We start from the raw sequence: 57,671 nt of genomic DNA on the forward strand, positions 1-57,671 counted from the left end.
CATGCCGGGGATGCCGCTGCCGCGAAAAAAGCGCTTCAGCGGCATCCCCGGTTATGCTTTCTGGTGAACAAATATGCGGCATTATTTTTGAAGCGGTTTTCTCGGCCGGCGGTTTACCGCCATCCAGGCACAGAGCAGCATATTCACCCCGTAGAGAACCGGCGTCCCGGTAAGCCATGTCGCCCTGCCGATGGCGTCCATCAGCGTATCTCCGGGCGATGCATTGTATTGCAGGGCAAAGGAAAACCCCAGTCCGGCGATGAGAAAATGCAGGAGAATCATTGCCGAGTTATTCAGCAGCGCCGGAAATACAAGGAAGCCTGCGCCTTTTCCCGACCGGAAGGAAAGACATTTTGCGAGCAGCCATGCGGTGTTGGTCAGGATGGCGAGGAAGGTGACTGACATCAACCGGTCATGGAATTGGACAGGCCGATTGTCTTCGGTCACAGAGAGGACGCCGTCACCCCGGGAAATAAAGAATGCTTTTAAGTCCTGCTCGGCCTGTTCTCTGTCATCCGGGCGGTAATGATATGCCCCTGCAAAGTCTCCATCCACCGTCTTGACCAGGAGCGGAACATCATCCACATGGTACTTTGTGATGATCCGCTCGTACTGCGCGTCGTCCTTCCAATAGAGAGTGTCAAAGTAATACACTTGCCAGCTGTTCTTTTTCAGCGTCTCCTCCAGCACCGGTCCAAATTCCGTGCAGTCAGGGCAGGAGGGCCTTCCAAAGTAAATATAGAATACTCCCGGCAGGTCATTAAAAAAAGCCGTGCTTGAGATGCTGATGATGGATTCCTTTGGCTTGCCCGCATCGCGCAGGCTGGAGCAGATGCCGCTTGCCAGGGTAAGAAAAATCGGGATGAACCAGAGAAGAAAGAGAATAATGAACGGCCTGTCTTCTTTTCTGAGCTTTTTCCACATATCACGTCTCCTTGCTCAGTGTTGGTTATGGATGTGAATATATGCCAGTTGCTAATATCACTGCACATACTACCTTATGTTTATTATAATATATTATTAAATAGAGCACATCAAGCATCGATATTAAGTAAACGATGAGAATAACATGATACTCTTACTCCTCCACGAGCGTAAAACATGATGATGGCTCTGAGCCCTAGCACAAAATGCTTAAACCGCAGTTTTCATTGAAAACACTTCCTCGACCAAAGCCTTCCGTTGTTGTATAATCAACTATTATGCAGTTGGCGAAGGGAGGCACTTTTTATGGGCGGACAAAAGCCTGAACAACCGTTAAGACATCTCTGCGTGGGCCTTCTTGCTCATGTTGACGCGGGCAAGACGACGCTCTCCGAGGCTCTGCTCTATGAGAGCGGCGGCATCCGGAAGCTCGGCAGGGTGGACCAGGGCGATGCCTTCCTCGACAATCTGGCGCTGGAGAGGGCGCGCGGCATCACGATCTTTTCCAAACAGGCGGTCCTGACGGAGGGGGATACCGAGGTGACGCTCATGGACACCCCGGGGCATGCGGATTTCTCTGCGGAGATGGAGAGGACGCTCCAGGTGCTCGACTTGGCCGTCCTTGTCATCAGCGGTTCCGAGGGCGTGCAGAGCCACACGGAGGTGTTGTGGAATCTCCTCGCGAGATACCGGGTGCCGACGGTCTTTTTCGTGAACAAGATGGATCTGGCCAGCCGCCCGGAGAAGGAGATTCTCCAGGAGATCCGGAAAAAGCTCGGCGCGAACGCGGTGGATTTTACCGCGCCGGGCAGCGGGGATTTCTTTGAAAATGTCGCCGCCGCGGATGAGGACGCGATGGAGGAGTATTTCGCGGACGGGGAAGTCTCCGAGGAGAGAATCCGGGCGGAGATCGCGGACAGGGAGATTTTCCCCTGCTGGTTCGGGTCAGCCTTGCGGGATCTCGGTGTCGGGGACTTCCTGCGGGGACTTGTCCGGTTCGCGCCGGATCCCGTCCGCAGCGCGGAGTTTGGGGCGAAGGTCTTCAAGATCATGCGCGACCGCGAGGGAAAGCGGCTGACCTTCCTTCGGATCACCGGCGGGATTCTCCGCGTCCGGGAGGAGATCGGCGGGGAGAAGATCAGCGGAATCCGGGTGTATTCCGGGGAGAAATACCGGAGTGTGCCGGAGGCTGATGCGGGAACCGTCTGTGCGGTTCTCGGCCTCACCGGGACAAGGCCCGGCATGGGGCTCGGCCATGAGGCGGATTCCGTCGCGCCCGCCCTGGAGCCGATGATGACCTACCGGCTGATCCTTCCGCCGGATACGGCCGCCGCCCAGGTTCTTCCGAAGCTCAGGGAGCTTGAGGAGGAAGTGCCGGAGATGCATCTGGTCTGGGATGAGGAGAAGGGGGAAATCCACGTCCAGATCATGGGCACCGTGCAGATGGAGATTCTGGCTGACCTTATGCGGGAGCGAACCGGCCTTGCGGTCAGCTTCGGCGAGCGGAGCGTCGTCTACCGGGAGACGATCGCCGATACTGTCGAGGGCGTCGGGCATTTTGAGCCGCTCCGCCACTACGCGGAGGTGCATCTGCTGCTCGAGCCCGGCGAGCGGGGGAGCGGCCTCGTGTTTGACGACCGCTGCGATTACGACACCCTGGCGGGAAACTGGCACCGGCTGATCCTCCAGCATCTCGGCGAGCGGGAGCACCGGGGCGTCCTGACCGGGTCGCCGATCACCGACATGAAGATCACCCTGATGAGCGGGCGCGCAAGCATCAAGCACACCGAGGGCGGCGATTTCCGCCAGGCTGTCTACCGGGCCGTCCGCCAGGGGCTGATGGAGGCGGAGTCGGTGCTGCTCGAGCCGTACTGCCGGTTTATTCTGGAAATTCCGGAAAATTCGATCGGAAGAGCGATGACTGACCTGGGGCGCCTGTCGGCGAAATTTGATCCGCCGGAAATCTCGGGAGCCCGGGCCGTCATCCGCGGCCGCGGGCCGGCAGCCGGCCTGGATGCTTACCAGGCGGATCTCACCGCTTACACAGCGGGGCGCGGGCACCTGACCTGCATCCCCGACGGCTATGATCTCTGCCACAATGCGGAGGAGGTTATCGCCGCCCGGGGCTATGACCCGGAGCTTGACCTCCGGAATCCTTCCGGCTCGGTCTTCTGTACCCACGGGGCGGGGTTCTATGTGCCCTGGAACGAGGTGAAGGATTATATGCACCTCGAGAGCTGCTTCTCGGAAAACAGCGGAAAACTGCGCGGGGAGGGCGAGGTGGAGACCGCGGCGGGAACAATCCAGGGCGGGGATGCCCGCTCGCGCAGGCAGGAGGAGCAGTGGATCGGCACCGATGAGGTGGACGCTATCCTTGACCGCACATACAACGCCAACCGGAAGAGGGATGAGGAAAACGGGCGGAACCGCTGGGGAGCGAGGAAAAAGCCGGTGAAGAGCGGCGAGACGATTTACCGGGCGCCGGAGGGCGGAGCGGACAGGCAATCGGAGAAGGCCGCGAAAAAGGCGGCAGAGCCCCATTATCTGCTAGTTGACGGCTACAATGTAATTTTCTCCTGGGAGGAGCTGAACAGCCTGGCGAAGGCCAATATCGACAGCGCGCGCGACCGGCTTCTCGACATTCTCTGCAATTACCAGGGATACACGAAGGATTATCTGATCATTGTCTTTGACGCCTACCGCGTCCAGGGGCACCGGACGGAGTTTTTTGACTTCCGGAATATCCACGTCGTGTTCACGAAGGAGGCGGAGACGGCTGACCAGTATATTGAAAAATTCACGCACGAGAATGCGCGCCGGCACAATGTCACCGTGGCGACCTCGGACGGCCTCGAACAGGTCATTATCCGCGGCCAGGGTGCCGCGCTGATCTCCTCCCGCGAATTCGAGAAGGAGGTTCACCGGGTGGAGGAGTTGATCCGGGCCGAGAACCATGAACGGGCAGTGAACCGGCCGAACCCGAAGAATTACCTCCTGGATGGTATCGACGAGGAGACCCGGAGACAGCTCAAATGAGCGGATACCGGAAGAACGGCGTGAACACTGCCGGCGCAGGAGGAAACGCTGCAAAAATATCCGGGAATCCACGGTTGACATTTCCCAGGAACAGTGCTTTAATAATGTAAAACTTGACAGTCATAAACCTGTGAGGCGGAGATAAAAGTATTTGTGCACACACAGAGAGTCCGGGGCGGTGGGATCCGGGCGGAACGCAGGATACAGAAATGGACCGCTGAGGGCGCGCTGAAAGGGCGGAAGTGATCCCGCCTGAGTATTTCGCGACGCCGGGCTCGCGTCAGAAGCCGGGGATATGTAGGTATCCCGCAGAGTGCACGCAGCTTGCGTGAAACAGGGTGGCACCGCGATTTTTATCGTCCCTGGCAGCTTTAACCGGCTGTCAGGGATTTTTTTATGCAGAGCACGACAACAGGCGCGAGCCCGGCGGGCGAAGCGCGGGTTAAGTGGTGCGGAGATGATCTCAGGAGGAAAAGTATGGCAGAATCAAAGGGCAGATTTGGAGAGTATGGCGGGCAGTATGTTCCCGAGACCCTGATGGTGGCGGTCAACGAGCTGGAGAAAGCCTACAATGAGGCAAAACATGACCCTTCCTTCCAGGCGGAGTTCCACAAAATGCTGAATGAGTATGCGGGCAGGCCGTCGCTCCTCTATTATGCGGAGCACATGACCAAGGATCTGGGCGGCGCGAAAATTTATCTCAAGCGGGAAGACCTGAACCACACCGGCGCCCACAAGATCAACAACGTGATCGGGCAGATGCTTCTCGCGAAGCGGATGGGCAAGACCCGCGTTATCGCGGAGACCGGCGCCGGCCAGCACGGCGTCGCAACGGCGACGGTGGCCGCGCTCATGGGCATGGAGTGCGAGATCTTCATGGGGGCAAAGGACTGCGAGCGGCAGGCGCTGAATGTCTACCGCATGCGGCTGCTCGGCGCGAAGGTTCACCCGGTCAGCAGCGGTACCGGGACCCTGAAGGACGCGGTCAATGAGACGATGCGGGAATGGAGCAACCGGATTGCGGACACCCACTATGTGCTGGGCTCTGTCATGGGACCGTACCCCTTCCCGGAAATGATCCGCGATTTCCAGGCGGTCATCTCCGCGGAGATCAAGGAACAGCTGATGGAGAAGGAGGGAAAGCTTCCGGACGCGGTGGTCGCTTGTGTCGGCGGCGGTTCCAATGCCATCGGTGCCTTCTATAACTTCATCCAGGATCCTTCCGTGCGCCTGATCGGCTGCGAGGCAGCCGGCCGCGGTGTGGACACCCTGGAGACGGCCGCGACGATCGCTACCGGCTCGCTGGGCATTTTCCATGGCATGAAGTCCCTGTTCTGCCAGAACGAGTACGGGCAGATCGCGCCGGTCTACTCCATCTCCGCCGGCCTGGATTACCCGGGCATCGGGCCGGAGCATGCCTATCTCCACGATATCGGCCGCGCCGAGTACGTTCCGGTCACCGACGATGAGGCGGTAAATGCCTTCGAGTACCTCTCCCGCACGGAGGGCATTATCCCGGCGATCGAGAGCGCGCACGCCGTCGCCTACGCCATGAAGCTCGCGCCTGCGATGGGGAAAAACCAGATCATTGTCATCAACATTTCCGGGCGCGGCGACAAGGACGTTGCGGCTATCGCAAGATACAGAGGGGAGGATCTCCATGATTAAAGTAAAAGAGGCATTTCAGAACGGCAAGGCATTTATCCCGTTTATCACCTGCGGCGACCCGTCGCTGGATGTGACGAAGGAGATCATCCGCGCGATGGATGAGGCGGGGGCAGACCTGATCGAGCTCGGCATGCCATTTTCCGATCCGATCGCCGAGGGACCGGTTATCCAGGAAGCCGACCTGAGATCTCTGAACGCGGGAACCACGACGGACAAGATCTTCGATATGGTGGCGGAGGTTCGGAAGACAGTCCGGAAGCCCATGCTTTTCATGACCTATGCGAACGTTGTCTTTCATTACGGCATCGAGCGATTCTGCGCGAGGGCGGAGGAGCTTGAGGTCAACGGCCTGATCCTCCCGGATGTCCCGTTCGAGGAGAAGGAAGAATTCGCCAGCATCTGCCGGAAGCATAACATCGATATGATCTCCCTGATCGCGCCGACCTCGCATGACCGGATCACGACGATCGCGAAGAACGCCGAGGGCTTTGTCTACATCGTGTCTTCCATGGGCGTCACCGGCGTCCGGAAGGAGATCACGACCGATATTCCGGCGATGGTGGATCTCGTCCGGAAGGCCACGGACGTCCCCTGCGCCGTGGGCTTCGGCATCTCGACACCGGAGCAGTGCAGGAAAATGGCGGAAATCTCGGACGGGGCAATCGTCGGCTCGGCGATTATCAAGATTGTCGCGCAGTACGGGAAGGATGCCGTGCCCTATGTCCGGGACTATGTGAAAGCCATGAAGGATGCCATCAGGGGACTGTAACAGCCTCCGGTGCCCAAAAAGCTTGGAAGATCGCCGATTTTGAGCCTGCAAGCCCTGATTTGGGGCTTGCATCCGCAGGAAAACTCTGCTATACTCCAAACGATAACTGATAAAATTAAGAAGAAAGAGTGGGCAGCGGCCCACTCTTTCCTTGTGTTATCCGGAAAAGCCGTGCCCGGGAGATGTCCCGGAGAACAGGAGAAGGCGAATGACAAGAGCAGAGAGCTATGCCGCAAAAGTGACGGAATGGCTGGAACCGCGACTTGGCCCCGAGGGCTACGAGCTGGTCGATGCAGAGTATGTGAAGGAGGCGGGAACCTGGTACCTTCGCATTTATATCGACAAAGAAGGCGGCGTCACGGTGGATGACTGCGAGATCGTCAGCAGGATGCTGGACAAATGGCTGGACGATGAGGATTTTATTTCCGACGCCTATATTCTTGAGGTGAGTTCTCCCGGCCTCGGGCGCCAGCTGAAAAAGGAAAAGGATTACGTCCGCAACCGGGGAAAATCCGTGGAGATTCACACCTTCCAGGCTGTGGATGGCGATAAGGAATTTACCGGAATCCTGAAGGACTGGGATGCCGATACCGTGACGATCACGGAAGGCGACAGCGACATCACACTGAACAAAAAGAATATCGCCCTGATCCGTCAGGCGATCGAATTTTAACCACTGCAAGCTGTCAGGAGGAATAAGGAAAATGAGTAAGGAACTTATGGATGCACTGGAAGCGGTTGAGAAGGAGCACAACATCAGCAAGGATACCCTTCTTGATGCCATCGAGAATTCCCTGATCCAGGCATGCCGCAACAATTACGGAAAAGCGGACAACATTCACGTGGAGATGAACCGGGAGACCGGCGATTTCGCGATTCACGCTGATCTGGAGGTCGTTGACGAGGTTGAGGATCCGGCACTCCAGGTGACGCTTGCGGAGGCAAAGCTGATCGACCCGAAGGCGCAGGTCGGCGACATTGTCCACAAACCGATCGATTCCAAGAAGTTCGGCCGGATTGCGACGACCAATGCCAAGAACGTGATCCTCCAGAAGATCCGCGAGGAGGAGAGAAAGGCGCTCTACCGCGACTGGTGCTGCAAGGAAAGAGACATGGTGACCGGCGTTGTCCAGCGCTATGCGAACCACAATTATTATATCGACCTCGGCAAGATCGATGCCGTCCTTCCGGAATCGGAGCAGGTGAAGGGCGAGGTCTTCCAGCCCACCGAGAGAATCAAGCTCTACGTGGTCGAGGTCAAGGATACCAATCGCGGCCCACGCATTTCCGTGTCACGGAGCCATCCGGAGCTGGTCAAGCGCCTGTTCGAGTCCGAGGTTGCCGAGGTGAAGGCGGGGATCGTCGAGATTGTCGCCATTGCCCGTGAAGCCGGTTCCCGTACCAAGATCGCGGTGAAGAGCAATGACCCCAATGTCGATCCGGTCGGCGCCTGCGTTGGCATGAATGGCGACCGTGTCAATGCGGTGGTTCATGAGCTGCGCGGCGAGAAGATCGACATCATCAACTGGGACGACAACGCGGCCTTCCTGATCGAGAACGCGCTCAGCCCGGCTAAGGTCATCCTGGTTATGGCCGATGAGGATGAGAAGGAAGCCCAGGTCATCGTTCCGGATTTCCAGCTCTCGCTCGCCATCGGCAAGGAGGGCCAGAATGCCCGCCTTGCGGCGAAGCTCACCGGCTACCGGATCGACATCAAGAGCGAGACCGAAGCCCGGGAGTCCGGCCTTCTCGACCAGCTCGAGCAGGGCTACGAGGACGGCTTCGAGGGCTATTCCGACGAGCCGCTCTATGATGAGGACGGCGAGGCCGTTCCGGAGGACGGTGAAGACCTCTTTACCGATGATGCCCAGGGCGGCTCGGGGGACGACCTCGGCTGACGGCGGGACGTCCCGCAGGAGAACAAGGTGCAGGACTGTCCGGGTTCAGGATAGAGAACAGGGCGCCCGAAAATGGCAGAGTATGTGGAAAGTTGGAGGTGCGTGTGGTCACAAAGAGGATACCGCTGAGAAAATGTGCGGGCTGCGGCCAGATGAAGCCGAAGAAGGAGCTGATCCGGGTCATCCGCACAGCGGACGGGGCGATCGAGATTGACGCTACCGGCCGGAAAAACGGCCGCGGCGTCTACCTCTGTCCGGATCCCGAATGTTTCCGGAAGGCAGAGAAAAACAAGGGGCTGGAGCATTCTCTCAAGGCCTCCGTGCCGGAGGAAGTGTACCGACAGCTGGAGGAGGAGATCAAGAGAATTGGACAATAGCAGAAAGATCCTGAACTTTCTCGGCATTGCGAGAAAGGCCGGATGCATTTCCCCGGGGGAATTCATGGCGGAGAAATGCGTGAAAACCGGGAAGGCGCATCTGGTGATCCTGTCCTCGGAGGCGTCGGAGAATACGAAAAAGGCATTCCACGGGCTGTGTGCGCGCTGCCAGGTTCCGGTTTTTGATTTTGGAGAGAAAGAGGCGCTCGGACGCGCGATCGGGAAGAATTTTGCCGCGGCACTGGCCGTGACCGATGAGCGGTTTGGCGCGCAGCTGATCAATTTGCTTAGAGAGAACGGAGGCATAGAGTATGAGAGTGAATGAATTATCCAAGGAGCTGGGAAAGACCAACCGGGAAGTCCTGGATATCCTGAAGAGCCACCAGTATAACGTGACCAATCATGCCTCCAATATTACCAAAGAACAGGAGGATGTCGTGAGGAAGGCATTTGAACCATCAGACGCTCATGGCGCGGAGCCGGAGCGCAGGGCAGCGGAAGGAACGCCGCATCAGACGGCGGGATCATCCGCGCAGAAGAACGCAGCACCGGCGGGCGCCGGCGAGGCTGCATCGAACAAGGCGGAGGGCGCGGAGAAGCGCCCGCAGAAGAAGAGATTCGCGGCGGTCTTCCATCCGCAGAACAGCAGCCAGAAGGGACTGTTCCAGAGACGGCCGAAACCAGCCGCAGGTGCGGCGGCAAGGCCGGCAGCGGGCACCGCGGCAAAGCCCCAGGCAGGCACTTCGGCGGTAAAGGCAGTGAAGCCGGCGGATCAGGCGGCGAAACCTGCGGCAGCGCCGGTGAAGCCCCAGGCAGCACCGGAAAAGACGCCGGCGGTTAAACCGGCAGTTCCGGAAGCACCCAAGGCGGAAGCCCCGAAAGCTGAAGCCCCGAAGACAGAGAGCACGGCAAAGCCCGCGGAGCAGAAGCCCCAGGGGAGAGTGCCGAGAGTATTTGACGGACCGATCGGCATGACAAAGCCGATCATCCACAGCAGGCCCACGCAGCCGCAGCAGGGGCAGAACCGTACCGGAAGCAGCCAGGGCAGAAGCTTTGGCGGGAACCGCGATGGCAGAAATGGCGGCCAGGGCAGGAGCTTCGGCGGGAACCGCGGCGGCTATCAGGGAAGATCCGATGGCAGCCAGGGCAGGAGCTTCGGCGGGAACCGCGGCGGCTATCAGGGGAGATCCGATGGCGGCCAGGGCAGGAGCTTCGGCGGGAACCGTGACGGCCGTACCGGCGGCTATCAGGGAAGGTCCGATGGCGGCCAGGGCAGGAGCTTTGGCGGGAACCGCCAGGGGACCGCAGGAGCCCGCGGCGGCTTTGCCGGAAAGGCAGCAGGAGCCCGCGGCGGATTCGAGGATAAGCCCCTGCAGAAACAGCAGAACAATAAACAGAATAGAAATGCCTACAAGACCGACCGGTACAGCAAGATTGACCGCGAGGAGGAGAGACACTCCAAGGACAGGAACGCGGCACAGCGCCACCAGCAGGTGAAGCAGCAGAAGCCGGAGGTCAAGGAGGAGCAGATCAAGATGATCACTCTTCCGGAGCACCTGACGGTCCGCGACCTGGCATCCCGCATGAAGATGCAGCCGGCGGCGATCATCAAGAAGCTCTTCCTGGAAGGGCAGGTTGTCACGGTCAACCAGGATCTGGACTACGAGCAGGCCGAGGAGATCGCCCTGAAGTTCGATATCCTCTGCGAGAAGGAAAAGAAGGTGGATGTGATCGCCGAGCTGCTCAAGGAGGACGAGGAGAACGAGGCGGATATGGTTCCGAGACCGCCGGTTGTCTGCGTCATGGGCCACGTCGATCACGGCAAGACCTCCCTTCTGGACGCGATCCGGAAGACGAATGTCACCTCCAAGGAGGCGGGCGGCATTACCCAGAGGATCGGTGCCTACCAGGTAGAAATCAATGGGCAGAAGATTACCTTCCTGGATACGCCCGGACACGAGGCTTTCACGGCGATGCGTATGCGCGGCGCCCAGGCGACCGATATCGCGGTCCTGGTTGTCGCGGCGGACGACGGCGTGATGCCGCAGACGATCGAGGCGATCAACCACGCCAAGGCGGCCAATGTCGAGCTTATTGTTGCCATCAACAAGATCGATAAGCCGAACGCGGATCCCAACAAGGTTAAGCAGGAGCTCGCCCAGTACGGGGTCCTGACCGAGGACTGGGGCGGCGAGACGCCCTGTGTTGAGGTCTCCGCGCACACCAAGCAGGGGATCCCGGAACTTCTGGAGATGATTCTTCTCGTCTCCGAGGTCAAGGAGCTCAAGGCCAATCCGAACCGCAATGCCAGAGGACTTGTCATCGAGGCCAGCCTGGACAAGGGGCGCGGCCCGGTGGCTACCGTCCTGGTACAGAAGGGTACGCTCCATCCGGGCGACCACATCGCGGCGGGAAGCTGCTTCGGCAAGGTCCGCGCAATGACGAACGAGAACGGGCGCCGGATGAAGGAAGCCGGCCCGTCCACGCCGGTTGAGGTCATCGGCTTCAATGAGGTGCCGAGTGCCGGTGAAGTCTTCGTCCAGCTTGACAGCGAGAAGGAAGCCAGAAACTTCGCGGAGACCTATATCTCCGAGGGCAAGAACAAGCTGATTGAGAGCACCCGGAATAAGCTTTCCCTGGATGACCTGTTCAACCAGATCAAGGCCGGCAATGTCAAGGAACTTCCGATTATTGTCAAGGCAGATGTCCAGGGTTCCGTCGAGGCGGTGAAGCAGAGCCTGGAGAAGCTGTCCAACGAGGAAGTTGCAGTCAAGGTGATCCACAGCGGCGTCGGCGCGATCAACGAGTCCGATGTCAGCCTTGCGGCAGCGTCCAACGCGATTATCATCGGTTTCAATGTCCGCCCGGATGCCACCGCGAAGTCTACCGCGGAGCATGAGAAGGTAGACATCCGCCTGTACAAGGTCATTTACCAGGCGATCGACGATGTGGCCGCAGCCATGAAGGGCATGCTGGAGCCGATCTACGAGGAAAAGGTGATCGGCCACGGCGTTGTGCGCCAGGTATTCAAGGCCTCCAAGGTCGGCAGCATCGCCGGCAGCTATGTGACCGACGGTAAGTTCCAGAGGGGCTGCAAGGCCAGGATCACAAGAGCCGGAGAGCAGATCTTCGACGGCGAGGTGGAGTCCTTAAAGCGATTCAAGGACGATGTGAAGGAAGTCGCCGCCGGGTACGAGTGCGGTGTTGTCTTCAAGGATTTCAATGATATCCGCGAGGAAGATGAGATCGAGGCCTATGCGATGGTGGAAGTGCCGCGCAGCTGAAATAGGCCGTTTTTCAGGAGTAATTTATGCATAAAAACACGGTAAAAGGCAGCAGGATCAACATGGAGGTGACCAGGACCCTGAGCGCGATTGTCCGCGAGCTCAAGGATCCGAGAATCAGCCCCATGACGAGCATCATGCGGGCCGAGGTCACAAAGGACCTGAAATACTGCAAGGTTTACGTCAGCGTCCTGGGTTCGGACACTGAGCGGGAGAATACCCTGCGCGGGTTAAAGAGCGCGTCCGGATTTATCCGGAACGAGCTCGCCCGCACGGTCAACCTGCGCAACACCCCGGAGCTTGTCTTTACGTCGGACACCTCCATCGCATACGGTGTCCGCATGTCCCACCTGATCGACGATGTCATCGCCGAAGATGAGCGCCGGGATGAGGAGCGGGAGAAGGATGAAACGGAGGACGCGGAAGCCGGCGTCAATCAGGAGGAGCAGGAGAAGGATGGAGAAAACGGTGTTTGATCCTGCTGTTCTGGAGGCGGTCCGCGCAGCAGAAAATGTGGTCATTCTCGGCCATGTGCACCCGGACGGAGACTGCCTCGGATCCACCCTGGGCTTTCGCCAGTATCTCCGGGAAAATATGCCCGGCAAGCCGGCGGAGGTCTGCCTGGACAATCCGGCGGAAAAATTTTCTTATCTTCCGGGCTTTGACGAGGTGAGGACGGCTTTCGACCCCGGGCGGCATTACGACCTCTGTGTGACGCTCGATGCGAGCGATCTGGAGCGGCTGGGGGAATTTGCCCCGTACTTTTCCTCAGCGAACCACACCTTCTGCCTGGACCATCACCGGACAAATCCGGGATTTGCGGAGAACAATATCATCAACGGGGACGCATCCTCCTGCTGTGAGGTGCTGTACGGCTGTCTCGATCCGGAGAAGATTTCCCGGGAGACGGCAAAGTGCATCTACACGGGCCTCGTCCACGACACCGGGGTCTTCCGCTACAGCAGCACTTCGCGGAAGACCATGGAGATCGCCGGGGCGATGATGGAGAAAGGCATCGATTTCGGGGAAATCATCGACGGAAGTTTTTATCGGAAGACATTTACCCAGAACCGCCTGATGGGCAGGGCGCTTGCGGGTTCCCGGCTCTATTTCGGCGGAGGCTGTATCGCCGGCGTGCTGACCGCGGAGGATATGGCGGCGGAGGGCGCTGACCATAATGATGTCGACGGGATTATCGACCAGATGAGGGTGACTGCCGGCGTGGAATGCGCGCTCCTTCTCTATGAGAAGGCACCCGGGGAGTTCAAGGCAAGCATCCGCTCCAACCATACGCTGGATGTCAGCCGGATCGCGGTCTCGTTCGGCGGCGGCGGGCATATCCGCGCGGCCGGCTTTACCCTTCGGGGGAACAGCGAAGACTGCCTCAAGGAAGCGCTGGAGGCGGTCCGCCGGGGGCTTCAGGAAATCAGGGAAATGCGCCCCGCCGGGGAGGATGCTCCCGCGCCGGCGGATTCCGCGCGGCGGCCGGAGACAACCCATGATTAATGGCGTGCTCAATATCTATAAGGAACCCGGGTACACCTCGGGCGATGTCGTGGCAAAGCTCCGGGGGATGTACCGCCAGCGGAAGGTCGGGCACACCGGGACGCTGGATCCGGCGGCGGAGGGCGTACTTCCCGTCTGCCTGGGAAGCGCCACCAAGCTGGTGGGTATGATGACGGATGAGACCAAGACCTACCGGGCTGTGCTTCTTCTGGGGGTCGAGACAGATACCCAGGATACCACGGGAACTGTCCGGGCCAGCTGCCCGCCGGAGAAGCTGGCGGCACTCACGGAGGAGCAGGTGCGGGAGGCTGTGCTCAGCTTCTCGGGGGAACTCCTCCAGGTTCCGCCGATGTACTCTGCACTCAAATTCCACGGGCAGAAGCTTGTGGATCTTGCGCGACAGGGGATTGAGGTCGAGCGGAAGGCGAGACCCGTGACGGTTCACCACATAGAGATTGGCCGGATAGAGCTCCCCAGGGTCTGGTTCACCGTGACCTGTTCGAGGGGAACTTACATCCGCACGATCTGCCATGACATCGGGCGAAAGCTCGGCACAGGCGGCGCCATGGAGCATCTGGTCCGGACCAGGGTCGGCCGCTTCACCGCGGAGCAGGCGCTTAAGCTCTCGGATATCCAGCGGATGACCGCGGAGGGGACGCAGGACCGGGCGGTGATTTCCGTCGAGGAGATTTTCGGAGACCTTCCGGGGTTCACCTCCCGGGACGCGGAATTAGATAAATTTCTGAACAATGGAAACCCCTTCGGGACCGCGTACTATCCGGCCGGAGAGGGAATGCTCCGTGTGTATAATTCTGCAGGGGATTTTATTGGTGTCTACCGGTACAGCGCGGAGCGCGGCATGTGGATGGCCGTGCACATTTTCCGATGACAAACGCGGAAAACAGGAACCTAGATTCGGGGGGCGGCCCGCCCCACAGCAGGATTCGGGAGATGGAACAGAGATGCAGTATATAACCGGAACCAGAGATTTTGCACTGGAGGATAGGACAGCGGTGACGCTGGGTAAATTTGACGGCGTCCACCGCGGGCACCAGAAGCTTCTCCAGGAAGTATTCCGCTTCCGCAGCCAGGGGCTTAAGGCTGCCGTCTTTACCTTTGCGACGGCGCCCGGATCACTGATCTCGGGAAGGCCGATGACGATGATAACCACCAACGAGGAGCGGAGAAGGATTCTCGAGGATATGGGCGTCGATTACCTGGTGGAGTATCCCTTCAACCAGGAGGTGGCGTCGATGGAGCCGGAGGCCTTCGTGGCGGAAGTCCTCTGCCGGCGGATGCGCGCCGGGGCGGTGGTGACCGGGACGGATTTCCACTTCGGGCACCGGCGAGCCGGGGATATTCATCTGCTCCACGAGCTGGCGCCAAAATACGGCTACACCCCGGTGACGGTGGAGAAGATCTCCGACGGGGAGCGCATCATCAGCAGCACGTACATCCGGGAGGAGCTCGCCGCCGGCCGTATCCGGAAGGCAAATGAGCTCCTGGGGCATCCTTACAGTATCACCGGCACGGTGGTCCACGGACAGCACCTCGGCACAACGCTCGGCTTCCCGACGGTCAATATCCTGCCACCGCCGGAGAAGCATCTGCCGATTTTCGGCGTCTATCTCTCCGAGACAGTCGTCGACGGGATCGTGTATGACAGCCTGACCAATATCGGGAGGAAGCCCACGATCGCGGGGGAACACCCGGTGAGTGTGGAGACCTATATTTACGATCTGAACCGTGATCTCTACGGCAAGGAGATTCATGTGCGGATGATCGATTTCTTCCGCCCGGAGATCCGCTTTGACAGCCTGCAGGAGCTCCAGGAGCGGGTAACCCTCGACAAGGAGCAGGGCCGGCTCGTGCACCTTATGAGAAAACATTGAACAGAAGAAAATCAGGGAACCGCTTTTCCCCCTGGCCATATCCGGAGTATCCGGGGGCAGGGGAAGAGCGGTTCCCTGATTTTCGTAGAGCGCGTAAGAGCGCAAACCGGCTGCCGGCGGATGCGCCGGGAAACTCAGTCCGCGAAGTCGCGGGCGAGGCGGATGCAGCCCATGATGCCCTGGTCGTCATGGAGCGAGGCGGGCACAATATAGTGATCCAGGTCGTGAACCTCCGCGGTATCCAGATATCCGTTCATGAACTCGAGGACATATTTCCGGATCAGCGGGAACAGCTGCGCCTGGTGCATGACGCCGCCGCCAAGGATAAAGCGCTGCGGGGAAAGCGTGACCATGCAGTCCCAGACCGCCTGGGCGATATACCAGGCTTCCAGATCCCATACCTCCGGCCGGTCTTTGAGATCGACGGCTTTCGCGCCCCAGCGGGCCTCGATCGCGGGGCCGCACGCCATGCCCTCAAAGCAGGTGCCGTGGTTCGGGCAGAGCCCGGCGAACGGATCGTCCGGACGGATGCGCAGCAGGAGATGGCCGAGCTCGGGATGCATCATGCCGTGAAGCATCTTCCCGTTCGTCATCACACCGCCCCCGACGCCGGTGCCAATCGTAAAATAGACCGCATCCGTCAGTCCTTTTGCGGCACCCCAGGCAGCCTCGCCGAGGAGGGAGCCGTTGACATCCGTGTCAAAGCCGACCGGGACGCCGAGGTTCTTCCTGGCATCTCCGACGATATCATAATTGCGCCACGGAATCTTCGGCGTTGTGGTGATAAAACCGTAGGTGGAAGATTGGCGGTTCAGGTCAATCGGGCCGAAGCAGGCGATTCCCAGAGCCTTGATCCCCTTCCCGCGGAAAAAATCGAAAACTGCCGGCATGGTTTCCGCCGGGGTCACGGTCGGAATCGATTTCTGCTCCAGAATCTTCCCGTTCTCATCGCCGAGGGCAACGACCATCTTCGTTCCGCCGGCTTCCAGTGCACCGTACAACATAAGCCGAACCTCCTGTGTTCTTCAAATTTTGACAGATGCTTGTGCATTTTGCACAATTCCCTGCTTCACTTCCAAAGTTTTCAAAATTGCACAGAACAAAAAGAAATTATCAGGAAAAAATAGACAAAACCGCGTATTGCGTTGTCCGCACGCGGAGCTGCCTGTCCGGAAAATCGTTCTCTGCCTGCGCCTCTAGTTTACGAAAAACAGTCTTATTTTTCAACAATAAATCGGAAAAATCCGGGATAGATCCTTCTGGGCAAGTAAATATTCTCTCGTCAACTGTTAAATTTAACAAAAATCACGACAAAAAATTTGAAAACCGGCAGGCAACAACATCTTGTTAAAAATAGACAAATTTCTTATAATGAAATTGATTACGACTATCCATTTAGCACAGAGGAAAGCACACCGGTCAATTTGATCAGGAAAATTTTCCGGTGAAGATAATGGCTGGGGGAATACCGATGTTTGACGACAAGAACTGGGATCCGGAATTCCAGGACCGCCTGGAGAATCATTATGATGAGCTGAAGTGGCTCTACAACGAGCTGTACAATGACCAGCACGCCTTCGAGTATTTCTGCGACATGCTGTATACATATTACACGCAGAGGCCGGCAGAGCTCAGGGAGTGGGATGAAGCCCGCCTGATGGTGCCGGACTGGTACAAGGGCAATGAGATTCTGGGCGTCCTGATGTACACCAAGTGTTTCGGCGGAACACTGCAGGGCGTGCGCTCCCATCTGAATTATCTGAAGGAGTGCGGGATCAACTACGTTCATCTGATGCCGCTCCTGGAGAGCCCGGTAGACAGAAGCGACGGCGGCTATGCCGTCTCAAATTTCCGCAAGGTACAGCCGGAGCTGGGGACGATGGAGGATCTCGCGGATCTTGCCTCCGACTGCCACAAGCGGGGCATGACTGTCTGCCTTGATTTTGTCATGAACCACACGAGCGAGGACCATGAGTGGGCAAGGAAGGCCAAAGCCGGGGATCCGGAATACCAGGCGAGATATTTCTTCTTTGACAACTGGAACATTCCCAACGAATTTGAGAAAACGGTGCCCCAGGTGTTCCCGCAGACGGCGCCGGGCAACTTTACCTGGTGTGAGGAGGCAAAGAAGGTTGTGATGACAACCTTCTATCCGTATCAGTGGGATCTCAATTACGCGAATCCGACAGTCTTCAACGATATGACCGCCAATATGCTGAATCTCTGCAACCACGGCGTGGATATCATCCGCCTCGACGCGGTACCCTATATCTGGAAACGGTTGGGAACAAGCTGCCGGAACCTGCCCCAGGTGCATACCCTGGTGCGGCTCATGCGGATGGCCTCGGAGGTCGTCTGCCCGGGCACACTGCTCCTCGGCGAGGTCGTCATGGAGCCCTCCAAGGTTGTCCCCTACTTCGGCACTGTGGAGAAGCCGGAATGCCATATGCTCTACAATGTGACCACCATGGCGAGCACCTGGCACACGGTTGCCACCCATGATGTGCGCCTTCTGCGCCATCAGCTGGAGGCGGTATTTGCCCTGCCGAAGCAATATACTTTCCTGAATTACCTGCGATGTCATGACGATATCGGCTGGGGTCTTGACTATGATTTCCTGAAGCAGTTCGGCATCCAGGAGGTGCCGCACAAGAAATTCCTGAATGATTACCTCCGGGGGAATTATTACGGGAGCGACCACCGCGGTGAGCTCTACAATGACGACCCGAGACTCGGAGACGCAAGGCTCTGCGGCACTACCGCCTCCCTCTGCGGCATCGAGGCGGCAGAGTACGAGCAGAACACGGAAAAGCTGGATAAGGCGATCCGCCTGGACATCATGCTGCACGCTTTCCTGCTCACGCAGAGCGGGATCCCGGTGCTCTACAGCGGTGATGAGATCGGTCAGCTGAATGATTACAGTTATCATGATGACCCGCTCAAATGGGACGACAGCCGGTATCTCCACCGCGGCGATTTCCATTGGGATGAGGCCAAGCTCAGGAAAAATCCGAAGACCAGGCAGGGGAGGATTTTCCAGGCGATCAAAAAGCTGGAGAAGATCCGGACCAGGCACGATGTCTTCGATTCCGAGGCAGACACCTGGATTGTCGAGCCGTGGAACGACCACATTCTTGGCATCGGCCGCTATTACCGCGGAGAGAAGATGATTGCCCTCTTTAATTTCAGTGAGGAGCCGCAGACCGCCTGGATCAACGAGCGGGAGGACTATGTGGACATGCTGACGGGAAAGAAGCGGGAGGCGAAGGCGGTCGGTATTCCTGGCTGCGATTTTGCCTGGCTGATCACCGAGTTCAAGAAATAAGGGGGCGACGATGAAGCTGATTTTTGTGGATATTGACGGCACACTCACCCCGGCAGGCACGAATACGCCGCCGGACAGCGCGCTCTGCGCGATCCGGTCGGCGCAGAAGCTGGGGAATAAGGTATTTCTCTGCACAGGAAGGAATCTGGCGATGCTCTCGCCGCTTCTGCCCTACGGTTTTGACGGGCTGGTTGCCAGTTCCGGCGGGTATGTCACCGTTGGGGATACCGTGATTTTTGACTGCCCGATGACGGAAGAACAGCTTAGGACCGGCCTCGACGCGCTTCACCGGAACGGTGTGTTCTGCACGATTGAGGCGAAGGATGCCACTTGGGGGGATGCCAATTTGAAGGATTTTCTCGCGGGCACCAGCGGGGGGAACAGCGAGATCGAGCGCTGGAGGAAGGCGCTCAGCTCGAATCTCGGCATCCGCCCGATGAGTGAGTACGACGGGAGCCCGGTATACAAGATCGTGACGATGTGTACCGAGAATTCACAGATGGATGAGGCGAGATCCCTGCTGGAAGACCAGTTCTTTTTCCTTGTGCAGGATGTGCCTGCCCACGGCTGTGTGAACGGCGAGTTGGTCAACCGCGCGTTTGACAAGGGCAAGGGCATCCGGCTGGTGGCGGAGAAGCTCGGGGTGCCGATCAGCGATACCTATGGCTTTGGCGACAGCATGAACGATGCGGAGATGATCCAGACTGTCGGGCACAGCATCTGCATGGCGAATGGCAGCGAGAAGCTGAAAGCGATGAGCGAGTATGTCTGCCCGGCGGTTGAGGAAGATGGGCTGGCGGAGGCATTTCACCGCTATGGCCTCTCGGAATAAAGTTCCGAAATAAAGCTCCGGCGCGGAAAGCTTTGACCGCTGCGTTTTGCGGGAATTTTTCCGATGTCTCCTGCCCGACGGGCAGCTGGACATAGAGCAACTAGAGATCAAGGGGAAAAGGAGAATTTTATGGCACTCGATTATCACAAGTGTGCGCAGGAGATCGTGGATACGATCGGCGGCAGACCCAATGTGGTCAGCGCCGCCCATTGCGCGACAAGACTTCGGCTTGTCACCGTGGACAACAGCAAGGTGAACAAGAAAAAGCTCGAGGATATCGACGGCGTTAAGGGCGTTTTTGAGTCCAACGGCCAGCTGCAGATCATCATCGGCACGGGTACCGTCAACAAGGTGTACGACGAATTCCTCGCCATCACCGGCATGACGGCGGCGACCAAGGATGATGTCAAGGCGGCCGCGGTTGCCAATGCCCCGCTGTGGCGGCGGCTGATCAAGGCGCTGGGCGATGTCTTCGTCCCGATTCTTCCGGCGATCGTGGCCTCCGGCCTGATGATGGGCATGGTCGAGGCGCTGGGCAAGGCTATCCCCAGTTTTTCCCAGACGGACTGGTATGCCTTCCTCGATATGGTGTCCAACACGGCATTTGCCTATCTGCCGGTGATTGTCGCGGTATCGGCGGCCAGAGTCTTTGGCGGTAACATTTTCCTGGGGGCGGTCATCGGCCTTCTGATGATCCACTCCTCGCTGACAAACGGCTGGAACGCGGCGGACGGCTATGGGGTATGGTACCTGTTCGGCCACATTAAGATCGGCAGCTACACGCTCGGCCAGATCAACCAGCTGGGATACCAGGGCCACGTGATCCCGGTCATCATTGCCATCTATATCATGTGCCATATTGAAAAATGGCTTCACAAGCACGTGATCGAGATGCTTGACCTTTTCGTGACACCGCTCTGCACGGTTTTGAGCACGGCACTGTTAACCTTTACGATCATCGGGCCGATTTTCTCCTCTCTGGAGAGCTTTGTCCTCCACTGGGCGGAAATTCTGGTGCAGAACCCGATCGGCGCGCTTGTCATGGGCGCGGTGTATCCCTGCACGGTTGTTATGGGCCTTCACCACATGTACAATGTGATTGAGGCGGGCATGCTTGCTTCCGTCGGCCTCAATACCTGGATGCCGATCGCTTCCGCGGCGAACTTCGCCCAGTTTGGTGCCTGCCTTGCCGTCGGCCTCAAGGCGAAGAACAACAAGACCAAGGTTGTCGCTGTCCCGTCTTCCATGTCGGCGGCTCTCGGGATCACCGAGCCGGCGATCTTCGGTGTCAATATGCGGTTCTTTAAGCCGTTCGTCTGCGGCATGATCGGCGGCGCCATCGGCGCGCTGTTCGGTGCGATTTCCCGGATCGGCGCCACGGCATACGGGGTTACCGGGATTCCCGGATACCTGACGATCACCAATCCGCTGGTTTACACGATTCTGCTTGCCATCTCCGGCGGCATTGCCTTCGTCCTGACCTGGTTTGTCTGGAAGGAGGAGGTTCCCGAGGAAGTGGCGGCGGAGAAGGCTGTTGAGGAAGAGAGGGAGCTGAAAGAGGAAGAAGAGGAGGAAGAAACCGAGGCATTTGACCAGGCTCCGGTGATCAGTACCTCCAAGGGCAAGATCTACGCGCCGGCGAAGGGCAAAATCATTCCGGCGTCCGAGATTCCGGACGACACCTTCGCGCAGGGTATTCTCGGTGCGACAGCAGCGGTCTGGCCGGAAAATGGCAGGGTTGTTGCCCCGTTTGACGGCACAGTAACGTTTATCGCTGAGACAAAGCACGCCATCAACCTGGAAGGGCCGAACGGCGAGGAGGTTCTCATCCATGTCGGCGTGGATACGGTCAAGATGGACGGTGACGGCTTCGAGCCGTCTGTCCGCGAAGACCAGCAGGTGAAGAAGGGAGACCTGCTTCTGAAATTTGACCGCGATAAGGTCAAGGCGGCCGGCCATCCGGACTGTGTTGTCGTTGTCCTCAGCGATCCGGATGAGTATGAGGATGTGAAGGCCGGTCCGGAAGCTGCAGAGTAAGAGGATTTGACTGTGCTGCCGGCGCGCCGGAAGGTAATTGCCCGGCTGCGCCGCCGGCGCATCAGATAATAGAAAAAGCAAAGGAGATTATTATTATGAAGGAATTTCAGTATGTGATTACCGATCCGATTGGCATCCATGCCCGCCCGGCAGGCCTTCTCGTGAAGCTTGCCAAGCAGTATGCGGATAGCAAGATCACCGTATGGAAGGGTGACAAGAGCACCGAGATGAGAAAGCTGATGGGCCTCATGCAGCTCGGCGTAAAGCAGGGTGACGCGCTCACGATCAAAGTTGACGGCGGCGACGAGGATGCTGTCGCTGCGGCTGTCGAGGAGTTCCTCAAGGCCAATCTGTAATCCGGCATAGCTGAACCGCAGGGCTGTCTTGATTTTGTCCCGCTGCATGGGAAGAGATCAAAGGCAGCTCTGCCTTTAACAGGAGGTTTTTTATGCAGGTCGCAACCGGAAAAAGCGTATTGAACGGCATCGCCATCGGAAAAATCAAGATATACCGCGCGCCGAAGCGGGAGATCAACGAGGAGCTGACCGACAACCCCGAGCTGGAGGTGAGCCGGTTTGATGAGGCGCGCGAGAAGGCAATTGACCAGCAGAACTCGCTCTATGAGAAGGCAGTCGCGACGGCTGGTGAGGACAGCGCCGAGATTTTCAGCGTCCATGCCATGATGCTGGAGGACGATGACCTGATCGATGCCACAAAGCAGATCATCACCGGGCAGAAGCACTTCGCGGAATATGCCGTGAAGCAGGCATTTGACAATCAGGCTAAGGTCTTCCGGGAGATGGACGACCCCTATCTTCAGGCAAGAAGCGCGGATATCATCGATATCCAGCAGACCGTTCTGAACATCCTGATGGGGATCAGCACCGATGCCATGCAGGGCAGCGAGCCGGCGATCCTGCTCGCCGAAGATTTCGCCCCATCGGAGACGATCCGCCTGGACAAATCTCTCCTCCTCGGCATGATCACGAAGGAGGGCAGCACCAACAGCCACACGGCGATCCTGGCGAGGAGCATGAACATCCCGGCGCTGGTTCAGTGCGGCGCCGCTGATGAGAGCTGGGACGGAAAGCTGGCGATTGTCGATGGGTACAATTCCTGCGCGTATATCGACCCGACGCCGGATCTGCTGAAGACGCTGACCATCCGCCAGCAGGATGACCAGAAGAAGAGGGCGCTTCTCCAGGAACTCAAGGGGAAGAGCAATACGACGATTGACGGGACGACAATCAATGTCTATGCTAACATCGGTGGACCCTCAGACATCGGGCAGGTCCAGCAAAATGATGCGGGCGGCGTCGGGCTCTTCCGCTCCGAGTTCGTCTACCTCAATGCCAAGGACTATCCGACGGAGGAGGAGCAGTTTGAAGCTTACCGCCACGCCCTGGAGTCCCTGGCGCCGAAGCTTGTCGTTATCCGCACCTGCGACATCGGCGCCGATAAGATGGTCGATTATATGAAGCTCGACAAGGAGGCAAATCCCGCCCTGGGCTACCGGGCGATCCGGATCTGCCTGACGAGAAAGGACTTCTTCAAGACGCAGCTCCGGGCACTGCTCCGCGCGTCCGCCTACGGCAACCTGGCGATCATGTTCCCGATGATCATCAGCGTCCGCGAGCTGCGCGAGTGCAAGGACATTCTGGAGGAATGCCGTCGGGAGCTCGAGGAGAAGAATGTGAAAATGGGCAGGATCCAGGTCGGCATCATGGTGGAGACGCCCGCGGCGGTACTCTGCGCCGACGAGCTGGCCCAGGACTGCGATTTCTTCTCGATCGGGACCAATGACCTGACGCAGTACACCTGCGCAATCGACCGCCAGAACGCTAAGCTGGAGCCGTTCTCCGACACGCATCATCCGGCGGTTCTCCGGGAGATCAAGATGACGATTGACGCCGGACACCGCCACGGCTGCTGGGTCGGCATCTGCGGCGAGCTTGGTGCGGATCTCTCCCTGACCGAGACATTTCTCCGGATGGGAGTCGATGAGCTGTCGGTCAACCCGACCAGCGTCCTTCCTCTCCGGAAGGTGATCCGGGGCATTGACCTCAGGGAGCCGCCGAAAACCGCTGAGGAAACCGTGAATGAGGCTGGCCAAGAGGCGTGAGACCCTGTATAATAGGCATCGTGCTGCGGAAACAGCATAGATTTGGGAAATGGAAGGAAGGTGTCCGCGGTGAGCAAGCTTGGCAAGAAGAATAAGGACAGCAAGGCTGCGAACGACAAGAAGATGAAACAGCAGCTCGATGCCCTGATGCGCAGACAGGCACAGAAGAAGAACAAGAAGTAATTCTTCGGAACATGGTGAGGGCCGCCGATTTCCGCCGGGAAGTCCTTTAGGGATTCCCGGTGGGAACCGGCGGCCTTTTTCTGCCCGCGGGGATGCGATTCCCGCGGGATGCCGCCGGAAACCGGCTCATCCGTTCCTGTCCGGATTGTCCCGGCGTCCTGCCGGCGTCCCGCGGATGACCGCGAAGAGAAGCAGGGAGAGCAGCGCCACACAGAGGAGGTAGACGGCATTGGCTGCCGGAATTCCGAAGGCAGCGGCGATGTTCCGGACGACCGGCTGAGTGGTCGCGACATAGGGGGTGATGTAGAACATATCCGGGTAGGTGCCGGGAATCGTCCCGAGATGCCAGCCGGCGGCGTTGATGATTTCCGCGATTCCCGCGAGAGCCGCAAAGAGGATTGTCGCGCCGGCAAAGTCCCGGAGCTTCTTCCCGTACATGCCGGAAAAAATCACCAGAAGGGCAATGAAGATCAGCGTCCCGTGCCAGAAGAAGGCGTGCAGGGTCATTGCCCACCAGGCGCGGAGCATATCTGCCGGGTAGGCCAGGGCAAAGACGGCGCCGAGCAGGTTGTAGGTCGCCATGAACGTGCAGAAAGACCTCCGCACGCGCCCCCGGACGAAGGGAAGCAGGATACAGAGATACATCGGCACGCTGCAGAGCTGGAACGGAAAATACCACCAGTCGTAGCGCCCGCCGTTCACCAGAAAATAGTAGAAAAGCTGCTTATACAGCTCAAGGGCGGCAAGAAGCCAGCCGGTGGCGGCAAGGACGCGGATTCTTGGCCTTTCCGGTCTTCCGGAAAAATACCGGGCGAGGAAAAAAGCCGCGAGGACAAGGACGGCGGTGATTCCGAGATGAAAAGGCGAAAACATTCCGGGTGGCGTCATGGGAACTGCGGTCCAATGGAGAAAGCGAACGATCAGTGGAAGCATGAGTGCTCCTTTCCGCCGGATGATCAGGCAGAGCGCCCGCCGGCGAAATCCGGCAGGGCACATTTCCATTTGCCGGAAAATCCGGCAGTTCTTATGATAGCACATTTCCCACTGTCCGGAATCCATGATCCCGCGAAGCCGCGCCTGCGGGATACGGGGAGCCGGCGCCCGGATACATCCGGAAAATGGAGGCAGGGGAATTTTTTCCTTGATTTCTGCGGGGATTGCGCTATAATCTATGGCACGGCGCAGGAATAAAAAAGTGAATATATTCACTTGTAATGAATAAAATAGCGCCGGACCGCTCAGCAGGCGGGATTTCATGAGGCGGAAAGCATTTTCCCCGGGAAAGAGAGGACAGACTAATGAAAAAAATGATTTCTCTGGCACTTTGTGCAGCCATGGCAGCATCCCTTGCGGCCTGCGGTTCTTCCAGCAGCTCCAGCACAACGGCAGCGGCCACCGAGGCAGCGTCCAAGGTAGAGACGACGGCAGCGGCATCCAAGGAAGAGAGCACGGAGGCAGCGTCCAAGGCTGCGGCGGCTGAGGATCTGACAGCGAACAGCGCGGACTGGAAGCTGGCCGAGGCGGGCAAGCTTCACATGGCAACCAACGCGGCGTTCCCTCCGTATGAGTCCACCACCGACAATGGCGGCTACGAGGGCATCGATGTGGAGATTGCGACCGCGATCGCGGACAAGCTCGGACTTGAGCTGGCTGTCGACGATATGGATTTCTCCTCGGTCATCACCTCCGTTGCATCCGGCAAGTCCGACATTGCGATGGCCGGCCTGACCGTCAATGAGGAGAGAAAGCAGAACCTGGATTTTACTGACAGCTATCAGAACGCTGTCCAGTCCATCATTGTCAAGGACGATTCCGAGATCAAGACGGCTGACGACCTTGGAAATGCCAATGCCATCGGCTGCCAGGAGGGCACGACCGGATATATCTACTGCTCGGATTCCTACGGGGATAAGGCCATCGCCTATCAGGACGGCGCCACGGCAGTACAGGCTCTCGTCCAGGGCAAGGTTGACGCGGTTGTCATCGACAATGAGCCGGCCAAGGCTTATGTGGCGGCTAACCAGGGCCTGAAGATCCTGGATACCCCGTTCGAGGATGAGGATTATGCGATCGGCGTTGCGAAGGGCAATACAGAACTTCTCAAGTCTGTGAACGGCGCCCTCGAGCAGCTCCAGCAGGATGGAACCGTAAAGAAGATTGTTGACAAGTACATCACGGAGTAATCGGCGGAAGAAGATCTTCGCCTGTCCGTCAGGAGCCGCAGGGCGCAGCTGGGACTGTGCCCTGCGGCTCAAACCGGTTTATCGCCGGTTCCCCTTCCGGGAACGGCGGGACGGGAAAGTGGAGGGAGGAACAAAGTTTGAGCGGATTTTTCAGTCGTTTGTCGGACCAGTTTGTGATGAGCTTCATCACAAACAACCGCTGGCAGCTTTACATCAAGGGCCTGGGGACATCGCTTCTGATCACCATCGGCGCCCTGGCTCTGGGCATTGTGCTCGGCGTCCTCGTGGCCGTCGTCAGGACCGGCCATGACCAGCAGAAGGGAAAGCACAGCGGCGGCCTGTCCGTGGCCAACACCATCTGCAAGGTCTATACCACCGTGATCCGCGGAACCCCGATGATGGTCCAGCTGCTGATCATGAACTTTGTCATCTTTGCCTCCAGCAAGAATCTCTACCTGACCGCGGTTCTGGCTCTGGGCATCAACTCCGGCGCTTATGTGTCTGAGATTATCCGCGGCGGCATCATGTCGATCGATCCCGGCCAGATGGAGGCAGGACGCTCGCTGGGCATGAACTACGCGACGGTCATGAAGGAGATCATTATCCCCCAGGCCATCAAGAATATTCTCCCGGCGCTGGGCAACGAGCTGATCACCCTGTTCAAGGATACCTCCCTCGTCTCGGTCATCGGCTTGGGCGAGCTGACCAAGGTTGCCCGCGATATCCAGGCGCGCACCTACCAGCCGATGATGCCGTACCTCGGCATCGCGGCGATGTACCTGATCATCTGCATTATCCTGACCTGGCTGCAGGGCATTCTGGAGAGGAGGATGCGTCAAAGTGAGCGGAGATAACACGGCGGTAAAGAAGGAAAACCTGATCCAGATCGATCATCTGGTCAAGACATTTGGGGACAATACGGTTCTCAGGGATGTTTCCACCTACATTAAAAACGGGGAGAAGGTCGTGATCATCGGGCCGTCCGGCTCCGGAAAATCCACGCTTCTCCGCTGCATGAACCTGCTGGAGTCGCCGACCTCTGGCCATATTTATTTTGACGGGGAGGAGCTCCGGGAGGACAATGCCGACATCAATGTCATCCGTCAGAAGATGGGCATGGTCTTCCAGCACTTCAACCTGTTCCCGAATATGACGGTGCGCAGGAACATCACCCTGGCGCCGGTGCGTACCGGGAAAATGAAGCAGGCAGAGGCGGATGAGGAGTGTATGAAGCTTCTTCACCGCGTCGGTCTCGAGGACAAGGCGGACGCCTATCCGGCATCCCTCTCCGGCGGACAGAAGCAGAGAATCGCGATTGTCCGTGCCCTGGCCATGCACCCGAAGCTGATGCTCTTTGATGAACCCACGTCGGCGCTCGACCCGGAGATGGTCGGCGAGGTGCTCCAGGTCATGAAGGAGCTGGCAGAGGAAGGCATGACGATGGCTGTGGTTACCCACGAGATGGGATTTGCCCGCGAGGTCGCGGATCGTGTGCTCTTCGTCGCGGATGGCATCATCATGGAGGAGGGCACTCCGCAGCAGATTTTCGGCAATCCGCAGAGCCCGCGTCTTCGGGACTTCCTTTCCAAGGTTCTCTGATGTATACTGACTTCAGGGATATTTTCTGACGATTCATCCCCCGGAAATCCGCGATAGAACGACAGCGGATTCGGGGGTGTTTTTGTCTGCGGAGCCCGGGAAACTCCGCGGGAAAGGAGAGGGTTATGCAGATCAGGAAAATTTATGCGGTTTATTTCAGCCCGGTGGGAAGTACCGGGAAAGTCACAGAGGCGGTAGCCGGGGTGATCGCCGGAAAACTCGGCATTCCGGCGGAAACGATCGATTTCACCCTGCCGGAAAATCGCGGCGGGGGCTGGACCTTTGACCGCGACGAGCTGGTGGTCTTCGGAACGCCCACGTACGCGGGGCGCGTGCCAAACAAGGCGCTGCCGTTTGTCCAGGACTTATTCCATGGGGATCAGACACCGGCGATTCCGGTGGTCACCTTCGGCAACCGCAATTTCGACAGCTCGCTGACCGAACTAAAGGATGAGCTGGAGAAGAACAGATTCTGCCCGTTCGCGGCGGGCGCATTTGCCGCAAGGCATGTCTTCTCGCAGACAATCGCCGCGGGGCGGCCGGACGCGAAGGACATGGAGATCCTTCATGCCTTCGCGGAAAAAGCGGCGGCGAAGCTTTTGGCGGCACAGGATGCCGACGCGCTGACCCGACCGGTGATCCGGGGCGGGGAGCCGGTTGCGCCCTACTATGTGCCGAAGGGGCTGGACGGCCAGCCGGCGAAATTCCTGAAAGCGAAGCCGAAGACCGATCCGGATCTCTGCGACGGCTGCGGCACCTGCGCGGAAGCCTGTCCGATGGGCTCGATCAGCCGGGAAAATACGGCTGAGGTCACCGGCATCTGCATCAAGTGCCAGGCCTGCGTCCGCCTCTGTCCGAAGGGGGCGAAATATTTCGACGATCCGGCCTTCCTGTCCCATGTGGCCATGCTGGAAAAGAATTTCCAGCGGAGGGCCGAGCCGGAGACGTTCCTGTAAAAGATGTCCCGCCGGGAAGCCGCTGCCGGCTGCTGCGAAGCCGCAGAATCCCCGCTTCCGCGAGCTCACGGTGACTGGAATTCTGCGGCTGCGCGGTGAAAATTCTGCGGCTGCGCGGACATTGACACGGCGGTTTGAAATATGCTATATTAGACCTTGTTTCTGGGGAGTCGTAGCGAAGAGGCCGTAACGCGGCGCACTCGAAATGCGTTTATCTCGCAAGAGGTACAAGGGTTCGAATCCCTTCGACTCCGCTCACAGGAAAAGCCTGTAATCACGCGAAAATGGCGTGGTTGCGGGCTTTTCTGCGTATCTGAAACCGGCTTGGCCAAACCGGCTTTGCAGATATTTTACTTTTCTCTCCTATCGGATTTTACATGCGCAAGGTATAAATGATTTTGTAAGTTTCGCAAAAGGAGGGAAAATAAAAAATATGAGAAAAATTCTGAACAAGGGAATGGCACTGGCTGCTGCGTGCGCTATGGTCCTCGGCGGCTGCGGATCTTCTGCCCAGGGTACAGGAACCGCTGCGGGCACGACCGCGGCATCTTCCGCGGCGGGGACTGCTGCATCCGGTGAGAGCACCGGCACTTCCGGCAATAAGACCGTGATTGAATACTGGCACTGCAATGCAGAAACTCAGGGCGGAAATACGGTCGAAGAGCTGGTAAAAAAATTCAATGAATCGAATGATCACATCGAGGTTGTCGCCCGCTACAACCCGGATATGTATAAAGGCCTCATGCAGAATCTGCAGGCCGAGGAAGCGGCCGGCAATACACCGGCGCTCGTCCAGATCGGGTGGGCATTTGTCGATTATTTTTCTAACAATTTCAACTATACTTCCCCACAGGACGCGATCGACAAGTTCGACAAGGCTGACCCGGACTTTCTCACGGACAATTTTCTGCCGAATATTCTTGACCTCGCGGTAAACAGCGACGGCAAGCAGGTCGGCATCCCGTACTCGCTGAGCACTCCGGTGCTCTATATTAACACGGATCTCCTCAAGGAAGCGGGCATTGACGATCCGAACCTTACAACTTGGGATCAGGTTTACGAGGCGGCAGAGGCAGTCAAGAGCAAGACCGGCAAATACGGCCTCTACGTTCAGGAACCGGCGGATTTCTGGGCACAGCAGGCGCTCATCGAGAGCAACGGCGGGCAGCTTCTCACACACAACAGTGACGGCAGCTATGAGGCAACCTTCGCTTCTCCGGCGGGAATCGAGGCTATGCAGCGCAATGCGGATGCGGTCGCGGATGGCTCGGCGCTTCATATCAGCTGGGAGGAAGGTGCGCAGAGCTTTGTGGATGGCAACTGTGCGATGCTGTATACCACGATCGCCCGCAGGGCTTATGTTCAGGAAAATGCGAAGTTCAACGCGATTTCTGTAAAGTCACCGGTCTATGGGGACAAGCCAAGAAAGGTTCCGGCGGGTGGATGCTTCCTGGCTATAACGGCGCAGGACGATGACCAGATCGCCGCGGCATGGGAATTTGAGAAATATCTTTACAGCATCGAGTCCATGGCAGCCTGGACAATCGGGACCGGCTATGTTCCCCCGAGAAAAGATGTTGCGGACGCGGAGAATGGCCTCAAGTCCTTCCTTGCGGAAAATACGATGATGACCCCGGCTCTCGAGCAGATGAGCGACGTGGTAAAGTGGACGGCATGGCCGGGCGATGCGGGACTGACCGCTGAGCAGGCGCTCCTTGATATGCGGGATCAGATTCTCGGCGGGCAGGAGACGGCGGAAGCCGGCATGAAGGCTGCGCAGGATCAGATCAACGCGGTTTTGAAGGCACAGTAACCCAGGGCGGAACGGAAAACGGCTTAAATCGGGGGGATTGCCGGCAGGGCGGTTCCTCCGATTCTTCCATCCTATTCAAGAGGCTATTTACCATGAAAAAACAAAACATTCTGGGCTATCTGTTTCTTGTCCCGTCGCTGATCGTTTTTGCTGTCTTCATGTTCTGGCCGATGGCGTACACATTTTACCTCAGTTTTTTCGACTGGAATCTGATCAGCCCAAATAAGAAATTCGTCGGCATTGCCAATTATGTGCGCTTCTTCACGGATCCGCTGACCTGGAAAATCATGAGGAATACAGCACTCTACATCGTGATTCTCCTCGTCATGAATCTCGTGCTCCCGTATATTCTTTCTTTCATCCTCTCGGTGGTCATCCGGAAGGGAAAGGGTTTCTACAAGGCCGCATTTTTTCTTCCGAGTGTGATTTCACTGGTCGTCGGCTCCATCCTCTATACCTGGATCCTGAATCCGGTTTCCGGTCCCGTAGCCATTCTCCTGCGGCCCTTCGGGATCACGATTCCGATCTGGTCGAAGACGGATGGCTGGGTGATTGCCGTTCTCTGCATCATCACGACCTGGAAGGCATTCGGCTATAATTTCATTGTCATCCTTGGCGGTATCTCCGGCGTCTCGAAGGAGGTCATCGAGGTGGCGAGGCTTGACGGTATCTCGACGTTCTGCATTTTTAAGGACATCATCGTCCCGATGAGCTCCGCGACCGGCATTTACGTCCTGATCACGACAATCGTCCAGGGCCTCCAGTATGTTTATACGCCGATCAAGGTCATCACGCAGGGCGGGCCGAACTATGCGAGTTCCAATCTGATTTACATGTCCTACCATTATGGCTTTACGCTCTATCAGACCGGCATGAGTTCTGCTTCGGCGGTGGTCACGATATGCATTTTCCTGATTCTTCTGATTCTCGAATTCCGGTTCGTCGAGAAGGGAGTTTACTATGAAAATTAAAGAGAATGGGAAAGATTCGCAGATTCTCTGGCACATTCTGCTGGCTGCCTGGGTGTGTCTCACACTGTTTCCGATCGTATTTGCCGTGTGCAATTCCTTCAAGACGAACTCGGAGGCGATCAACTCCGTCATGCGTCTCATCCCGGAACACCCTACGGTGGAGAATTACCTCAGCGTCTTCCAGAAGCTCCCGTTTTTCCGGATCGTCATGAACACCTTCATTATCGCGGTTGTTGTGACCGGCCTGAAAACCGTGACCAGCCTGCTTGCGGCTTACGCATTTGTCTATTTTGATTTCCAGGGGAAGAGCGTGCTCTATTTCGCAATGCTCATGACGCTTTTTATCCCGTTTACCGTGACCATGATCCCCAATTACCTGCTGATTTCCCGGATTGGTTATTCTGATCATATCGTCGGCGTCATGCTGCCCCAGCTCGCGGATGTCCTCGGCATCTTTATGCTGCGGCAGGCGATGCGTGGGATCAACCGGTCACTTATTGAGGCGGCAAAGCTGGACAGCATCGGCGATATCAAAATCATGACCGATATTGTGATCCCGCTTGTCCGCCCGGCGCTCGTCTCCACCGGAATCATTTTTTTCATCAATTCGTGGAACGAGTATGTGTGGCCGGTGCTGATCCTGAAGAGCAAGCAGAATTTTACACTCTCTCTGGCGCTCCAGATGTTCATCAGTGCCGAGGGCGGAACCAATTTCGCGATGGCGATGGCGGTCTCCGTGATGACGATGATTATTCCGCTCACCCTGTATCTGTTCTTCCAGCGGTATATCATCAACACATTTGTCATGTCGGGTATCAAAGGGTAAGGAGTGTCCTATGCAGTCGGAAAATGCAAATTCTATTGTTTTTGAGCATGTCGGCAAACGTTACAACAAGACCGAAGCCATCCGTGATTTCCATCTCACGATCAGCGGCGGCGAGCGGGTGATCCTGCTTGGCCCATCGGGATGCGGGAAATCGACGCTTCTGCGGATGATCGCAGGGCTTGAGGAGATCACCTCCGGAACGATCTCGATGGCCGGAAAGCCGGTCAACCATGTGCCGTGCGGGGAGCGCGGCGTCGCCATGGTATTTCAGAACTACGCGCTCTATCCGCACATGACGGTGGCGGAGAATATCACCTATGGCCTCCGCGCGCACCACGTGGAAAAAGAGGAGATTGCGTCACGTCTTGCTGAGACGCTAGACATGCTGCAGCTTACGCCCTATGCGAAACGCCTTCCGAAGGAACTCTCCGGAGGACAGCGCCAGCGTGTGGCGCTCGCCCGGGCAGTGATCAAGCGCTCGCCGTATTTCCTGCTCGACGAGCCGCTCTCCAATCTTGATGCGCAGCTCCGCCTTCATGCGCGGAAGGAACTGGTGAAGATTCATGAGCAGTATCATCAGACATTTATCTATGTCACGCACGACCAGATCGAGGCAATGACGATCGGGCAGAAAATTGTCCTCCTGAAGGACGGCGAAGTTCAGATGGCGGACACGCCTGCGATGATCTACAGCCGGCCGGCCAATGTATTTACCGCAAAATTCATCGGCTCTCCATCGATGAACATTATTGATGCCGACTATGCGGACGGACAGCTTCACATCGGCAGCCAGACATTCCGGCTTCCGGAGATGTGGCGGAGGCAGGCGGACCAGGCAAAAGATCCGGAGCTCTATCTCGGCATCCGCCCGGAGCATCTCGTGTTTTCGGATGAACCTCTGGATCATGCGATTGAGGGCACGGTAAAGTACGAGGAGTATTATGGCAACCGCTATGGCGTCTATCTGGACGTGAATGGGATGGAGATGATCGCGCTGCGGGACGGAGATCTCCCGGAAAACGGGGATAAGGTATTCCTGCGGCTGGATCCGGATAAGATCCACCTTTTTCGCCGGACGGACGGAACCTCGATTGGATATCCGGCGGAAATCCCGCCGGCCGGCAGCCCGCTGCGGGAGGAAACAGACGGAAATGGGGCAGAATAAGAGGCCGGGCGTGCCGGCCGGGAGGCAAATGCGATGACTCTTTTCTTCAGTACCAATGCGGTTCCCTGCAGAATTTTCGAGAAAATGTTTGACTATGTCGAGCCGTTTGACGGGAAGCTTGGCCTTGAGCTGTTCCCGGAATTTGACAAGCCGGAATATGAAGGGCTTGTCGAGAAGAATTTTGAGCGGATCCGCAGGTATCCGGTCAGCTTTCACGGGCCGTATTATGATTCGGATTTCTCCTGCCGGAAGGGGACGGAGGAATACCAGCGGAGCATCGGCTATCTCGAAAAGACGCTTGCCCTCGGAAAGCGCCTTCATTCGGCATATGTCGTATACCACCATAACAACCGCGCGTTTGCACCCGGCGAGCGGGACGGGATTCTTGCTAATGCACGGGAGAACTTTCCGGAAATCCGGGCTCTGTGCGAAAAGTACGGTGTGACACTCGCTGTCGAGAATGCGGGCGTGAAATTTCACAAAAACATGCTTCTCGACGAAGGGGAGTTCATCGAAGAGTGCCGCCGTCTTGATGCCCGTGTCCTGATCGATATTGGCCATGCCCATGCAAACGGATGGAACCTTCCGCATGTCATGGAAGCGCTCGGCAGCCGGATTATCTCGTATCACCTGCACAATAATGATGGCGTCCGGGATCTGCACCAGCGGATTTTCAACGGCACGCTGGATTTTCCAGAGTTTCTTAAGACTTGTGAACAACTCACGCCTGAGGCTGATCTTGTCCTGGAATACTGCCCGCAGGCAGCGGAAGATATCCGGGGCGTGCGGGAAGATGCACAGGATATTCTGGAGTTCCTGAAAAAATAATCTATTGATCTGTTCGTACAAAAAAAAGAAGATTCTGATCAGGGCGGCGGACCCTGGCCAGAATCTTCTTTTGCATGCCCGGTTATTCCTCGGATGCCACGCAGTCATATAACGACCGGAGTATATCAGGAAAATTCGTCCAATTTGTGAATTTCCCCAAAAAAATCCCCGGATATGGTAGAGTGGAAGAGTATTGGAAATGCGGCAGGGAGTGAGAACATGATTCTGGAAACTGAGGATGATTTTGATCCGGGGAAAATCGCGGCCAGCGGCCAGTGCTTCCGCTGGCAGGAGGAGGCGGCCGGGTTCCGGGTGACGGCCTTTGGAAAAGTGCTTCACCTGCGCCGCCTGAAAAATGGGAAATGGCGGCTGTCCTGCTCCCGCCGGGATTTTGACCGGATCTGGAGATCCTATTTTGATCTGGACACGGACTACCGCGGGATCCGGGCGATGATCCCGCCGGAGGATGCCTTCCTCATGAGGGCTGCGGAGTATGCCCGCGGCATCCGGATCCTCAGGCAGGATCCCTGGGAGACCCTGATTACCTTTGTTATTTCCCAGAATCGGAATATTCCCGCCATCCGACGGTCGGTGGAGCTGCTCTGCGCGGCGGCGGGGACGCCGATAACATCCGGGGGCAGCGCGAAGACCCCGGCGCCGGGAGATTCAGCGCCGGCGCAGGAAGAAAATCCAACGCCGCTGCAGGATGGTGAGGCGTTCTATGCTTTTCCCACGCCGGAGCAGATCGCCGGCATGAGCGGGGAGGCACTGGACGCCTGCCGCCTCGGCTATCGCCGGGATTATGTGCGGCGGGCTGCGGAGGAAGCCGCGTCGGGGAGGCTGGATCTTAAGGCGATGGCACAGCTTCCGGAGCGGGAGCAGCTGGAGCAGCTGACGGGAATCTACGGCGTCGGGAAGAAGGTGGCCGGCTGTGTCATGCTGTTCGGCTTTCACGACCTCAACGCCTTTCCCATGGACGTCTGGATCCGAAGGGTTCTCGATAGAGAGTACGGCGGGGCGGACCGGTATCCGTTTGCCCGCTACGCGCCGTACAATGGGGTGATGCAGCAATATTTGTTTGAATATGGCAGAATTATTGAAAAAAATAGGATTGGAGGAACAAAATGACACTTTTGAAGGGTGCGGAGCTCGCCGCGGAGATCGCGGAGACCCTTCCGGGGCGAATTGCGAAGCTGTCCCGGACGCCGGTCCTGGCTATCGTGCGGATCGGGGAGAGGCCGGACGACCTCGCCTATGAGCGGGGCGCGAAAAAAAGGATGGAAAAACTGGGTCTCCGGGCGGAGACCTTTGCCTTTCCGGCGGAGATCGGGGAGAACGATTTTCTCCGGGAGTTCGACAGGATCAACCGAGATCCGGGCATTGACGGCATTCTCCTGATGCGCCCGCTTCCCGACGGGATCAGCGGGGAGAAGGTGCTGCGCGTCCTCGATCCGGCGAAGGATCTGGATGGCATTTCCCTCACCAACATGGCGCTGGTGTTCCGGGGGGATCCCTGCGGCTTTGCTCCCGCGGTGGCGGAGGCCGCCGTGCGCCTGCTGAAGACGGCGAAGGTACCGCTCCGGGGAAGCCGGGTGACAATCGTCGGGCGCAGCGAGGTGGTCGGACGTCCTCTGATCCTGCTGTTCCTCCGGGAAAATGCGACCGTGACGGTCTGCCACACAAAGACGGTGGACCTTCCCGCCCGATGCCGCGAGGCGGACATTCTGGTCAGCTGCGCCGGGAGGCGGAATCTGATCGGAAAAGACTGCGTGAAGCCGGGCGCGGTGGTTGTCGATGTGGGCATCAATACGGACGAAGAGGGGAAGCTTTGCGGGGATGTGAATTTTGATGAGGTGAAGGAGCTGGCATCGATGATCACGCCGGTTCCCGGAGGCGTTGGGAGTGCCACGACCTCCGTGCTCGCGGAGCATCTGGTCGCCGCGGCGGAAAGGAGAGCGCATGGATGACCTGCGGAGAGTAACCCTGGAAGAATTTGCGGACAGGACCTGGTCCGCGGCTCCGGCACCGGGCGGCGGTGCCGTGGCAGCCTTCGGCGGCGCGCTGGGGGCAGCCCTGGCCGGCATGACGGCGAACCTGACCGTGGGAAAGAAGAAATACGAGGCCGCGTGGGCGGAGATGGAGGAAACCGCGGCGAAGGCGGCGGACATCCGGGAACGACTCCTCGACAGCGTAAATGAGGACGCGGCGGGCTTTAGCGGTTATATGGCGGCGCTTAAGCTGCCGAAGGACACGGAGGAGCAGCGGAGAATCCGCACCGAGCGCCTGCAGGAGGAACTCTGGGCCGCGGCGCAGGTGCCACTCCGGGCGGCAGAGACGGCCATGGAGATCTTCGATCTTTCGGAGACGGTGGTCCGGCGCGGTAATCCGGGGCTCATCACCGACGGGCTGATTGCCGCCATGGAGGCCAGGACGGCTGTCTGGGCGCTGATCCTGAATGTCCGGATCAATCTGGACGGCCTCCTGGACCGGGATCTCGCGGAGCGGACAGGGAAGAAGTGTGATACCCTTATGCGCGAGGCGGAGAAGCGGGAGAAGGAGATCCTCTCCCTTTCCCATTTCTTCAAAAGCTGATTCCTGTTCAGAGCCCGCATGTGCTGAGCAGGTACATTATTTTCATGATATGCGATAAGTGCCGCCCGAGCGGCATTATGTTAATAGAGAAAGGAATAATTCCGGATGTTTATTCTTGGAATGATGGCCCTGCCCGGAGATCAGCCGGCGACGGATGACCGGGCGGACGAGAAGCTTCTGGAGCGGGCCGGCCGCGGGGACAAGGAGGCCTTCCAGGAGCTTTACAGGAATACATACCGGCGGGTTTACGGATACGTACTTTCTATTGTGAAAGATCCCGGTGACGCGGAGGAGGTTCTTCAGGAAACCTTTGTCCGGGTCTGGACGTCGTGTCCGAATTACCGGCCTCAGGGCAAACCGCTGGCATGGATATTTACGATAGCGAAAAATGAGTGCCGGATGATGTTCCGCAGCCGGAAGCATGATGCGGATGTGGACATTGAGGATTTATCCGACCGGGAGGTGGAGGATTACTGCCCGCAGGTGGAGAATGCCGCTGACCGGGAGGCGCTCAACGCGGCGCTCGGGATTCTTGCGGAGGATGAGCGCAGTATCGTGCTTCTTCACGCTTCCGCGGGAATGAAGCACAGGGAGATCGCGGACGCGATGAGGCTGCCGCTCTCGACGGTTCTCTCAAAATACAGCCGCGCGATGAAGAAACTGCAGAAATATCTGGGAGAGGAGGGATGACATTGCAGGCGAATGAGAAGTTATCGTGGAACAGTGACGAAATTGAACAGCATATCAAGTCAGCAGTGGACACCCTGACTCCCGACATTTTTGACCGCATTGACCTGTCCGTTCCGCAGGAACCGCGGCGGAAGGAGCCGGAGAGGGGAAGCTCGAAGGTTGTCCGTCTGACCCGGCGCATCCGCGCGGCGGCGATGCTTGCGGCCGCCTGCCTGATCCTCCTGGCCGGTATCGGATCCTTCAATTTTTATACCAGCCGGCGGGTAGATTCTGTGATCGGTATCGATGTGAACCCGAGCATCGAGATTGAGGTCAACCGGAACAGCCGCGTGCTCAGCGCGGAAGCCCTCAACAGTGACGGGGAGGACATTCTGGACGGGATGGATCTCAAGAACGTCCGCATGGATATCGCCGTGAACGCGGTGATCGGATCCATGGTTCGTCACGGATATTTTGACGAGCTGGAAAATGCAGTCCTGGTGACGGTTTCCAATAAGAACAGTGAGAAGGCATCGGCGGTCCGCCGCGATGTGGTCAGCGAGGTTGAGACCTCTCTGGAGGAACACAACGTCAATGCCGTCGTTTATAACCAGGAGGCGGAGGAGACGGATGAGCTCCGGCAGCTTGCGGATAAGTACGGCATTTCTTACGGAAAGGCGTATTTCCTGAATGAGCTGGTTAAAGAGAATGGCCTCTCGGAAGAAGATATGGCCCGTCTGTCGGGCATGACCATGGAGGAGATTGCCCGCTATATCTCGGAGAAATCCCTGAGCGTGACCGCGCAGACGGGAAATGATGCCCCGATCGAGACCGAGGTGGTCACGGCACCGGAGACAGAATCTCCGTCCACGGATACAGCGGCTGACCAGCCGTCCGCGGTTCCTTCCGCGGAATCCGCCGCGTCCTCCGCGGGGGGCGCTGCAGAAACACGGCCGGAGACTGCCGCGCCCGGGCAGGGCACCCGCCCGGCAGCGCCGGCGGAGACTATCCCGGAAAGCTCCTCAGAAACACAGGAGGAGATTTCGGGTGGAACGATCGGCATTGATGACGCGGATTATGATGGGGAGATCCTGACCGTGACATTTGACGGCAATGTCACCTGGAAATCTGCCTCTGTCTCCATCGAGGATGAGGACGGAGAGAGCTATCCGGCCAAGATTGTCGATACGGATTCCACATCCTGCGAGATCGAGGTCACCGGCCTTCCCTCTGGGACGAAGTGCCGCTTCACGATCGCCGGCGTCTCGGCAAAGGCATCCGGAAAGGTGAAGAGCGTGACCGGAACCTTCGACACTCCGGAGATTGCGGCCGGCGCCGAGGAGAATTCCTATCGGAAGAACCGGCACACGGACGCTGATGACGAGGAAGAAACCGAATCGGCCGCCAGTGCCGCGGCGTCAATGGCGGCCACCCAGGGATCTTCGGAAAGTTTTTAAAAATTTGCTTGACGATTACAGAACAGCGAGATATAATAACTTTCGCAGTCGGGAAACCGGTTGCGAAAGAAATAATGGGCTATAGCCAAATGGTAAGGCAGCGGACTCTGACTCCGTCATTGTGAAGGTTCGAATCCTTCTAGCCCAGGTCACTGACCGGCTCTCAACAGAGAATGTTGACAGCCGGTTTTTTTATGCCTGATGTATCCCTGGCCGCGCGGAGTACCATTCCGGTTTCGCGTACGATAGCGGCCATTGAACCCGTTTGCTGTGCCCCGCATGGCGGCGGGTCTCTGATCATGACAAGACGAAAGGATGATATTTATGAAGACAGCCGCCTGGAGTGAACTGGAGAAGATGCCCGCAGGATCCTTTCTGCTTCTGGATGTCCGTGAGCCGGAGGAGTACCGGAGGGGAACGCTGCCCGGCGCGGTGAACCTCCCGGAGGAGCTTCTCGAGGAGCAGTGGGAAGCCGCGGATAAGGCGCCCGGCCGTGTGACATTTGCCCGGGCCTATGAGGAACCGGTGATTCTCCGGAGAGACCAGCCGGTGTATCTCATCTGCCATAACGGCGGGACGGTCAGTGCCCGCGCGGCGGCCTGGCTTATGGAAAGGGGATTTGACGCCGGCATTGTCCAGGGCGGATATCGGCGCTATCTCGCTTCCAAGCTCCGGGAGGAGGCGGAAGACCCCGGCCTTGCCGAGAGAACCGCGGAGGTTGAGAGAAGCATCATCAAAAAGTACCGCCGGAGCCTCTGGCGGCCGGTGACCAAGGCGCTTCACGATTATCAGCTGATCCAGGCGGGCGACCGGATTGCCGTCTGCATCTCCGGCGGCAAGGATTCCATGCTGCTGGCGAAAATTCTCCAGGAACTGCAGCGCCACGGCAATGTTCCCTTCGAGCTGGTTTATCTGACCATGAATCCGGGATACAATGAGGAGAATTGGTCGATCGTCCAGAGCAACGCGAAGATCCTGGGGATTCCGCTGACCGTCTTTGAAAGCGGCATTTTCGACGCTGTGAAGGAGATTGACAAGAATCCCTGCTATCTCTGCGCACGGATGCGCCGGGGAAATCTCTACGCCAACGCCCGCGATCTCGGCTGTAATAAGATCGCCCTGGGGCACCATTTCGACGATGTGATCGAGACTGTCCTGATGGGGATGCTGTTCGCCGGAAAATTTGAGACGATGATGCCGAAGCTTCACAGCCGGAATTTTCCGGGGATGGAGCTGATCCGCCCGCTATATCTGGTGCGGGAGGCAGACGTCAAGGCATGGCGGGACTACAATCATCTGCATTTTATCCAGTGCGCCTGCCAGTTCACAGAGGACTGCGCGGACAACCATGGGACATCCCGGAGGAGCGATATGAAGGAACTGATCGCCCGCCTGCAGAAGGCTGACCCGACGATCCCGCAGAATATCTTTAACAGCACCAGGGATGTCAGCCTGAACACGATTCTGGGCTGGCATACGCGGGAGAAGGCCTACTATTTTCTGGATGATTACGAGGAGAGAGGGTGACCTGCGCCGTCCCTGCGGGGAAAGGGGGAAATATGGATCATTTTGTGCTGCACTCGGATTATCAGCCCACCGGCGACCAGCCGCAGGCGATTGACCAGCTGGTCCGGGGATTCCAGGCAGGGAACCAGGCGGAGACGCTTCTTGGCGTCACCGGTTCCGGAAAGACCTTTACGATGGCCAATGTGATCGCCAGATTGAACAAGCCGACGCTGATTATTGCCCACAACAAGACACTGGCCGCCCAGCTGTACAGCGAGATGAAGGAATATTTTCCGGAAAATGCGGTCGAATATTTTGTCTCCTATTATGATTACTATCAGCCGGAGGCCTATGTGCCCTCGACAGACACCTATATCGAGAAGGATTCGGCGATCAATGATGAGATCGACAAGCTGCGCCACTCGGCGACGGCCGCCCTGTCCGAGCGGCAGGATGTGATTATTGTCGCTTCGGTGTCCTGCATCTACGGCCTGGGCAGCCCCATCGATTACAAGAGCATGGTGGTCTCCCTCCGGCCGGGCATGGAGAAGGAGCGGGACGATGTCATCCGGAAACTGATCGATATCCAGTACACCCGGAACGATATGGACTTCAAGCGCGGCAGCTTCCGTGTCCGCGGCGATACGATCGAGATTTATCCCGCCTACTCCAGCGGGGAAGCATACCGGGTGGAATTTTTCGGCGATGAGGTCGACCGGATTTCCTCTTTCGATTCCCTGACCGGCGAGGTGAAGGCTCATCTCAATCATGTGGCCATTTTCCCGGCGTCCCACTATGTGGTGCCGCATGACCGGATGATGAAGGCGACGGAAAATATTCTCGAGGAGATGAAACAGCAGGTCGCCTTTTTCAAGAGTGAGGACAAGCTGATCGAGGCGCAGAGAATCGCCGAGAGAACCAATTTCGATGTGGAAATGATGCGCGAGACCGGGTTCTGCTCCGGCATTGAGAACTATACCCGCCAGCTGAACTTCGGAAAAGCGGGGGAGCCGCCCTGCACGCTGCAGGACTATTTCCCCCCGGAATATCTGACCATCATCGACGAATCGCACATGACCATTCCCCAGCTCGGCGCCATGTATAACGGCGACCAGGCGAGAAAACATGTGCTGGTCAATTACGGGTTCCGGCTGCCCTCGGCGCTCGACAACCGGCCGCTTAATTTTCAGGAATTTGAGGGAAAAATCGACCAGATTCTGTTCTGCTCGGCCACTCCGGCCAAGTACGAGGCAGATCACGAGATGCTCCGGGCTGAGCAGCTGATCCGCCCGACAGGCCTGCTCGACCCGTCCATCGAGGTGCGCCCGGTCGAGGGGCAGATCGATGACCTCCTCGGGGAAATCCGGAAGGAGACCGACAGGAAGAATAAGGTTCTTGTCACGACGCTGACCAAGCGCATGGCGGAGGATCTGACGGATTATCTCCGGGAGGCCGGCGTCCGGGTAAAATATCTCCACTCGGATATCGATACCATGGAGCGAACGCAGATCATCCGGGACATGCGCCTGGACCAGTTTGATGTGCTTGTCGGGATCAACCTGCTCCGTGAGGGGCTGGATATCCCGGAGATTTCCCTGGTGGCTATCCTGGACGCGGATAAGGAGGGCTTCCTCCGCTCGGAGACTTCCCTGATCCAGACGGTGGGGCGTGCCGCGCGAAACGCGGAAGGTCACGTCATCATGTATGCTGATACCATGACGGATTCCATGAAGAAGGCAATCACGGAGACAAACCGGCGGCGTGCGATTCAGGAACAGTATAACGAAGAACACCATATCACGCCGACGACGATCAAGAAGGCCGTGCGCGACCTGATTTCGATCTCCCAGGCAGCGGACGGCGTCACGAACAGGATCTCCAAGGATCCGGAATCCATGAGCCGGGCTGAGCTGGAGAAGTTGATCCGTAAGCTGACCAGGAAAATGACCCAGGCGGCCGCAGAGCTGAATTTTGAGGACGCCGCGGAACTTCGGGACAGGATCGCGGAATTGCGGAAGATGCTGAATGATGACTGAGGCGCGGTGCACAGAGCACAGAATCATGGCTGAGATATCGCGCGGAAAGCGCTGACGTATGAGCCGGAAATGACCGGGTTCAGAGAAAGGCGGTGCCCGGCGGGCTGTCCGTGTGGGCGACAGTCCTGTCCGGTCGGAGATAGGGAGTGATTTCCCGGATTTCGCCGGGGAGATGAGTGTCCGGCCGGTGTGCGAAAGGCCGGATGGCGCAGGAAGGACAAAGCGGGTCGAAAATCAGATCTTTCTCCCTGCTGTAGAGATAGACATGGTCGGAAAGGCGTTCCTTCGGCTGGACTTCGCCGGCGTTGATCTCCCGGATGATCGCATTCATGTCCTGCACATCCGGAGCGCCACCTTTTGCCTGGAGAAGAACCTCATGGACACTGGAGGGGATGATGTAGAGGTCATCCCCGGCAGCGGCAGCGAAGCTTCGCAGGATTCCCGGATAGAGCATGGCGGCCGCACCGTAGATTCCCTGGCGGGTTGTGAGTACGTAGAGCGGACTTTCCTCCCTTCCGGCAGAAACTGCATCACTGCCCGGCTCCGGAGGCAAGCCGCCTTTTTTCTGAGCCTGCCCCGGAGGCAGGGCATCCTCTTGCTGCTCCGGCTTCGTCAGCAACGCTTTCTCCATGGCGTCCTCGCTGATCCCCAGGAGGTCTGCGATCGATTCGAGATGCGGCGGCATGCATCGCGGTGAGTTGGCTGCCGCAATCGGGAGGAGTTCTTCCGGGGCGATGCCCCACTGTTCGAGATGGGAAGTCCGGACTGCTGCCGTCATCTGGGCATGGGGATCCCGGTTGAAGAAGACGACGAAGATGAACGCCAGATCCATGCAGGGGAGATGGGGGAGACTCCGGAGAAGCTCCGTCTCCTGCCTCGGATTGACGATCCGCAGGGCGATGCGGGATCTCGCGAAGTCAAACTCCCGCATATTTTCCGCAATGGTTTTCAAGGTCTCTCTGTTCACGTAAACACCTCCTTCGGCGTGATGATTTGCGCGCCTTTTTTCGAGTTTCTCGTACCGTAAGTTCATCATATCTGTGCCAAGGAGGGGCTTCAAGACGGAATAGTGGATGAAATCCCGGGGGAAAATGTGCGGGAGAGATCGGGATTTTTGGACAGGTTTTCCGGCTTCCGGGCGCAGAACGGGCTGCCTGCCATCGCAGGGAGCCGCGCGGCTGCCGGTTTCAGATCCCGGGCACAGAACGGGCTGTTCCGCATGGGAAAAGGTGCTGCCCGGAATGACAAAATTATCAGAAAAATATGTTTAATATAAAATATAAAACGAATATATTAAACTCATACCGGAAATACAGAGAAAAAATGATGGCAAGATGCAAAATTCACTTGACAAATTGTCTATTGCCGGCTATACTGTAGTCAGAAACAAGGAAACGGAGCACAGGATCCAATCATCAAGGTTCAGTTTTTACCGAACCGAAAGGAAGGGAGTGATTCCACCGGAAACATTAACTCGTCTGATTTACTCAGACCATAGGTTGTCTCCGCAAATCAGCAGCAGGTTTTAGCCGACGAATCAAACAGTTCTATAAGACATATCAATGAAGCTTCTGCAGAGGAAGATGCGAAGAGAAAGCATTTTCCGTAAGGGCACACCGGTGGGGTGCTTTTGAAGCAGATAACCCGGAGAAGACAATAGAAAGTAAATGACAGTGAAGGTTTGATGGTAGCGGCAGAGGAACGGAGACGAAGACAACTGAATATCGAACTATCGAGAAATCTGAGAAGCGAGGTACACTCCATTGGATCTTGATCAGTAGAAAGGCATCGGTAATCTGAAGTTGATGGTTATCGGTGCCTTTCGCTATGTCCGAATATCTCCGGGGCTGTACCCCGGGCTATATCTGCTTTTCATGATTGCCATTCCTTTCCGCAAGGAATTATGTTATACTTGAAAAGCCCCACATCGGAATGATGAAAAACTTTAAAGCTAAGAAGCATCCGGGCGGGTAAAACAGAGCATGATAGGGAAGGGAATGGAGTATGGAAACGAGAGAGACCCTGGGCTCCCGCCTGGGATTTATACTGCTTTCCGCTGGCTGTGCGATCGGGATCGGCAATGTTTGGCGGTTCCCCTACATCACCGGCCAATATGGCGGAGGCCTTTTTGTGCTGATTTACATCATTTTTCTGATACTGCTCGGCATCCCGCTGATGACGATGGAGTATTCCGTCGGGCGGGCGAGCCGCAGAAGCATTTACCCGGCATTCCGCAAGCTGGAGAAGACGGGGACGAAATGGCACATTTGGGGTTATTTTGCGATGGCCGGAAACTATGTCCTCCTGTTTTTCTATTCGGTCGTCTCCGGCTGGATTCTCTACTATGCATACCTCATGGCGTCCGGGCAGCTCGAGAATGTCGCCGTGGAGAAGATTGACGCAATTTTTGCCGGTATGATGGGATCACCGGAAATCCTGGTCACCTGTGAGCTGATCGTGGTGGCGATTACCGCTGTGATCTGCGGCATCGGCCTTCAAAAGAGCGTGGAGTCCGTATCCAAGGTGGTTATGATCGCGCTCCTGGCGATCATGGTGATCCTGGGGCTTAGGAGCCTCACACTTCCGGGAGCGGCGGAAGGCGTCGCTTTCTATCTGAAACCGGATCTCTCTCGCGCGCGGGAGGCAGGCATCGGAAATGTGATTTACGCGGCGCTCAACCAGAGCTTTTTCACGCTGAGCATCGGCATGGGCGGCATGGAAATCTACGGGAGCTATATTGACCGGAAGAAGTCGCTGGTTGGCGAGGCATCCATCGTGACTGCCCTGGACACCTTCGTCGCGCTTGTCGCCGGCCTCATCATTTTCCCGGCATGCGTCACCTACGGGGTGGAGGTCAAATCCGGGCCGAGCCTGATCTTTAAGACCCTGCCGCTGGTTTTCGCCAATATGGCCGGCGGCCGTGTCTGGGGAACGCTGTTCTTTATTTTTCTGTTCTTTGCCGCGCTTTCCACGATGATCGGCGTGTTCGAGAATGACCAGGCGTTCCTGATCGACCTCCTGGGCATGAAGCGCCGCACGGCGGGGATCATCAACGGGCTGGTGATCGGCATTCTCTCGATCCCCTGCGCCCTGGGCTTCAATGTCTGGAGCAGCTTCCAGCCGCTCCGGGCAGGCAACACGGTGATGGATCTCGAGGATTTCTTCGTCAGCAATTTCTGCCTGCCGGTGGGCTCACTGATTTTTGCCCTGTTCTGCACAAGGAAGCTGGGCTGGGGCTTTGACAGTTTTCTCGCGGAGGCGAATCAGGGGGAGGGCTGGAAGATTTCCCCGAGGCTGCGCGGATATCTCAGCGTCGTGCTTCCGATCGTGACGGCATTTCTGCTAACCTATGGCATTGTGACGTATTTCTGACCTCGTGGTCAGATTCCCTGCAGCGCAAAGGGGGGCGTGTATTCCTCCTTTGCGCTGCTTTTTTCCTGCATAAATCCCTCGTCCAGGCCGAGCTCGATGGCCGTGTCGAGGACTTTATTGTATTCATAGGTTGTAATCCGCCGGTTGATCTCGGGATGTTTGCTGCTCTTGTAAAATGGCGTGTACTGGCTCATCAGGCTGATGAGAAACTGTCCTCGCGGAAGCTCCGCGGCAATCCGCCGGAGAATTTCCTCAGAGTCCCGATACTGGCCGGGGAGAACCATGTGACGGATCACGACCCCGCGTGTGAGAAGAAGGCTCTGCCCGTAGCCTGCCGGCTGCGGGGCGTCCGGCGCATCCGCGCGCACTGCCCCGACGGCGGCATCCCCGTACTGCGCGCCGGTATTCCCGTACTGCGCGCCGGCTTCACCGGCGGGTGTGCCCTGTGCCGCGCTCTCCCGGTGCAGGACTTCCTCCCGGAATTCCGGTTTTCCCGAGAGACGGATCATCTCCTTGACCGCAGCCATTGCGCGGGGAAAGTAGTCCCTGGCGCCGGAGTACTTTCCGGCGAGGTCAGCGGAGAAGTATTTGATGTCCGGAAGCCAGACGTCCACGTAGGGGGCGAGTGCCCGGACGGTCTCTACCGTTTCGTAGCCGCCGCAGTTCCAGACGACGGGAATCCGCAGCAAGCCGCGGTCCGCCTCGAGCGCCTCGATCACCTGGGGGACATACTGCGTGGCGGTGACCAGGTTGATATTGTTCGCCCCCTGATCCTGGAGCTCCAGGAAGATTTCCGCCAGGCGCCCGGTAGAGATGGATTTGCCAAAATTTTCCTGACTGATTGAATAGTTCTGGCAGAAACAGCAGCGCAGGGTGCAGCCCGTGAAGAAGACCGTGCCGCTCCCGTTGGCGCCGCTGATGCAGGGCTCCTCCCAGGGGTGCAGGGCAGCCCTTGCGGCCACAGTCCAGGCCGGGGAGCCGCAGAAGCCCCGGCGGAAAAGACGGTCAATCCCGCAGTCCCGTGGGCAGAGGCGGCAGCTCCGCACGGTGAGCTCCGGATGGTCGATCGGCGCATTGATGCGGCGCCATTTTTTGATTAGGTCATCCAGGGAAAATGCGGCATTGGCCGGGCTTGTCGAGGGCAGGCGGACAGCCGGGATGCCGGCAGCCGGGCGGATATACTTCTCGTAGAGATTCCAGGAAGCCGCCCCGTTGCAGTAGATCATCTCGATGGGGGCGGAACGGAGAATCGGCATCAGGTTGTTGGGCACGGCGTTCCGGATGGAGCTGTCGCTGGAGCCGTGGATATCGCAGCTGTGGATGACGTCCCAGAGGGCGATATGGTTCCGGAGCAGGAAAGCCCGCTTTTCCTCGATGCCGGATGGCACAGCCTCTCCGCGGACTGCGCTGGCCACCTTCCAGAACCGGTTGCGGGGATGGCCGTAGAAAAAGGCCATTTCCCTGGATTTCACCGAGGGGAAGGAGCCGAGGATGAGCACCCTTGACGTCTTATCGTAAACCGGTCCGAACGGATGGACGATATGGGTGAGTGTCCCCCTGCCCGCCTGTTTCTGCCGGCTTCCTGCCGGTTTTTCTGCTGAATCTGCCATCGGTATGCCTCCTGTTTCTTCTATAAAAATAGCTCTGTCCGTGATTCTCCCTGTACTTTGCCATGAATCGCGGGAAAATGCAACGTCTGCGGATTCCGGGCCGCGCGTCGCCGGCCTGGGCGGATGACCGCCGGGTAATCTGCTGGCCGCCGGCTCGCCCGGACAGCGCCCACGCGCCTCAGTCTCCGCCCGCAAGCCGCGGCGGCCGTTGATTCTCCGACATTTCGGTGATAGAATGACACCAAAGCGGCCTTCAAAGATAGACGAGGCAAGACGCCGTTGACAGCGCCCGGACCGGGGCCAGGGAGAAAAAATACATGAAAGAGAATGACAACAATAACGGGCGTTCACCGCGCCACAGGCAGAATTACCAGGCGATGATCATTACCCTGATTTTTGCTGTGTTTCTGGTTGGTTTTGTCCACAACTGGTGGACTAGCAGCCGTTCCCATGAAATTCCTTACAGCGAGTTTAACCAGATGCTGAAGGAAAAACAGGTGGAGTCGGTGACGGTCACCAGCAGCAAGATCAAGGTGACGCCGAAAAAGGGATACCTTCCGAAGACGGAGGGGGACGAGAGCGGGAGCACGTTCACTTATCTGGGGACAGAGTATTATGTGGTGCCGATGAACGACCCGGACCTGATGAAGAAGCTGGATGATGCCGGTGTTGAGCAATATACGGCGGCGCAGGCAGACGCCTCCATGGCGCTGCTCTATATGCTTCTGGAGTGGGTGATCCCGATCGCCATCATGATGGTGATCTTCAACTTCGCCATGCGGCGCTATGGCGGCGGTGGCGGGATCATGAACGTCGGCAAGAACAACGCCAAGGTCTATGTGCAGAAGCAGACCGGGGTGACCTTTGCCGATGTTGCCGGGGAAGATGAGGCAAAGGAGTCGCTGACAGAGATTGTGGATTTCCTTCACAATCCTGGCAAATACACCCGCATCGGGGCGAAGCTCCCCAAGGGCGCACTTCTCGTGGGGCCGCCGGGAACCGGCAAGACGCTTCTCGCAAAGGCGGTCGCCGGCGAGGCGAAGGTGCCGTTCTTCTCGATCTCCGGCTCGGAGTTTGTGGAAATGTTCGTCGGCGTGGGCGCGTCCCGTGTCCGTGACCTCTTTAAGCAGGCGCAGCAGCAGGCGCCCTGCATTATCTTTATCGATGAGATCGATGCCATCGGCAGGAGCCGCGACAGCCAGATCGGCGGCAACGACGAGCGGGAGCAGACGCTGAACCAGCTTCTCTCGGAGATGGATGGTTTTGATTCCTCCAAGGGGCTCCTGGTCATGGCGGCGACCAACCGTCCGGAGATCCTGGATCCGGCGCTGCTGCGCCCCGGGCGCTTCGACCGCCGGATTATTGTGGACAAACCGGATCTCAAGGGGAGAGTGGCGATCCTCCAGGTACATTCCAAGGGAGTGCACCTGGATGAGACGGTCAATTTCGAGGAGATTGCCCTCGCGACATCCGGAGCCGTCGGCGCGGATCTCGCCAACATGATGAATGAGGCGGCGATCAACGCGGTCAAGCACGGAAGGCACGCGGTTTCCCAGAAGGATCTCTTTGAGGCTGTCGAGCTTGTCCTTGTCGGCAAGGAGAAGAAAGACCGGATCCTCAACCCGGAGGAGCGCAGGATCGTGTCCTACCATGAGGTTGGCCATGCCCTGGTCAGCGCCCTGCAGAAGGATGCCGAGCCGGTGCAGAAGATCACGATTATTCCCCGCACCATGGGTGCCCTGGGCTATGTCATGCAGGTTCCCGAGGAAGAAAAGTACCTGAATACCGAGAAGGAGCTGAAAGCGATGCTTGTCGGCCTTCTCGCCGGCCGCGCCGCCGAGGAGATCGTCTTTGACACGGTGACCACGGGCGCGTCCAACGACATCGAGCGGGCGACCAGCATTGCCCGCCAGATGATTACCCGTTTCGGCATGTCGAAGAAGTTCGGCCTGATCGGACTGGAGCGTGTCGAGGACCAGTATCTGACCGGGAGGAGCAGCCTGACCTGCAGCCCGGAGACCCAGACCGAGATCGACCGGGAGGTTATGCGGATTTTGAAGGAATCCTACGATGAGGCAAAGCGGATGCTGAGTGAAAACCGTGAGGCTCTCGACAAGATCGCCGCGTTCCTGATCGAGCGGGAGACCATCACCGGGAAGGAATTTATGAGGATTTTCCGTGAGGTGAAGGGACTGCCGGAACCTCCGGAGGAGAGAAAGACCCCCGGGGAACGGCTGTCGATGAACGCGACAGCGGAGCAGCCCCATGACGGGAGCGATTACGCGGTCTATCATCCGAACCGCGGGGTGGCGGACAGCGAGGCAGCAGCGCGGCAGGAAACCGGAAGCACGGGAAAACCGGATGCCGATGCAGCGGCGCGGCAGGAAACCGGAAATGCGGTAAAGCCGGATGCCGGGGCGGCGCCGCTGACAGGTGCCGGAAGCGCGGAACAGCAGACAGATGGCCGGGCGTAACCGTCCTGCCGCGGAGAAAGGCGAAGGATGCGGGCAATTCCAAGACCGGGGGAGAGATACCGGCATTTCAAGGGAAAAGAATATCAGATCCTCGCGGTTGCGATCCACACGGAGACCAGGGAGCGCATGGTCATTTACCAGGCGCTCTACGGGGAATACGGCGTGTGGGCGCGGCCGCTGGAGATGTTTTTATCTGAGGTAGACCGGGCAAAATATCCGGATTCCCGCCAGGTTTACCGGTTTGAGAAGGTCGCCGAGCCCTGGGGCGGCGAGGAGTACGGCACGGAACCCGCCGGGAATCCGGCGCCGCAGGGCAGCTTCTCCGCCTGCTCCGGGGAAAACCCGGCGCAGGCGGCAGAAATTCCGCTGGCGGGAGCCGGGAACGGGCAGCCGGGGCAGGCACCGGGGTATGCCGCGGGGGAAGCCCGGGAATCGGGGCTGGCCAAGGCAGCATTTTCCGAGGATCCCCGGAAACCGATGAGCCCGCTTCTCACCGAATTTCTGGACGCGGAGACCTCAGAGGCAAAGCTTGCCGTACTCCGCCGGATGAGCGGGCAGGTCGGGCAGCGGGAGATCACCAGCATGTACATGGCGCTGGATCTCATTCCCGTGAGCGGGAGCCTGGAGACCCAGCTGGATGCCATCCGCAAGTACATCTCTATGCAGAGCCGCTTTGACGCGCCGCGGATGCGCCGGAGCCGCGGCAATGACGGCATCCGCTATGGGGATGGCAGGCAGCATTACGGAAGCGGCGATCCGAATTACGATGGCGGGGAGGATATGTATCCGGATGAGTGAACCTTTGAACCTCCGGCCTGCGGGGAAACCGCTGGGGGAGAATCATTTTGACATCCCGGCGGAGCTCAAAAAGCTGCCAAAGCAGCCGGGGGTCTACATCATGCGGGATGCCTCCGACCAGATCCTCTATGTGGGGAAGGCTGTGAACCTGCACAACCGCGTTCGGTCGTATTTCCGGAAAATCGTCGGCAGAGGGCCGCAGATTGACAAGATGGTCGCCCAGATTGACCATTTTGAGTATATTGTCACCGATTCCGAGTTGGAAGCGCTGGTGCTGGAGAATAACCTGATCAAGGAGCACCGTCCGCGCTACAATACGATGCTGAAGGACGACAAGACCTACCCCTATATCCGCGTGACGGCGGGGGAGCCGTATCCCCGCGTCCTGTTTTCCCGCCGGATGATGAAGGACGGGAGCAAATATTTCGGGCCGTTCAGCAGCTCCAGCGCGGTCCGGGAGACCATCGACCTGATTCACCGCATCTATCATATCCGCAACTGCAGCCGGAAGCTTCCCGAAGATATCGGGAAAGACCGGCCCTGCCTTTACTATCACATTCATCAGTGCGACGCCCCGTGCATGGAAGGCGGCATTTCCCGGGAGGACTACCGGAGGCAGGCGGACCGCGCCCTGCTGTTCCTGAACGGGAATTATAAGGAGGTTTCGGACGAGCTTTCGCGGAAGATGATGGAGGCGTCGGACAAGCTCGAGTTTGAGAAGGCCATCGAGTACCGGGAACTGTTAAAGAGCGTGCGGATGATTGAGGAAAAGCAGAAGATCACCAGCCAGTCTATGGACGACCGGGACATCATCGCCATGGCCCGCGAGGGATCCGACGCGGTCGTGCAGGTATTTTACATCAGGGATGGGAAAATGATCGGGCGGGATCATTTCCATCTGGACGTGAAAATCGACGATGAGGACGCTGCCCTGCTCGGCAGCTTTGTCAAGCAGTATTATTCCGGAACGCCCTTTATCCCCCACGAGATCTGGATGGAGACCGAGGTGGAGGACCGGGAGGTCATCGAGAAATACCTGACCGGCAGGCGCGGCCAGAGAGTCCGCCTGATGGTTCCCCAGCGCGGCGAGAAGGAGAAGCTGGTGGAGCTGGCCCGGAAGAACGCGGAGATGGTGCTTAAGCAGGACCGGGAGAAGATCCGGCGGGAAGAGCTGCGCACCGTGGGCGCCATGAACGAGATTGCCTCCTGGATGAACCTGCCGGTGCTGCACCGGGTGGAAGCGTACGATATCTCCAACATCAGCGGCTTCGAGTCGGTGGGCTCCATGGTCGTCTTCGAGAATGGGCGGCCAAAGCGCAATGATTACCGGAAGTTCCGGATCCAGACTGTCCGGGGGCCTGACGACTATGCCTCCATGCGGGAAGTGCTCACGAGAAGATTTTCCCACGGGATGGAGGAGGCAGAGGAGATCCGCCGGGAGGGCGGGGATATGGCGAAGGGCAGTTTTACCCGCTTCCCCGACCTGGTCATGATGGACGGCGGCCGCGGGCAGGTGAATATCGCCCTCGAGGTGATGAAGAAGCTGAATCTCGCGATTCCCGTCTGCGGGATGGTCAAGGATGACCGGCACAGGACCCGGGGAATCTGGTACGAAAACCGGGAAATCCCCATTGACACGCACTCGGAGGGATTCCAGCTGGTCACCAGGGTTCAGGACGAGGCGCACCGCTTCGCGATCGAGTACCACCGGAGCCTCCGGAGCCGTGAGCAGGTGCACTCCGTGCTGGATGACATCCCCGGTGTCGGGCCGAAGCGCCGCCTGGCGCTCATGAGAGCATTCCGCAGTTTTGAGGCGGTCCGGGATGCCTCGGTGGAGGAGCTGGAAAATGTCCCGTCCATGAACCGAGCCTCGGCGGAGGCTGTGTATGCCTATTTTCACCGGGCAGGGGGAGGCGCCGCGGCTGACGCGGTCATGGAGATTCCCAACACGACGGGTTAATGATTGATGAGGAGAAGCGCCATGGAAGACAGCAATGTAACCATTACCGAGCTCATTGAAACACAGGGGCTCCGCAACCTGACGCCGGAGATCGACACGGACGGCATTGTCCTCAAGAATCCCGAGGTCAACCGGCCGGCGCTCCAGCTTACCGGGTTTATTGAGCATTTTGATAAGGATCGTGTGCAGATCATCGGCTATGTGGAACAGGCTTACATCGCGACGCTGACCGACGAGAGAAGGGACGAGGTTTTTGACACACTGCTTGCCCAGGGCATCCCCTGCCTGGTCTACAGCCGCGGCATCACGCCGCAGGATGATGTTATCGACCTCTGCCGGAGATACCAGGTACCCTGCCTGGTCTCCGAGAAAACCACCTCAGACCTGATGGCGGAGATCATCATCTGGCTGAAGCGGCGCCTGGCTCCCATGATCAGCGTACACGGCGTGCTTGTCGATGTCGCCGGCGTCGGTGTCCTGATCATGGGCGAGAGCGGCATCGGCAAGAGCGAGGCGGCCCTTGAGCTGATTAAGCGCGGGCACCGCCTGGTCAGCGATGATATTGTGGAAATCCGCAAGGTCAGCGATTCCCGCCTGGTCGGGACATCGCCTGACATTACCAAATACTTTATCGAGCTGCGCGGCATCGGGATCATCGATGTCAAGACGCTCTTCGGCGTCCAGTCCGTGAAGGACAAGCAGACCGTGGAGCTGGTCATCAAGCTCGAGGAGTGGGATAAAGACCGTGAATACGACCGCCTCGGGCTGGAGGACCACTATATGGAATTCCTCGGCAACAAGATCGTCTGCCACGCCATCCCGATCCGCCCGGGCCGCAACCTGGCGGTGATTGTGGAGTCCGCGGCGGTGAATTTCCGCCAGAAGCAGATGGGATACAACACCGCGCAGGAACTCTACCGCCGGGTGCAGGCCGCGATGGCCGGAAAGGACTGAACCGCGCATGATTCAGGCAGAGAAACTTCGGGCAGCCGCGGGGGGCGCTGTCCTGGAAAATGAACCGATGAGCCAGCACACGACCTTCCGCGCGGGCGGCCCGGCGGACTATTTTGTGACGCCGGCGGACGAACAAGCCCTCGCGGCGGTCATCGCCTGTTGCCGGGAGGCGGGAGAACCCTACTATCTGATCGGCAACGGCAGCAATATCCTCGTGGCGGACAGCGGTTACCGCGGGGTGATCATCCGGATGGGCCAGGGCATGGGGGAGATCCGCTCGCTTCCGGGAAATATCCTGCGCGCGGGGGCTGGGGCACTGCTCTCCGTCATCGCGAAGGAGGCGAGAGACCGCAGTCTTGCCGGTTTTGCCTTTGCGGCAGGCATTCCCGGATCCCTCGGCGGCGCGTGCGTCATGAATGCCGGCGCGTACGGCGGTGAGATGAAGCAGGTTCTCCGCACAGTCCGCGTGCTGGCGCCTGAGGGAGATTTTCTGGATCTTCCGGCGGATGAGCTGGATCTCGGCTACCGGCACAGTAATATCCCGGAAAGGGGATATACGGCCGTGCGGGCGGATATTCAGCTTGAACCCGGAAACCGCGCGGAGATTGGCGCGATGATGGACGACCTCGCCGGACGGCGCCGGGAAAAGCAGCCCCTCGAGTATCCCAGCGCGGGCAGCACCTTCAAGCGCCCGGAGGGGTATTTTGCCGGGAAGCTGATCCAGGATGCCGGCCTCAGGGGATTCCGGGTCGGCGGCGCGCAGGTCTCGGAAAAGCACTGCGGTTTTGTCATCAACCGGGATCACGCCTCCAGCGCGGACATTTACCGGCTGATCCGTGAGGTTCAGGCGAGAGTGTTCGCCGATTCCGGGGTGCGGCTCGAGCCGGAGGTGAAATTCCTCGGCTTCGCGGAGGATGCGGAGGATCAGCGGGCAGAAAGCTGAGGCAGGCAGAAAGCGTGGGCGCGAAGACAGACAGGAGGACGGAAGATGCGCATGGTAATTGTGACGGGCATGTCCGGCGCGGGCAGGTTTACCGCCATGAAGATCCTGGAGGACATGAAGTTTTACTGTGTGGACAACCTGCCGATTCCCCTGGTCGGGAAATTCGCGGAGCTCATGCAGGAAAGCCGGGGGGAGATCGAGAATGCCGCGCTCGGCATTGACATCCGCACCGGCGATGAGCTGCCCGCCCTGCAGGACACGCTGGATGACTGGGACCGGAAGCACATTGCTTACGAGATCCTCTATCTGGAGGCTTCCGACGATACGCTGGTCCGCCGCTTCAAGGAGAGCCGGCGCGACCATCCGCTGCAGACGGGGGAGAGGCGACTGGAGGACGGTATCGCCCTCGAGCGGGAGAAACTGGCATTTCTCAAGAAGCGCGCCACCTACATTATCGATACCAGCAACCTTCTTGTTCGTGAGCTTAAGACGGAACTTTCGGATATTTTCCAAAAACATGCAAAATTTTCGAGCCTCAATGTGACCGTCCTGAGCTTCGGTTTCAAGTACGGGATCCCGATCGACGCGGATCTCGTCTTCGACGTGCGGTTCCTGCCCAATCCCTACTATGTGCCGGAACTGAAGCGCCATACGGGCAATGATCCCGCCGTGCAGGCCTATGTCCGCCGCGGCGGCGTCGCCGATGAATTCATGCGGCGGCTGACGGATCTCATCAATTTTCTCCTCCCGCACTATGTCCGGGAGGGAAAAAACAGCCTGGTGATCGCGGTCGGATGTACCGGAGGCCGGCACCGCTCGGTGACGGTCGCCAATATGCTGGCGGAAAAGCTGCGCCAGCATGAGGACATCGGCCTCAAGCTGGAACACCGGGATATCGACAGAGACAGGAAGTGAGCAGGATGTCATTTTCCTCCGGAGTAAAGGAAGAACTCTCCCGGAAGCTGCCCAAGGCGCGCCACTGCCAGCTGGCGGAGTGCGCGGCGCTTCTGGGCCTCTGCGGCACCATCCGCCTGGATGAACACGGGCAGCTCAGCCTCCTGATCCGGACGGAAAATGTCACCGTGGCGCGCACCTTTTATATGCTTCTCCGGGAGGCCTTCGGGATCCGGCCGGAGATCCGCATCAGCAGGAGTGACGCCGGCCGTAGAAAACGGATTTATGTGGTGGCCGTGGGGGATCACGGAAAGACCCGCCGGATTCTTGAGGCGGTAAAGATGATCGATGACCAGGGGGAAGTCGGGGAGGACTACCGGATGATCCGGATCCTTCTGTTGACTAAGGAATGCTGCCGGAGGGCGTTTCTGCGCGGCGCGTTTCTGGCGGCCGGCTCGGTCAGCGACCCCGAGCGGTTTTACCATCTGGAATTCGTCTGCCCCGATCCGGAGCGGGCGGAACAGCTCGTGGAGATCATGGGGACATTTTCCATCGAGGCGAAAACGGTTGTCAGAAAACGATATTATGTGGTATATATTAAAGAAGGCAGTCAGATCGTGGAGACACTGGGGCTGATGGGAGCGGATAGCGCCCTTATGGCTTTTGAAAATGTGCGGATCGTCAAGGAGATGCGCAACAGCGTCAACCGGCAGGTCAACTGTGAGACAGCCAACATCGCGAAGACGGTATCGGCGGCAGTCCGCCAGTTGGAGGATATCACCTATATCCGGGATACGAAGGGGCTCGATTATCTTCCGCGGCAGCTTCGGGAGATCGCGGAGCTCAGGCTCGCCGCGCCGGATGCCCCGCTGAAGGATCTCGGGGAGAGGCTGGATCCGCCGGTGGGAAAATCGGGAGTGAATCACAGGCTTCGGAAGATCGGCGAGATCGCTGACAGCTTACGAGGAGGAAATGATGGAAGCAAGAAAAGTAAAAATTGATTCGGCAAAGGGACAGGAAGCCAGGCTGGCGGCTATGCTGGTCCAGGTGTCATCCCAGTACGAGAGCAGCATCCATATCGAGTATGGCACCAAGACCGTGAACGCGAAGAGCATCATGGGCATGATGTCGCTGGGCCTCAAGAACGGCGACGAGATCGAGGTGACCGCGGAGGGCAGTGATGCCGCGGAAGCACTGGACGGGATTGAGAAATACCTGACCAACAAGAAGGGCTGAGATGCCCGGGGCAGGAATAGGAAAGAGAATTTGCTGAGTTCGAAATGCGCTCGCGCGAGTTAAGTGCTCTGCGTAAATACAGGAAGGCCGTTGCCGGGAGTGCAGCGGCTTTCTTTATTAAGGGAGGTCAGGATGGCATTTACCCATCTTCACGTACATACCGCGTACAGCCTTCTGGACGCGTCGAGTAAGATCGATGAGCTGGTGGACCGGGCAGCGGAGCTCGGCATGAACAGCCTGGCCATCACCGACCACGGGGCGATGTACGGGGTCATCAATTTCTACCGCGCCTGCCGGGCGAAGGGCATCAAGCCGATCATCGGCTGCGAGATCTATGTGGCGCCCGGTTCACGCTTTGACCGTGAATCCGGGAATCATGAGGACCGGTACTACCACCTGATCCTCCTGGCGGAAAATAACCAGGGCTACCGGAACCTGATGAAAATTGTCTCCATCGGGTTCACCGAGGGGTATTATTACCGGCCTCGTGTGGACATGGAGGTTCTGGAGAAGTACCACGAGGGGCTGATCGCCTCGTCCGCCTGCCTGGCCGGGGAAGTTGCCCGTCTTCTTTCGGCGGACCGCTACGATGATGCCTGCAGGGCTGCCCTGCGCTATCAGGCCATTTTTGGCAAGGACAACTATTTCCTTGAGATGATGGATCATGGGATCCCGCTCCAGAAGAAGGTCAACCAGGGGATCATGCGGATGCACGGGGAGCTGGGCATCCCGTGTATCATCTCCAACGACAGCCATTACATCCATGCGGAGGACGCGGAGGCCCACGATATCCTCCTGTGTATCCAGACCGGGAAAAAAGTCCGGGACACCAACCGGATGCGCTACGAGGGCGGCCAGTATTACCTGAAATCCGAGGAGGAAATGCGCGCTCTCTTTCCCTACTGTCCGGAGGCCGCGGACAATACCCAGAAGATCGCGGACCGCTGCAATGTCGAGATCGAGTTCGGCGTGCGGA

At 58.2% G+C, this 57,671-nt stretch carries 49 protein-coding genes and 2 tRNA genes (1 of these 51 cut by a window edge); 46 read left to right on the forward strand and 5 right to left on the reverse strand.

What is annotated here, in order from left to right:
- Positions 1 to 81: 81 nt before the first annotated feature.
- A complete protein-coding gene (locus tag ISF27_RS07880; RefSeq protein WP_194610902.1) occupies positions 82 to 924 on the reverse strand; it encodes a thioredoxin domain-containing protein in 843 nt (280 codons plus the stop codon).
- 306 nt (positions 925 to 1,230) lie between these two features.
- Here ISF27_RS07880 and ISF27_RS07885 point away from each other — a divergent pair, with 306 nt between their 5' ends.
- From ISF27_RS07885 to ISF27_RS07940, 12 genes are all read left to right on the forward strand, one after another.
- The gene (locus ISF27_RS07885; RefSeq protein ID WP_194610904.1) at positions 1,231 to 3,960 is read left to right on the forward strand and encodes a translation factor GTPase family protein; all 2,730 of its coding nucleotides are present in this window, start codon (positions 1,231 to 1,233) and stop codon (positions 3,958 to 3,960) included.
- A gap of 477 nt (positions 3,961 to 4,437) precedes the next feature.
- Positions 4,438 to 5,628: a tryptophan synthase subunit beta gene (gene trpB, locus ISF27_RS07890; protein ID WP_194610906.1), complete on the forward strand. Its 1,191-nt coding sequence runs from the start codon at positions 4,438 to 4,440 to the stop codon at positions 5,626 to 5,628.
- Positions 5,621 to 6,397 carry a tryptophan synthase subunit alpha gene (gene trpA, locus ISF27_RS07895; RefSeq protein ID WP_194610908.1) on the forward strand — a complete coding sequence of 259 codons (777 nt, stop codon included), beginning with the start codon at positions 5,621 to 5,623 and terminating at the stop codon, positions 6,395 to 6,397. Before trpB ends, trpA begins: the two co-directional genes overlap by 8 nt.
- 208 nt (positions 6,398 to 6,605) lie before the next feature.
- A complete protein-coding gene (locus ISF27_RS07900) occupies positions 6,606 to 7,070 on the forward strand; it encodes a ribosome maturation factor RimP (protein ID WP_194610910.1) in 465 nt (154 codons plus the stop codon).
- Between the two features lie 31 nt (positions 7,071 to 7,101).
- The gene (gene nusA / locus ISF27_RS07905) at positions 7,102 to 8,295 is read left to right on the forward strand and encodes a transcription termination factor NusA (protein WP_194610912.1); all 1,194 of its coding nucleotides are present in this window, start codon (positions 7,102 to 7,104) and stop codon (positions 8,293 to 8,295) included.
- Between the two features lie 152 nt (positions 8,296 to 8,447).
- Complete coding sequence (gene rnpM, locus ISF27_RS07910; protein WP_207727420.1) at positions 8,448 to 8,672, forward strand: RNase P modulator RnpM; 225 nt, start codon at positions 8,448 to 8,450, stop codon at positions 8,670 to 8,672.
- The gene (locus ISF27_RS07915) at positions 8,662 to 8,997 is read left to right on the forward strand and encodes a L7Ae/L30e/S12e/Gadd45 family ribosomal protein (protein WP_194610916.1); all 336 of its coding nucleotides are present in this window, start codon (positions 8,662 to 8,664) and stop codon (positions 8,995 to 8,997) included. Before rnpM ends, ISF27_RS07915 begins: the two co-directional genes overlap by 11 nt.
- Positions 8,984 to 11,956, forward strand: a complete 2,973-nt coding sequence (gene infB / locus ISF27_RS07920; RefSeq protein WP_194610917.1) for a translation initiation factor IF-2 — start codon at positions 8,984 to 8,986, stop codon at positions 11,954 to 11,956. Before ISF27_RS07915 ends, infB begins: the two co-directional genes overlap by 14 nt.
- 26 nt (positions 11,957 to 11,982) lie before the next feature.
- Entirely contained in the window at positions 11,983 to 12,432 is a 450-nt protein-coding gene (rbfA, locus tag ISF27_RS07925) for a 30S ribosome-binding factor RbfA (protein ID WP_194610919.1), read from the forward strand.
- Positions 12,413 to 13,462, forward strand: a complete 1,050-nt coding sequence (locus ISF27_RS07930) for a DHH family phosphoesterase (RefSeq protein ID WP_194610921.1) — start codon at positions 12,413 to 12,415, stop codon at positions 13,460 to 13,462. The genes rbfA and ISF27_RS07930 overlap by 20 nt, the downstream gene beginning before the upstream one ends.
- The gene (gene truB, locus ISF27_RS07935; protein WP_194610924.1) at positions 13,455 to 14,351 is read left to right on the forward strand and encodes a tRNA pseudouridine(55) synthase TruB; all 897 of its coding nucleotides are present in this window, start codon (positions 13,455 to 13,457) and stop codon (positions 14,349 to 14,351) included. Before ISF27_RS07930 ends, truB begins: the two co-directional genes overlap by 8 nt.
- A gap of 73 nt (positions 14,352 to 14,424) precedes the next feature.
- Positions 14,425 to 15,354 carry a bifunctional riboflavin kinase/FAD synthetase gene (locus ISF27_RS07940; RefSeq protein ID WP_194610926.1) on the forward strand — a complete coding sequence of 310 codons (930 nt, stop codon included), beginning with the start codon at positions 14,425 to 14,427 and terminating at the stop codon, positions 15,352 to 15,354.
- Between the two features lie 134 nt (positions 15,355 to 15,488).
- Here ISF27_RS07940 and ISF27_RS07945 read toward each other — a convergent pair whose 3' ends face one another.
- Entirely contained in the window at positions 15,489 to 16,358 is an 870-nt protein-coding gene (locus ISF27_RS07945; protein WP_194610928.1) for an ROK family protein, read from the reverse strand.
- A 449-nt stretch (positions 16,359 to 16,807) separates the two neighbouring features.
- Here ISF27_RS07945 and ISF27_RS07950 point away from each other — a divergent pair, with 449 nt between their 5' ends.
- From ISF27_RS07950 to ISF27_RS07975, 6 genes are all read left to right on the forward strand, one after another.
- Positions 16,808 to 18,679: an alpha-amylase family protein gene (locus ISF27_RS07950; protein ID WP_235986109.1), complete on the forward strand. Its 1,872-nt coding sequence runs from the start codon at positions 16,808 to 16,810 to the stop codon at positions 18,677 to 18,679.
- A 10-nt stretch (positions 18,680 to 18,689) separates the two neighbouring features.
- A complete protein-coding gene (locus ISF27_RS07955) occupies positions 18,690 to 19,511 on the forward strand; it encodes an HAD hydrolase family protein (protein WP_194610930.1) in 822 nt (273 codons plus the stop codon).
- 129 nt (positions 19,512 to 19,640) lie between these two features.
- Complete coding sequence (locus ISF27_RS07960; protein ID WP_194610932.1) at positions 19,641 to 21,548, forward strand: PTS beta-glucoside transporter subunit IIBCA; 1,908 nt, start codon at positions 19,641 to 19,643, stop codon at positions 21,546 to 21,548.
- Positions 21,549 to 21,643: 95 nt separating this feature from the next.
- Positions 21,644 to 21,904 carry an HPr family phosphocarrier protein gene (locus ISF27_RS07965; protein ID WP_194610934.1) on the forward strand — a complete coding sequence of 87 codons (261 nt, stop codon included), beginning with the start codon at positions 21,644 to 21,646 and terminating at the stop codon, positions 21,902 to 21,904.
- A 92-nt stretch (positions 21,905 to 21,996) separates the two neighbouring features.
- Positions 21,997 to 23,670 carry a phosphoenolpyruvate--protein phosphotransferase gene (gene ptsP, locus ISF27_RS07970; RefSeq protein WP_194610936.1) on the forward strand — a complete coding sequence of 558 codons (1,674 nt, stop codon included), beginning with the start codon at positions 21,997 to 21,999 and terminating at the stop codon, positions 23,668 to 23,670.
- 42 nt (positions 23,671 to 23,712) lie between these two features.
- Complete coding sequence (locus ISF27_RS07975; RefSeq protein WP_194610938.1) at positions 23,713 to 23,853, forward strand: hypothetical protein; 141 nt, start codon at positions 23,713 to 23,715, stop codon at positions 23,851 to 23,853.
- A gap of 126 nt (positions 23,854 to 23,979) precedes the next feature.
- On the opposite strand, the gene ISF27_RS07980 is transcribed toward ISF27_RS07975, so the two are convergent.
- Positions 23,980 to 24,726, reverse strand: coding sequence for a YwaF family protein (locus tag ISF27_RS07980; protein WP_194610940.1), 747 nt, complete (start codon positions 24,724 to 24,726; stop codon positions 23,980 to 23,982).
- Between the two features lie 461 nt (positions 24,727 to 25,187).
- On the opposite strand from ISF27_RS07980, the gene ISF27_RS07985 reads away from it, so the two are divergent.
- The 18 genes from ISF27_RS07985 to uvrB all read left to right on the forward strand — a co-directional run bounded on the left by ISF27_RS07985 (position 25,188) and on the right by uvrB (position 42,454).
- The gene (locus ISF27_RS07985) at positions 25,188 to 26,036 is read left to right on the forward strand and encodes a transporter substrate-binding domain-containing protein (RefSeq protein WP_235986114.1); all 849 of its coding nucleotides are present in this window, start codon (positions 25,188 to 25,190) and stop codon (positions 26,034 to 26,036) included.
- A gap of 158 nt (positions 26,037 to 26,194) precedes the next feature.
- A complete protein-coding gene (locus ISF27_RS07990; protein ID WP_328701558.1) occupies positions 26,195 to 26,890 on the forward strand; it encodes an amino acid ABC transporter permease in 696 nt (231 codons plus the stop codon).
- Between the two features lie 22 nt (positions 26,891 to 26,912).
- Positions 26,913 to 27,635, forward strand: coding sequence for an amino acid ABC transporter ATP-binding protein (locus tag ISF27_RS07995; protein ID WP_194611079.1), 723 nt, complete (start codon positions 26,913 to 26,915; stop codon positions 27,633 to 27,635).
- 125 nt (positions 27,636 to 27,760) lie between these two features.
- The gene (locus tag ISF27_RS08000; RefSeq protein WP_194610946.1) at positions 27,761 to 28,591 is read left to right on the forward strand and encodes a 4Fe-4S binding protein; all 831 of its coding nucleotides are present in this window, start codon (positions 27,761 to 27,763) and stop codon (positions 28,589 to 28,591) included.
- 166 nt (positions 28,592 to 28,757) lie between these two features.
- Positions 28,758 to 28,845 (forward strand) — tRNA-Ser (locus ISF27_RS08005).
- 179 nt (positions 28,846 to 29,024) lie between these two features.
- Positions 29,025 to 30,404, forward strand: coding sequence for an ABC transporter substrate-binding protein (locus ISF27_RS08010; RefSeq protein ID WP_194610948.1), 1,380 nt, complete (start codon positions 29,025 to 29,027; stop codon positions 30,402 to 30,404).
- Positions 30,405 to 30,496: 92 nt separating this feature from the next.
- Positions 30,497 to 31,375, forward strand: a complete 879-nt coding sequence (locus ISF27_RS08015) for a carbohydrate ABC transporter permease (RefSeq protein WP_194610950.1) — start codon at positions 30,497 to 30,499, stop codon at positions 31,373 to 31,375.
- Positions 31,365 to 32,201, forward strand: a complete 837-nt coding sequence (locus tag ISF27_RS08020; protein WP_194610952.1) for a carbohydrate ABC transporter permease — start codon at positions 31,365 to 31,367, stop codon at positions 32,199 to 32,201. Before ISF27_RS08015 ends, ISF27_RS08020 begins: the two co-directional genes overlap by 11 nt.
- Positions 32,202 to 32,211: 10 nt before the next feature.
- The gene (locus tag ISF27_RS08025; RefSeq protein ID WP_194610954.1) at positions 32,212 to 33,366 is read left to right on the forward strand and encodes an ABC transporter ATP-binding protein; all 1,155 of its coding nucleotides are present in this window, start codon (positions 32,212 to 32,214) and stop codon (positions 33,364 to 33,366) included.
- Between the two features lie 33 nt (positions 33,367 to 33,399).
- The gene (locus tag ISF27_RS08030) at positions 33,400 to 34,194 is read left to right on the forward strand and encodes a sugar phosphate isomerase/epimerase family protein (protein WP_194610956.1); all 795 of its coding nucleotides are present in this window, start codon (positions 33,400 to 33,402) and stop codon (positions 34,192 to 34,194) included.
- 219 nt (positions 34,195 to 34,413) lie between these two features.
- Complete coding sequence (locus ISF27_RS08035) at positions 34,414 to 35,322, forward strand: DNA-3-methyladenine glycosylase family protein (RefSeq protein ID WP_194610958.1); 909 nt, start codon at positions 34,414 to 34,416, stop codon at positions 35,320 to 35,322.
- Positions 35,319 to 36,161: a bifunctional 5,10-methylenetetrahydrofolate dehydrogenase/5,10-methenyltetrahydrofolate cyclohydrolase gene (locus ISF27_RS08040; protein ID WP_194610960.1), complete on the forward strand. Its 843-nt coding sequence runs from the start codon at positions 35,319 to 35,321 to the stop codon at positions 36,159 to 36,161. Before ISF27_RS08035 ends, ISF27_RS08040 begins: the two co-directional genes overlap by 4 nt.
- On the forward strand, positions 36,154 to 36,786 hold the full coding sequence (locus ISF27_RS08045; RefSeq protein ID WP_194610962.1) for a cyclodeaminase/cyclohydrolase family protein: 633 nt from the start codon (positions 36,154 to 36,156) through the stop codon (positions 36,784 to 36,786). The genes ISF27_RS08040 and ISF27_RS08045 overlap by 8 nt, the downstream gene beginning before the upstream one ends.
- 105 nt (positions 36,787 to 36,891) lie before the next feature.
- The gene (locus tag ISF27_RS08050; protein ID WP_194610964.1) at positions 36,892 to 37,476 is read left to right on the forward strand and encodes an RNA polymerase sigma factor; all 585 of its coding nucleotides are present in this window, start codon (positions 36,892 to 36,894) and stop codon (positions 37,474 to 37,476) included.
- Positions 37,473 to 38,912, forward strand: coding sequence for an anti-sigma-I factor RsgI family protein (locus ISF27_RS08055; RefSeq protein ID WP_194610966.1), 1,440 nt, complete (start codon positions 37,473 to 37,475; stop codon positions 38,910 to 38,912). Before ISF27_RS08050 ends, ISF27_RS08055 begins: the two co-directional genes overlap by 4 nt.
- A 75-nt stretch (positions 38,913 to 38,987) precedes the next feature.
- Positions 38,988 to 39,060: transfer RNA gene (locus ISF27_RS08060), tRNA-Gln, on the forward strand.
- 176 nt (positions 39,061 to 39,236) lie between these two features.
- Positions 39,237 to 40,439 (forward strand): ATP-binding protein, encoded by a 1,203-nt coding sequence (locus ISF27_RS08065; protein ID WP_194610968.1) that lies wholly within the window; start codon positions 39,237 to 39,239, stop codon positions 40,437 to 40,439.
- 32 nt (positions 40,440 to 40,471) lie between these two features.
- Positions 40,472 to 42,454, forward strand: coding sequence for an excinuclease ABC subunit UvrB (gene uvrB / locus ISF27_RS08070; RefSeq protein WP_194610969.1), 1,983 nt, complete (start codon positions 40,472 to 40,474; stop codon positions 42,452 to 42,454).
- 79 nt (positions 42,455 to 42,533) lie between these two features.
- Here the strand turns inward: uvrB and ISF27_RS08075 are convergent, their stop codons facing one another.
- Complete coding sequence (locus tag ISF27_RS08075) at positions 42,534 to 43,421, reverse strand: DUF5688 family protein (RefSeq protein WP_194610971.1); 888 nt, start codon at positions 43,419 to 43,421, stop codon at positions 42,534 to 42,536.
- A 1,037-nt stretch (positions 43,422 to 44,458) separates the two neighbouring features.
- On the opposite strand from ISF27_RS08075, the gene ISF27_RS08080 reads away from it, so the two are divergent.
- A complete protein-coding gene (locus tag ISF27_RS08080) occupies positions 44,459 to 45,826 on the forward strand; it encodes a sodium-dependent transporter (RefSeq protein ID WP_194610973.1) in 1,368 nt (455 codons plus the stop codon).
- Between the two features lie 8 nt (positions 45,827 to 45,834).
- On the opposite strand, the gene ISF27_RS08085 is transcribed toward ISF27_RS08080, so the two are convergent.
- The gene (locus ISF27_RS08085; RefSeq protein ID WP_194610975.1) at positions 45,835 to 47,436 is read right to left on the reverse strand and encodes a DNA-deoxyinosine glycosylase; all 1,602 of its coding nucleotides are present in this window, start codon (positions 47,434 to 47,436) and stop codon (positions 45,835 to 45,837) included.
- A gap of 317 nt (positions 47,437 to 47,753) precedes the next feature.
- On the opposite strand from ISF27_RS08085, the gene ftsH reads away from it, so the two are divergent.
- The 9 genes from ftsH to ISF27_RS08130 all read left to right on the forward strand — a co-directional run.
- Entirely contained in the window at positions 47,754 to 49,910 is a 2,157-nt protein-coding gene (ftsH, locus tag ISF27_RS08090; RefSeq protein ID WP_194610977.1) for an ATP-dependent zinc metalloprotease FtsH, read from the forward strand.
- Between the two features lie 27 nt (positions 49,911 to 49,937).
- Positions 49,938 to 50,708 (forward strand): DUF1653 domain-containing protein, encoded by a 771-nt coding sequence (locus tag ISF27_RS08095; RefSeq protein ID WP_194610979.1) that lies wholly within the window; start codon positions 49,938 to 49,940, stop codon positions 50,706 to 50,708.
- Positions 50,701 to 52,668 (forward strand): excinuclease ABC subunit UvrC, encoded by a 1,968-nt coding sequence (gene uvrC / locus ISF27_RS08100; protein ID WP_194610981.1) that lies wholly within the window; start codon positions 50,701 to 50,703, stop codon positions 52,666 to 52,668. Before ISF27_RS08095 ends, uvrC begins: the two co-directional genes overlap by 8 nt.
- A 21-nt stretch (positions 52,669 to 52,689) precedes the next feature.
- The gene (gene hprK, locus ISF27_RS08105; RefSeq protein WP_194610982.1) at positions 52,690 to 53,622 is read left to right on the forward strand and encodes an HPr(Ser) kinase/phosphatase; all 933 of its coding nucleotides are present in this window, start codon (positions 52,690 to 52,692) and stop codon (positions 53,620 to 53,622) included.
- A 7-nt stretch (positions 53,623 to 53,629) separates the two neighbouring features.
- On the forward strand, positions 53,630 to 54,565 hold the full coding sequence (murB, locus tag ISF27_RS08110) for a UDP-N-acetylmuramate dehydrogenase (protein ID WP_194610984.1): 936 nt from the start codon (positions 53,630 to 53,632) through the stop codon (positions 54,563 to 54,565).
- A 45-nt stretch (positions 54,566 to 54,610) separates the two neighbouring features.
- Positions 54,611 to 55,480: an RNase adapter RapZ gene (gene rapZ / locus ISF27_RS08115; RefSeq protein WP_194610986.1), complete on the forward strand. Its 870-nt coding sequence runs from the start codon at positions 54,611 to 54,613 to the stop codon at positions 55,478 to 55,480.
- 5 nt (positions 55,481 to 55,485) lie between these two features.
- The gene (gene whiA / locus ISF27_RS08120; protein WP_194610988.1) at positions 55,486 to 56,460 is read left to right on the forward strand and encodes a DNA-binding protein WhiA; all 975 of its coding nucleotides are present in this window, start codon (positions 55,486 to 55,488) and stop codon (positions 56,458 to 56,460) included.
- Positions 56,435 to 56,695, forward strand: coding sequence for an HPr family phosphocarrier protein (locus ISF27_RS08125; protein ID WP_194610991.1), 261 nt, complete (start codon positions 56,435 to 56,437; stop codon positions 56,693 to 56,695). The genes whiA and ISF27_RS08125 overlap by 26 nt, the downstream gene beginning before the upstream one ends.
- Positions 56,696 to 56,827: 132 nt before the next feature.
- A protein-coding gene (locus ISF27_RS08130; RefSeq protein WP_194610992.1) for a DNA polymerase III subunit alpha crosses the window boundary here: on the forward strand, positions 56,828 to 57,671 show its 5' end (the start). 2,714 nt of this gene lie beyond the right edge of the window; the window shows 844 of its 3,558 coding nt (coding positions 1-844); the start codon lies at positions 56,828 to 56,830; its stop codon lies beyond the right edge, outside the window.

Origin of the sequence: Clostridium vitabionis, from assembly GCF_015351765.1 — a bacterium.
In the GTDB taxonomy this organism is placed as follows: Bacteria; Bacillota; Clostridia; order Lachnospirales; family Lachnospiraceae; genus Clostridium_R; species Clostridium_R vitabionis.

Bases quoted from the DNA above. Each gene is read 5' to 3' on its own strand.
- ISF27_RS07880 (WP_194610902.1), bottom strand. From the start codon at position 924: ATGTGGAAAAAGCTCAGAAAAGAAGACAGGCCGTTCATTATTCTCTTT.
- ISF27_RS07885 (WP_194610904.1), top strand. From the start codon at position 1,231: ATGGGCGGACAAAAGCCTGAACAACCGTTAAGACATCTCTGCGTGGGC.
- trpB (WP_194610906.1), top strand. From the start codon at position 4,438: ATGGCAGAATCAAAGGGCAGATTTGGAGAGTATGGCGGGCAGTATGTT.
- trpA (WP_194610908.1), top strand. From the start codon at position 5,621: ATGATTAAAGTAAAAGAGGCATTTCAGAACGGCAAGGCATTTATCCCG.
- ISF27_RS07900 (WP_194610910.1), top strand. From the start codon at position 6,606: ATGACAAGAGCAGAGAGCTATGCCGCAAAAGTGACGGAATGGCTGGAA.
- nusA (WP_194610912.1), top strand. From the start codon at position 7,102: ATGAGTAAGGAACTTATGGATGCACTGGAAGCGGTTGAGAAGGAGCAC.
- rnpM (WP_207727420.1), top strand. From the start codon at position 8,448: ATGAAGCCGAAGAAGGAGCTGATCCGGGTCATCCGCACAGCGGACGGG.
- infB (WP_194610917.1), top strand. From the start codon at position 8,984: ATGAGAGTGAATGAATTATCCAAGGAGCTGGGAAAGACCAACCGGGAA.
- rbfA (WP_194610919.1), top strand. From the start codon at position 11,983: ATGCATAAAAACACGGTAAAAGGCAGCAGGATCAACATGGAGGTGACC.
- ISF27_RS07930 (WP_194610921.1), top strand. From the start codon at position 12,413: ATGGAGAAAACGGTGTTTGATCCTGCTGTTCTGGAGGCGGTCCGCGCA.
- truB (WP_194610924.1), top strand. From the start codon at position 13,455: ATGATTAATGGCGTGCTCAATATCTATAAGGAACCCGGGTACACCTCG.
- ISF27_RS07940 (WP_194610926.1), top strand. From the start codon at position 14,425: ATGCAGTATATAACCGGAACCAGAGATTTTGCACTGGAGGATAGGACA.
- ISF27_RS07945 (WP_194610928.1), bottom strand. From the start codon at position 16,358: ATGTTGTACGGTGCACTGGAAGCCGGCGGAACGAAGATGGTCGTTGCC.
- ISF27_RS07950 (WP_235986109.1), top strand. From the start codon at position 16,808: ATGGCTGGGGGAATACCGATGTTTGACGACAAGAACTGGGATCCGGAA.
- ISF27_RS07955 (WP_194610930.1), top strand. From the start codon at position 18,690: ATGAAGCTGATTTTTGTGGATATTGACGGCACACTCACCCCGGCAGGC.
- ISF27_RS07960 (WP_194610932.1), top strand. From the start codon at position 19,641: ATGGCACTCGATTATCACAAGTGTGCGCAGGAGATCGTGGATACGATC.
- ISF27_RS07965 (WP_194610934.1), top strand. From the start codon at position 21,644: ATGAAGGAATTTCAGTATGTGATTACCGATCCGATTGGCATCCATGCC.
- ptsP (WP_194610936.1), top strand. From the start codon at position 21,997: ATGCAGGTCGCAACCGGAAAAAGCGTATTGAACGGCATCGCCATCGGA.
- ISF27_RS07980 (WP_194610940.1), bottom strand. From the start codon at position 24,726: ATGTTTTCGCCTTTTCATCTCGGAATCACCGCCGTCCTTGTCCTCGCG.
- ISF27_RS07985 (WP_235986114.1), top strand. From the start codon at position 25,188: ATGGCAGCATCCCTTGCGGCCTGCGGTTCTTCCAGCAGCTCCAGCACA.
- ISF27_RS08000 (WP_194610946.1), top strand. From the start codon at position 27,761: ATGCAGATCAGGAAAATTTATGCGGTTTATTTCAGCCCGGTGGGAAGT.
- ISF27_RS08010 (WP_194610948.1), top strand. From the start codon at position 29,025: ATGAGAAAAATTCTGAACAAGGGAATGGCACTGGCTGCTGCGTGCGCT.
- ISF27_RS08015 (WP_194610950.1), top strand. From the start codon at position 30,497: ATGAAAAAACAAAACATTCTGGGCTATCTGTTTCTTGTCCCGTCGCTG.
- ISF27_RS08020 (WP_194610952.1), top strand. From the start codon at position 31,365: ATGAAAATTAAAGAGAATGGGAAAGATTCGCAGATTCTCTGGCACATT.
- ISF27_RS08025 (WP_194610954.1), top strand. From the start codon at position 32,212: ATGCAGTCGGAAAATGCAAATTCTATTGTTTTTGAGCATGTCGGCAAA.
- ISF27_RS08030 (WP_194610956.1), top strand. From the start codon at position 33,400: ATGACTCTTTTCTTCAGTACCAATGCGGTTCCCTGCAGAATTTTCGAG.
- ISF27_RS08035 (WP_194610958.1), top strand. From the start codon at position 34,414: ATGATTCTGGAAACTGAGGATGATTTTGATCCGGGGAAAATCGCGGCC.
- ISF27_RS08040 (WP_194610960.1), top strand. From the start codon at position 35,319: ATGACACTTTTGAAGGGTGCGGAGCTCGCCGCGGAGATCGCGGAGACC.
- ISF27_RS08045 (WP_194610962.1), top strand. From the start codon at position 36,154: ATGGATGACCTGCGGAGAGTAACCCTGGAAGAATTTGCGGACAGGACC.
- ISF27_RS08050 (WP_194610964.1), top strand. From the start codon at position 36,892: ATGTTTATTCTTGGAATGATGGCCCTGCCCGGAGATCAGCCGGCGACG.
- ISF27_RS08055 (WP_194610966.1), top strand. From the start codon at position 37,473: ATGACATTGCAGGCGAATGAGAAGTTATCGTGGAACAGTGACGAAATT.
- ISF27_RS08065 (WP_194610968.1), top strand. From the start codon at position 39,237: ATGAAGACAGCCGCCTGGAGTGAACTGGAGAAGATGCCCGCAGGATCC.
- uvrB (WP_194610969.1), top strand. From the start codon at position 40,472: ATGGATCATTTTGTGCTGCACTCGGATTATCAGCCCACCGGCGACCAG.
- ISF27_RS08080 (WP_194610973.1), top strand. From the start codon at position 44,459: ATGGAAACGAGAGAGACCCTGGGCTCCCGCCTGGGATTTATACTGCTT.
- ISF27_RS08085 (WP_194610975.1), bottom strand. From the start codon at position 47,436: ATGGCAGATTCAGCAGAAAAACCGGCAGGAAGCCGGCAGAAACAGGCG.
- ftsH (WP_194610977.1), top strand. From the start codon at position 47,754: ATGAAAGAGAATGACAACAATAACGGGCGTTCACCGCGCCACAGGCAG.
- ISF27_RS08095 (WP_194610979.1), top strand. From the start codon at position 49,938: ATGCGGGCAATTCCAAGACCGGGGGAGAGATACCGGCATTTCAAGGGA.
- uvrC (WP_194610981.1), top strand. From the start codon at position 50,701: ATGAGTGAACCTTTGAACCTCCGGCCTGCGGGGAAACCGCTGGGGGAG.
- hprK (WP_194610982.1), top strand. From the start codon at position 52,690: ATGGAAGACAGCAATGTAACCATTACCGAGCTCATTGAAACACAGGGG.
- murB (WP_194610984.1), top strand. From the start codon at position 53,630: ATGATTCAGGCAGAGAAACTTCGGGCAGCCGCGGGGGGCGCTGTCCTG.
- rapZ (WP_194610986.1), top strand. From the start codon at position 54,611: ATGCGCATGGTAATTGTGACGGGCATGTCCGGCGCGGGCAGGTTTACC.
- whiA (WP_194610988.1), top strand. From the start codon at position 55,486: ATGTCATTTTCCTCCGGAGTAAAGGAAGAACTCTCCCGGAAGCTGCCC.
- ISF27_RS08125 (WP_194610991.1), top strand. From the start codon at position 56,435: ATGGAAGCAAGAAAAGTAAAAATTGATTCGGCAAAGGGACAGGAAGCC.